Below are 56,967 nucleotides of genomic sequence, written 5' to 3' on the forward strand. Positions count from 1 at the left end.
ACCGTCCTGGTCGACGCAGCGGCACGGTTGAGCCAGGCAGGTGCACGCGGGGGCGCTCACCAAGGAGCGGACTTCGACGAGGGCGCGATGCGCCTGACGGCCCTTGCGTGCCTGACCGGCGAGAACTGCATGTACGCGCCCGAGCAGGAACTCGTGCGCATCCGTTTGGACGACGCTGCGTGGATGTCCGTCGCGGTCGCCGAGGTGTCGAAGTGGTGGCCTGGCATCGCTGCGCTCGCCGACGCGCTCCTGACCGTCGAAGCCGCGCTCGACGGGCTTGAGGTGCACCGCCTGCTGCTGACGGGTTCGAAAGTTTCTCGCCTCTGAGGTGCATTCGGGTGCAGCGGCCGCGAGGTGCCGGACACGAAGGGGTCAGTCGCAAAGACCCCGCCGAAGTCACTGAGACCCAGGCCTACAACGAGCCCGAGCACCTCGGGCCTACCGGAAGCGAACCACCATGACGCAGCACCACGAGCCTTGGCACAAGAACGAGGACATCTTCGAGTCACCCACCCGCTACGAGCGATACGCCCTTGCCCACCACGTCGCCGGACACCACTGGGCCGGCTCGCGAACCGGCCGGTTGATGTCGGCCGCCGGCCTGCACGCCGTGGACCACGACCAGTCCCGTTCTCGCCTCGACGGCGCCGGCGCCGCACTCGACGGCTCCGACACGGCGGGCCGAGCGAGCCGTGTCGCCCTGGCACTGCTGGTCGAGGGCACTGCCATCGAAGCAAAGGTCCACGACCTGTGCGACCTGCCCTTCGACGACATCGACATCATCGACGTGCTGGGCATCGCCGAACACGCCCGCATGGTCAGCAACGACCCGAGCGAATGCCAGTGTCCGCGCAGTTCCAAGGAGGTCCTCGAGCCGCTGCGCGACGAGGACTGGTTCTACCCGTGGGTCGAGCAGATTGTCCTGTCCTGGCCCAACATCTCCGAACTGGCAAGGACCCTGCACTCGGGCCGGGTGCTGGAGGCAGACCAGGTCCGGCAGATTCTGTATCGGCGGACAACATGACGCCCCCGCCGTGCCCCGGCGGCAGCCACATCGTGTCCTACCGAAACCCGGAAAACCCTGCTGACGTCCAGTTCCAGATGTCGTTCTGTCCACCACTGAAGAAACGTCGCGGTGGGGGTGAACAGCGTCAAAAAAGTGGGACTCCCGCCCGTTGTTTAGGGGTGTTCACCCGCATGGTGAAGTCCGCTCAGGAGCGACAGGACCCGCAGGAAACGGCAGCACAAGAAGAACCCAGCACCGATTGTTGAAAGCCCGGCGCCGGGCCTCGGTCATAAGCACCGCGGCCCGGGCGCCGCCGGCCGCCGAGCTCGCAGACCTCAGTGCTATCGCACCCACTGCTCTCGACCGCCACCGCACCTCCAATGCGACGCGACCCCGACGCGACCCCAACGCGACGCGACGCGGCCCAGCTCGCTCAGAGCCCTGAGCACACCCGTCACCCAGCCGACACCATCCGCCATATCTACAGGAGTTCCCTTGAACGACCACCTGGCCTCCCGCGAGGCTTCCTTCACCACCACCGCATCGGTCCCGCCCGGGCTGATGGCCAAGAGGTTTGACCGCATCAGTCGCACTGTGCTGACCACGGACGCGGACGCTTCTGCCAGCACCACCGGCAACGCTGTCACCCACATACGGCGCATCTCCTCCGCCGAGGGCAACAGTGGCATCGTCCTGTCCGACATCCAGCGCGCGATGCTCGACGCAGTCGAGGCATGCGAGGCACTTGCCTCGACCGAGGAAGCGACGGCGGTCGACGTCGCGATGCCGACGATGGCCGACCTCGTCAGCGTCCTGGACGCAATCAAGACGAACGGCGGGCTGTGACATGACTAGCCGTCACGACGACAAGTTCAACCTCGTCGCTCACGAGGGTGCCATCAAGTACCTGCCGCGTGCTGACATCGAGTTCGCCGAAGGCTACGAAGAAGAGGTCTACGACCTGGTCGTGAACCAGAAGCGGCCTGCTGCGTTCCTGGCTCGTAGCAGTATCGGGACCAGCATGCGAGGCTGCCGCGCGGCGGCAAACGATGCCTACGAGTTGCTCGAGTGGGTCGAACGGACCTACGGCATGAAGGTCCTGGACTCCGCGCCCACCATCGCGGAAATGACCGATGCCCTACGCCACCACGGCTACGAGGTCCGGAGCAAGACGCGCGACGGCACGCCGTTCACGAACCGGTACGTGGTCTTCGACTGCCTCGAAGCCGGGTACACCATCACGCTGGGCGTGGGCACCGTGGCCGTGGAGGACGAGGACTTCGAGCCACCCTTCCCCGAGCACGTCGCCCGATGGCTGAGGGAGACCACCCCGACGCCAGGCGCCATCTTCATGAAGCGCGTGGACCGGCTCGCGCGCACCGAGTTCGGCTACATCCCCGCCTACAAGGAGATGGTCCACATCAAGGAGACAACCGGCTCACTGCTGGTCGCCGACTCCCAACTCTTCAAGTGGAAAGTCGGCGACCCCGACTTCCCGAAAGTGCTCTCGGCGATGTGTCTGGCTGGCGCCCGTTCTGCTGAGGAGTTGAAGCAGGGCCGCTACCGCGCACAGCGACGTCGTACCGGCACCAAAATGGTCAACGGCAAGGTCTACACCGCCCTGCCGCACATCTGCCCGCCCGGCTTCATGCTCTACCTGGAGCGCAAGACGGGTCCGTGATGGCTGTCGACACTCCGGACTACTACCCCTCGCGCACCGAGGCCCTGAACCTGCCGGAGGTCTTCTTTGACGACGGCGTCACACGCGTCGACGCAGCGCAGAACGTCAGAGAAGCAATCGCCTCGCTCAACCTCGAAGGCCGCCGCTTGGCTCACCGCACCGAGTGGCTCACCGAGAAGCGGTTCTACACCCACGGCATGCAGATGGGCCGCGAGCCCGACATCTACTTCGGTGCGCCCAACCACGAGGTGGCCTCCTCCTTGACATCACTCGCGCTGGGCCTCGAACGAACCATCGAGCGCAACCTGTCGGTGTACCTGGACGGCACGCTGACCACGACCATCGAGGGCAAGAAGCACACCTTCACCGACCTGTGGCACCCCGACGGCAAACCCTGGGTCGACGACGAGACGAGGGCGCGGCTCAAGGACCTGTTCACTCGTAGGGCGAGAGCACGCCGTCCCGAGATTGCCTTCTCCTGGTCGGGCATGCCTTGCACGCTGGACGGCGAGCCGGCCGAACTCGTCTACCTCTCGCGGCCCAACGATGAGGAGACGACCTGGCTCGTGCGGCCATTGCGAACCGACCCCGACGACCCCGACGACCCCGACGACCCCGGCACGCCCGACGACACACAGCAGGGCAGCGACAGGTCACCTCGTCGTGCCATCTCGGTGCGCGTCCCTGACTCCCTGCTCACTGCCTCTTTCGTCGACGGGGTCATTGATGGCGACGGTCGGCTCTTCGAAGGACTTCTCGGCGAGGACGCTCGCCAGGCCCGTCTGCGTGAACTCGAAGCCTCACGCCGGCGTGCCGAGGAGGTCGTCGATGCGCTGCGCCGTGACATCAGGGTGCGCAGCAAGGAGGCCTACGCCAAGACCGGCACCGGTGAGTACCGGTTCAAGGAGCACACACGGGCAGCGATGCTCGAGGAGGTCGACGAACTCGGAGTCCCGCTCAAGGTGGCTGAGGACCGCCTGCTTGGATTCACCCGCGACATCGAGGCCGCCAAGTTGGCGCCGAAGCGCGGCGTGACCAACGCAGAACTTGCCGACCTCTCCGACGGATTGCGCAACCCGCGCACCGGCATGCCCCGACAGGTCCTGCGCCGCGCCATCACGGACCTCGCATTCATCAGCCAGCGCCTTCAGGCGGGGACTCGCGTCGGGTGGTCCATCTCTTGGAACGGAACGGTGGCCTTCAAGACCCCTGATGGGGTCATGACGCGACCGTTCAGCGGTCAGCACGGCTACGGCTTGGCCTTCGACGTCGAGACCCCGGCTCTGGGCACCCTTGCCGGCATGCGCAACGGGGTCCCGCTGATGTACGTCTCGCAGAGGGTCACCGAAGAGCGCATCGCTGATGTCGCCCGACTGTTCGACTGCGAGCCGCGAGACTTCCGTCCCGGCAACGTCTTGGAGCCGCAGCTGCTGCGGCTGTGGATGGCGGCACTGTTCGCGCGTCCTGCACGTGGTGAGCGTCCTGAGGACGTGGTCACGGTCGAGGACCTCCTGGCAGACGAGGAGTTGGTCGAGATGTTCGGCGGGCGTGAGGAGGTCCTGCACCTGGTGGAACGCATGCGCGCCGTGGACGCGGCCAATCGCGACGCCGTGTGGCGTGTACGCCAAGCCACTCGTGAGGCCATGCACCTCATCTGGGCCAACACCCGGCCGCGCCGCGAGGTGTCGCGTCCCGAGTGGAGCCGCCTGAGGCATCTGAAGTCCGCTCTCAGGCGAAACGGTCGACTCGAGGGCTGGGACTTCACCCAGTTCCTCACCCCGGTGCACAACCCCTGTCCTGCCTGTGGCAGCCAGTGGCTGGCGCCCACGCGGCTGCGCGAAGTCTCCGGCTACCTCTGCTTGGCGCCGGACTGTCGTCTGGACACTGCCGGGGTGCGCTGGCCCGGACGGTTCGACCGCTACATCGTGAACGCCCTGGACTACGTCGCGGCGGGTGTCGACCTCGACCTGCCCGAGGGCTACACGGGCGACTCGGCCGACCTCAAGGCAGTCGAGGTCGTTCCCATCGCACTGGCCAAGCGCGTCACTCCCCTGAGCGAGCAGGCCATCACCGACATCGCGGAGCGCTACCGGCAGGGCGAGCTGGTGCGCAAAATCGCCGCGGTCCACGCCATCCCGTTCTACCGGGTCTACGACGCGCTGCTGGTGCGCCAAGTGCCGTTGCGCAAGGAGAACACCTTCGGCAAGAACCGGCCGTCGACCAACGCCCGAGCCTGATACCCGTTCACCAGCCAAGCCGCTGGATGAATCATTGTTCGTCCCACCAGCCCCGGTCGCTTCCAGCGACCACCGGGGCTGCTGGCTCCTGGGACGGTGCCTCGTACGCCCTGACTCCAGGTAGCCGCTTCGCCGCGCCGCGCGCACGCCCACATCGGCCACCCCAACCTGTACTGGCAGTGGACACAGCACGGCCTGGGGGCCGCGATGCCTGCGTGGGGGCGACGCAGCTGCGGCTCACCTGCTGCTCGACGAGCAGTCGTGCACCCTCGACCTCGCAGGAATGCTCCAGGACTGGCCACGCGAGGTACTCGCTGATGTTCTGTTCGGCGGGAGGCCGTAGCCGTGCTCGGTCTGTAGTGCCTAGCCGGCGGTGTTGCGCACGCGGTCAGTGTCTGACGAGACCTGCTGCTGCTCGGTGCCGTCTGCACCGGGCGGGCGGACCAAAGGAGTCGAGGCCGGCATGAACGTGACCGCGGCCGACTTGTCGAAGACCAGCGGCACCGACGGTGTGGACAACAGCGAGATGCCTTCCTCGTAAATCTCGCCGACCGTCAGTTCCTTGCCCAGGGTCACCCAGCGCAAGTATGAGAGCGGAGAACACCGACGTAGGGCGCCGGCGGTCAGCGTCGAGAGCTGTGAGGAGCGGACAACCTTCTGTCCGGCAAGTTCCCACAGCACCCACTCGCGAACATTGGTCGCAAGCTCCTGGGTGGTCATGGGGTGCTCGCCGGAGTCATTACCACTGACCAGCGCCCGCGAGATTGAGTCGTCGTAGCGATTGAGCTGAAAGGGCACCCGAGGGCGACGCTGACGAAGCGCGGCGCGGTCGTCATCGCTGTTGCCGCTGGGTGTCGAGCCGAGCAGCACCTCGTCGCCAGGCCTGAAGTTCTTGACCACGAACCCGGGGGTCGGCGCCCAGTGGAAGTCCGGGAAGTGCCAGTGCTGAGCTGGCAACGCTGTTGCGGCCGGCGGGATGGGCGCCGTAATGGAGCGTGGGTAGAAGCGAGCAAGCATCTGAAGGGCCTCTGGCAGGGTGCGTCGAACAGCCGTCATCAGGTACAGAGCGTGTGCTGTCTCGTAGTGCTCGCGAACCCGACCTTCACTGCGTTGCGTGGCGTAGCGGAGGGACTGCTCGATGATGCGTCGCACCTCGCTCGCCGGCAGCACGGTCTTGTCCGGGTCTGGCGACGGCAGTCGCTTCATGTCAGGCAGCCCGAGAGCCATGGCGGTGTTGACCGAGGAGACGAGCTCTTCGCGCTGGCCTTCGGTTAGCACCTTGCGCAGGATGGACCGCAGGTGGCGCTCGATCGCGTGCGAGTCGTACCTGTTCGGACGCGGGTTCGGGTTGTCGACGGTCTGCGGCGTCATGACCATCACGCCCTCCAGCGGAGCACGCGCCACCTGCTCCACGGTGGTGAACTGCGCCTCGCACGACTCACACTTGTAGTAGCGCTCGAGCCGCTTCGGGTTGGCCCGCTTGACCTGGCGCGACGTCTGCGCCTTTCGACAGACCGGGCAGGTGAGGTCCAGTAACGGGCGCGCCATGGCCGCCACCCTACGGCTCGGGCGCCGGAAACGTCCACGGCCTTCTGCCCAAAGGTCGCTCATCAAGCGATTCCCAAGCCTGGTTATCTGCGTTGCCGTACGCCCGACCTTCGGCGACCAGCAGTTATTTCACGCAGGTAACTCGCTGACCGTTCCCAAGCAGGCCGTCATCGTGCCAGTCTGGAGGAACGAGCCGACCGGGGTGGAGTAGCCCCAACGAGATGTCGGCCCCGGGGGTGAAGGCCCGGGGCCGAACGCACGGCCCGTATCGCTCAACCGACCGTGCGCAAGCAACAGAAGGGGCAGACCGTGTCAAAGACAATCCTAGAGGTAACGCGCGGTGCGCGACACCCGCGAGCTCGAAGTCGTCGCATCGCGCGGCGCTGCCTGGTCGTCGGCGTGGCGCTACCACTGATGACCGCCGTCGGCGTCGCTGGTCCTGCCGGACCGGCGAACGCCGACGGCGTGACCTGGACCCAGTACGTCACCGGAACCGGCGGCGACGGGCTCTGGGTGCACAGCGGTGCGGGACTCTCCGCACCCACCACCGTCGTCCTGGCCGAAGGGACCGAGCTCAGCGTCGACTGCGTCAGCTATGCCGACACCATCGGCGGCACCGACCCCGCCTGGCTGCACATCACCAGTCCCACGCCGGGCTGGGTGGCCGACTTCTACGTCGACACGTTGTGGAGCAGCGACAACACCCTGGTCCAGCAGGGCCTGCCCGAGTGCGGCACCTCGTCCGAGCAGCCCGCCATCCCCGACGACGGCTCCTACGACTCCGGGACCGGGGTGCCGACCATCTCGGCTCCCTACGACCGCGATGCCGCAGCCCAGTGGGCCCTCGAGCACGCGACCGACGTGCAGAACGTCTTCTTCCCGGGCTGCACCTGGTTCGTGTCCCAGGCTCTGTGGGCCGGCGGACTCCCGCAGACCGAGCAGTGGAATGGCTCGGACTCCCACGGCCGGTTGAACCACCTGCCGGGCACCGTCGCCGCTACAGCCGTCGACGACTTCATCGACAACTTGCGCTCGACCTACCCGCTGACCACCGAGACCTACCTGTCGGCCGACGCGTTCCGCGCGAACGCGGTTCCCGAGGCCGAGGTCGGCGACATCATCGCCTACGACTGGGACGACAACTCCGACTTCGACCACCTCGCGATCGTCACCAGCATCGCCGAGGGCAGCTACCCCGAGGTTGCCGAGTGGGGTACGACTGACCTGTCTGAAGCCAGGGCGTGGATCGACTACAGCAGTCGAGGATGGACCTGGTCAGCCCTGGACCAGACCTGGCTCCAGGACCCGGACCGCGAGGACGCGACGCCGGGCGTCACGGCCACTCTCTTCCACATCGAGGCACCGACCGCCCCCACCTTCTGATCGGTCTTCACGACGACCCCGGCCCGCTCCAGGCCGGGGCCGTTGTGCGTCATCGGTTCGTCGTGCAAGCGCCTCGGAACAACGAGAACTTCTAGGATGACTACGCACTGGACATATACGTCTAGAGCGTATCGACTGCACTCATGATGCTCATCGTTCCGCGACGGCCTCTGGCGCAGGGGTGCGCACCGCCAAGCCTTTGGCAGACCAAGCGTTGGGGAGCACTGCAGCATGGGTGACCAATCGGGAGATGCGGTGGCTCCAAGCGTCTCCTCGGGGCCCAAGCCGGCGAGCCCCGCATCGGTCGAGCTTGGCAGGCGCGTTCGCGCGCGCCGCGAGGAACTGGGCCTCAGCCTCGAAGCACTCTCAGAGCTGAGCGTCCTGCACTGGACCTACATCGGCCGCGTCGAGCGCGGGATGCCGAACCCGACGCTGCACAGCATCCTTCGGATAGCCGACGTCCTCCAGCTCGACGCGGGCGAACTGATCACAGGACTTCAAGCCCCGCGCCCCGAGGATGCCTGAGAGTCCGCCTCCGGCCAACTCCCAACCACCCCCGACCACCCTGGGATCAGTGTCGCCGACACACCACCAAGGCGCACCTGATCAACTGGCAACCAACCGCGCCAAGCGCTGACCCTGCACGCAGACCTGCACGCAGACCTGCACGCAGACCTGCACGCAGACCTGCACGCAGACCTGCACGCAGACCTGCACGCAGACCTGCACGCAGACCTGCACGCAGACCTGCACGCAGACCTGCACGCCTGCTGGGCAAGGTCCGGACTCGGTGAGCGCGACCTACTGGTCCCTCAGGTACTTGCGCGCTCCGTACCACAGGCTCAGGACCATCGACGCATGGTCGGTCATGACGTCCTCCAGGTAGGACCCGTAGGTCTCAACGATCTCGCTCATCGGTCGCGGCCAGTCGTCAGGACTGAGCGCCTCCCGCTCGTAGGTGACCCGCATCGCGGTAGTAGCAAGCGCCGCGCTGTGCCTGAGCAGGTGCACCCAGGCCTGCGTCACACCGAGCAGGTCCAGGTCGATGTCGTCTCGAGCCGCGAACACCGACACGTGGAAGTCAACGACGTCCATGATTCGGCGAGCCGAGGGGACGCTGAGACCGACACCGGCCGGGACGACCTGGTAAACAGCCTCGGCATATCCCGCCGCACGCAGGCGGTCGTGCCGTTCTCGCACCGCGTCGACCTGCTCGGTCGTCTGAGCCGGTGGCGCAGTCGGACCGCTCGGTCCAGACGGCCCGGTGGGCACCACCGTCCAGCTGTCCGCGTGCTCCAAGCCCTCCTCGTACCAGTCCTCGGGGTCATTCGCGTCAGTCATCTGACTCTCACAATCACTTAGGTTGAGACGTATACGTCTCAACAACCGTAGCGAGTTGAGACGTATACGTCTAGGCCGCATAGTGCTATTTTGCGTAAACCGTTGTTGGCAAAGACCCGCGGCCCGGTGGTGCGGGCTGCGTGAGCCAGCAAGGGGGTCCAGTTGCGGCCCGGTCCTTTGGTGGGAACCGGGCCGCAACTTCTTCGAGACCGAGAACCCGTTGCTACCGGGAGCGCACGCGGCCTCGCATGCGCCGCGCCTCGAGCCGAATTTCTGCTCGCCCGGTGGTTGGTGCCGTTCCTCCTACCAGGGGCGTCGGCTACCTGGGTGACGTCAGGCGTTGATGAGCAGAACTCGCTGTCCCGCAGCTAGGTAGCGAAACCCCGGACTGGTGACGTCAGCGTCGACCTCGATACGCAGGGCCGCCAATGCTCTGTCAAGCACGACGCTGATCACCTGGGGTTCAAGATGGTCAGCCACTACAAGTGTCTGGTACTTGCGCGCATCCGAGGGGAACGCGTTGGGGTCGACGATGAGCGCCCCACCCACGGTCTTGGCCAGCGACCCGACCGAGGCCTCGCGAGCCAGTGCCCACAGTTCCGGCCTTTCGGCCGCGCGGCACAGGACCACGCGCGCGTCCTGAGCCGTGCGTTGCAGCACCTCGAAAGCGTCGGTCTGGTCGTTCGCGGCCATCCACCAAGCATCGCAGGTGCCGCACGCTCGCACGAGCAAGCGCATGAAGGGGCGTTGTCGCCGATTCGGGCGCTCAATGCGGGCCGCCCAGGCGGGCCGCCCCCCGCGCACGCCGAGGTATTCCTGCCTGATCCAGCGCTCGGCGGACCGCAGTCTGGGTGCGGTCGGTGAGCTCGGCTATCTGACGAAGAGACCGGCCTGCCTGGTACCCGGAGACGACGAACGCCACGAACTCCGCGCGCTGATGCGGCGACGGCTTGATGGTTGCGCTACCCCGAAACCGGGCTAGGGGCTCAAGCGTCGGTCGTGACGGATATGGCACAACCACCCTCCCTCTCGTCAGTGCGCCGACGCTCGATCAGACCAAACACGATACGAACTCAGACCGCGTGGCTGCAGTGCCTGACGAAGCGCGGACGCGAGGTCAGGGCGCGATCGCCCCGAAGACCGGCTCCAACTTGCGATAGCCGTCGGTGCGCAGCCACTGCGCCAGCGCTGCCCGGGCGGCCATCCGGTCACTCGGGTGCTGCTGCGCGCTGTCGATGTCCACGTTGTCGATGCGGTCGGAGCGGAACGTGACTTGGTGAATCGACCGGTTCGAACTTCCTACCCGCTCGAGTCCGCGTAGGTCGATGACGTCGCGCAAGCCGCCGTTGGATCGGATCAGCAACTGTGTCTGCCACTGCGGAGGCGATGAGGTTCCGAACATCGACCTGTACAGCGCGGCAGCTGTGGATCCGCACCGCCCCAGCACTGCGAGAAGGTCCACCGCCTCACCGAGCGTCAGCGCCGCGGGCAGGGGCGTTTCGTTGTGGCGTCGCCCACCGTAGCGGCGGTCCTGCTCGAGCTCGCGCATATGCAGTCCAAGCGATACTGAAAACTGAATCGCTCTATTAATTCCCGCGTCCACGATCTGCAGCCGTGCTCGCAGCTCGCCGATCATCCGCGCCGCGGGCTCACTCTCAGCGCTGAGCACCGTTTGCCCGGCCTCTACCCAGGTCGCGTTTCCCGCCTCAGTCAGCGTCCACAAGGAGGGGCGTTCGATGTTCCAGGTCTGTACAGCCTCATCAGTCCAGTCACCCAGCGCAATGAATTCCAGTGCGTCTTTGAAAGAGTCCTCGTTTGACTCCGTCAGGACAAGCTCGTCTGGGAGCTCGACGCCGTCAATCGGCAGGTAGAATCCGGCGCCGAAAGTTACATCAGGAAGCTCACTTCCCCCAGTGGGGACAAAACCATTTTGAAGGTCGACCATGGCGTGCGTCTCGAGACGCTTCAGCTCAGGAAGAGCCCCCGTGACGACCGGCAGATCGTTGAGATCGCGCAACAGCGCACGCGCCGCGACACCGCGAAGATTCGACCACGTGATGTCCTCATCGGTCGAGATCGGCAATTCGGCTGCGACAGCAAGCTCGTCCACTCGGTCCGCGATCCGCAAAACCCCCAGGCGCTGGCGAAACCTCTCTGCGTCGAATCCCATGATGCTGCGGGTTCCCGATGCTGGATCAGTCCCGATCTCGACAAAACGCGCCGCCAAAGTGTCCACGCCAATTCCTTCATTCGCGAAGGTTGCCAACCGTCCGTCTACCGTGGCCTGGTTGGTTGCTCGATCCAGCCAAGCCAACGCATGAGCACTTCCTAGCGTCAGGGCGTCGTCGCCGGCGCGTAGGTCTACCGACAGGATCGACCACGACATCGATAAGCACAGTGTGGCTATCACGTCTAGAACCGGGCTTGCAGTGCGCGCCGCCGGATCCCAGTCGCTGTGACGCAGCGACGCGAGCAACGCGGTGTAGATGCGGCGATCGGCCTCAGTGGCCTGAGCTGTACCTGCGGCCGACAGCACGTCGGCCACGCCCGTACGTAGCCGCGTCAAGTCGACGGCTGCGTCACCGTTAGTTTCGCCGGCACGCAGCAACAGGGCCGACAGCAGACCAGCTGGCGCGCTAGCCGAGGACCCGGTCGGCTGGACGTGGGCAAGGACGGGCAGCGCGACGACGAAGGCCGCAGCACACTGCTGTGCGGACAGGTCGGTGATGCCCGATCGCATACGACGCAGCACGCTGGCGATCTGCCGGACGTCGTGGCTGTGGCCCGGCCCTATCAGTCGCAGGACCCGAGCACCGTCAGGGCCGTTGCTCTGTCCCGATGCCCACTCCTGAAGGACCCCGGCGATGACGTGGTCAGGCATGGACTCCGCCTCCGAGTTGAGGTCGAAGTATCGATCGACGTAATCGGGGTCGCTGGCTCGGCGGCGCCGTCGTCGTTCGTCCTCTTCACGCCGCGCGGCGTCAGAGTCTCGAAGCAGGACTGGGAATACTCGCAACAGTGAGTGCTGGATCAATTGGTGTGCGCTTCGGGTGCCAATGCTGGGCGCTTGGCCGACACAGCGCTCGACGACCGCCCCACTGGACCAGTCGTCCAAGCGCGCCTCGTCGGTATCGACCTCAGCCGCTCCGCCCGGACTCGACCCGACCCCCGGATCCAGACGGATCTCGGTGAGTAGTCGGCGGTCCGCACTCACGGCGTCGTAGAGGCGGGGATACGTCAGTCGCAGCAGACTCAGGACCAGGAAGTCGACAACGTCGATGGTGGAGGGATCGACCAACGGAAGGTACCCGTACACCTGGGCCAGAAAGCGGGCGACCTTTCGAGGTTCGCGCAGCAGTTCTAGTAGTAAGCCCTCCCGCTCGACGGCCAGGCGCTGCGTCTGATCGTCATCAAGTAGGACGTTGAGATCGGTGAGCGCCGCGTTGAGCCGTCTGCTTAACAACTCCTCTATCTGGGCGCGACGTGTCGGCGGCTGGTCGAGCCGCACGGTGACCATCTTTTCCAGATAGGCCAGAGCCCGCAGTTCATCGCCGTTAGCCAATGCCGTGTGCTTGAGGACGTCGAGCAGTGTCGATTGGTCGTAAGCGATCAGATAGTGAACGTTGGGCAGGCGCCCCAGCACACGAATGGCCTTGAACGTCGCCAACAACTCCTGCGGCTGAAGGCGATCGATGTCATCGATGAACAGCAGGATCCGTTCGTCCATGTCTTGAAGCTGACCTGCGGCATCAAGCGCGAGGCGGCTCAACGAAGGTTGCTGTCCGGCGTCACCCAGTGCGAGGTCGGCCACCTTGGTGGCTAACCCCGCACCTGGCACGAAGGCGCCGACGACTGCAGTTGCGTACTTGCCGTACTTGAGCACGGTCTGGCGCAGGCGGTCGGAAGCAGGACCCGGCGGCAGAGCTGCGGCAATCGCATTGAAGACCTCGCTGGCCACCGCGTCGGGTCCGGACAGGGCCCACGGGTTCAGACGCTCCACCATCCACGTCTTGGAATCCAGTCCGCTGAGCGCGAAGTTGACGGTGCTCGTCTTGCCGCTCCCCCACGGCCCCGTGATGCCGATGACAGTGCTGCTGCTGGAGGCCTTGCCTACCTTGGCTATCAAGTCCGTGATGCTCTTGGCGAACGCCAGTCGGCCGAGCGCGTCCTGACGGCGCTCGACCACGGCATCATCGATCCACCACGTGGCGAGGCCCGTGGGGTCAGCAGATACTCCGGAGCCTGTCTCGGCACTCACGCTCATACCCTGACACGTGGACTCGGTTGAAAGTGCTGCCTGCTTCACGTGTTGTCCCGGTGTCAACGTGGATATCACCAATCAGGTTCATTCCCCTTGGTTCATGCGCATCCAGGCCCCGCACCTCACTCAGCCGCCCGAGGAGGACCTCGTCGGCGGAGGCGTCGCGCGTCCTAGGAAAGCAGGCACAGAACTGGCATGCCCAGCGCGACGACGAGACATACGGACCTCAATTGTGGACCGGCACCTGATCCAACTGCCACGTCCGCGCCCACCCGCGAGGCGTCGACGGAGCAGAAGCACAGGAAGGACATGGTCAACACAGCGACTTCTTCCTCCCCCGCTAGCCACGAGCCGCCAGCACGTGAGCCGCTCCTGGATCTCAGGGCTCTGGCCACATGGCTCAGTCTCTCAGAGCACACCGTTCGCAAATGGGCCTCCAAAGGGCCCGAGAGCGGCTTGCTCCCGCCCATGCTGCGCATCAACGGTCAGTTGCGCTTCCGACCCGACGACGTGCGCACCTGGCTCGAGCACCAGGAAGTCCGATGAGCCAGTGGGGTGTCTACGGCATTACTGCGCTCGACGCTGAACGTCGAGCAGTCGACTTCGACTCGAAGTCCGCCGAGGTCTGGGTCGTGCGATGGCGTGTCGACGGCCGCGGGCGCAAGCGCCTGTTCAAGACCAAGGGCTACGCGCGAACGTTTCGCGACCAGCTGCTCCGCGCCCAAGTCATGGAATGGGGTGCCGACACACGTGGGCGGCCCATCGACCCGCGCCACGTGAGCTCTGAAGTCGAGGCCTCAACCGGCAGCCGTCGATCCCCCAGCAACCTCGTGCCCGCCTCGACGGCCAGGGTGTCAATGTCAGTGCGCACATACTGCGAGACGGTCTGGTGGCCGATTGTCGGGCCCACCCTCGATGACAAGAATCGCTTAGGACACCGCGGAAACATGCGCCTTGCCATGACGCTGCTGACCTATCAAGCAGGAGATCCACGTGTGGGGGTACACGCCGGCGCTGAGGTCGGCGCCTCCATTCTGCTCAGCGACCTCCTGCCCGACGACCTTCGGCGTGCCGTGGTCGAGCGCCGCAGCAGCAATCTACGTACGCGCGCGGTCAATCTTCGCCGAATCGACGCCTCGTTCGAGGCTGCAGGTCCCGGCGGCCCGCGCGAGGTCGAGGTCAATCCCGAAAGAGCATCCGTTGCCACGGTTCGCGCCTTCTTCGTAACCATGCAAATGATCGTGCGCGCAGCGATGCGAAGTGGGCACACTCACGGCGATCCCCTTGCCGGGGTCAACGCGCTGGCCCCTGCGCCACGCGCCGCGTCCATGGTCAGCCGTGTCGTTCCCTCAATCGACGAGGTGATGGACCTTGCTGACGCGATCGCCGACCTTGGTCCACGTCGGGGGGCTCACAGATCGGGCGACCGGTTGCGGAGCCTGATCATGGTGGCGGGCACGCTCGGCGCGCGCCCTGGTGAACTTGTCGCGCACCGACCTGAATGGATCACCTGGTCGGATCCGACCACATTGCGCTTCGAGCAGACCGAAGCTTCCTTCTACGACCGCGAGACGGGACAGGGCGGGTCGAGAACGCGACCGCTCAAGCACCGCGAGACCGGCGAGTTTCGACAGGTCCCGGCGATTGATGCCGTACGCGACGCGTTGAGCACCCATATTGAACGCGGGTACACCGGGCATGGTCGCACCTGGACCAGTCCGTCAGGACGAGGTCGGTTGAACTGGGGCAATCTGACTGAGACCTACTGGCGCCCGGCCTGCGAGCGCGTGTTTGGAGGAACCGAAAAGCGCGAGCTCGTCACGATGCCTCCGAAAACCCTTCGCAAGGCCGCGATCACGTTCTGGCTCGATGCGGGTATCAACCCTTTCCTGGCTGCCGAATGGGCAGGTCACAGCGAGGATGTGGCAAAGCGGTACTACGCCGGACGTGCTGCGGCGTCGTTTGCTTCCGAAGTTGCGAGGCTGGGCCAGCACTGGCAACGCGATTGACTCGCGTGCCTGTGGATGCATTGCGTCTACCGGCCGTACTTGCCGGATCGGCCGGGGCCATGGACTATTCACGCCATGGCAAAGACGACGATTGTGCACGTAACCGACGACCTCGATGGCTCGAAAGACGCCCAGTCGGTCACCTTCGCGTTCCAAGGCGTCGAGTACACCATCGATCTGGCCAAGAAGAACCTGTCCGCGTTTGAGAAGGCGCTCAAGCCCTACATCGAGGCTGCCACTCGCGTGCCGGCACCTTCGAAGGCTCGGAGTGCGAAGTCTGGTGCTGCGCGGACGACAGCAAAACGGTCGGCGGGTGCTGACTACGCCGCCATCCGTGACTGGGCCAGGAGCGAAGGCCTCGAGGTCTCAGACCGCGGGCGCATTCCCAGGGCAATCGCGACGAGGAGTCGGCCAACGTCATCGACGCGCTGGGCCGCGGCGCCATGGCGGGCGGGCGGATCGCGATCACGGTCGGCGCCCTGCTGATCGCGTTCATCGAGCAGTACGGATCGCGCTCGGCCTGATCGTCTGGGTCCTATGCTCCGGCCCGGCTGTCCACACTGACAAGCTCGCAGGACCCGGCGGTCCGTCAGAAGCATTCCGAAACTTCGGGTGTCCGCTTGCGCCCAACTCGACTCGGGGCTGGCGGCGTCATGAGATTGAGCGCTGCCGCCCGCCGGCGACGTCAGGTCGAGCGGTGTCGAAGCAGCGCACTTCCTCCCACAGCGCGTCGAGGGATAGCCCGAGCACGTCAGCGATAGCCGCGATGGTTGGAAATGCCGGAGTGGCCACGCGACCAGACTCGATCTTGCGCAACGTCTCTGGCGAGACTCCCGCCTGGAGTGCGGTCAGCATCATGGGCCGCTGCCCGCGCTCTCGTCGAAGGATCTCTCCGAGGCGGCGGCCACGTTCGACCTCTTCTGGAGTGAGTGGCAGACGGACCATGGCGCCGATACTAGTGCGGGATAACATTGCCGGGATAGTTATTGGAAGGACGACCGGAGGTCCTCATGATTGAAATCCTGACCCCGCTCAAGGTGGAGCGGGCCAGGCACACAGGCGCCTTGGTTGGCTCCATCCTGGCCAACATCCGAGCCCGCGCCGAGGTGGGCACCAACCTGCTCGAGATCAATTCATGGGCCCAGGCCATGATCGTCGCCGCCGGCGCCGAGTCGTGCTACGTCGACTACGCGCCGTCGTTCGGACGCGGTCCTTTCGGCCACTACATCTGTACCGCTGTCAATGATGCGGTGTTGCACGGCCTCCCTCACGACTATGCGCTGATGGACGGCGACCTGGTGACCTTGGATTTTGCTGTGGCGCTGAACGGCGTCGCGGCCGACTCGGCGGTCAGCTTCGTCGTCGGTCAAGCGTCCGTCGAGAGTCGCGAACTCATCGAGACAACTGAGCACGCGCTAGCGGCCGGCATCGCAGCGGCTCGACCCGGAGCACGAATTGGCGACCTGTCGTACGCCATCGGCACAGTCCTCAGCGACGCGGGCTACGAGATCAATACCGAGTTCGGCGGTCATGGCATCGGATCGACGATGCACCAGGACCCGCACGTGTCGAACACCGGCCGACCCGGTCGCGGCTTCAAGCTGCGTCCCGGCTTGTTGCTGGCACTCGAGCCTTGGATCATGGCCGACACCGCGAAACTGGTGACCGACCCGGACGGCTGGACACTTCGAAGCGCAACGGGATGCTGCACAGCCCACAGCGAGCACACGATCGCCATCACAGACGACGGTTGCGAAGTTCTCACACTGCCCCCGGGCTGAGCGCGCGCAAAGCGGGCCTACCGCCTGATCGAGTCCACTACGCCGCGACACGCAACGTCCCAGTCCCCGGGTCCGCGGCGCACCCCGACTACACCTCGACTTGCTCGAGAAGGTCCTCGGCGCGTTCGACACTGCCATCCTCCAGTCCGCGAGCGATCGCGCGACGAGAAGCGCCCAGTAGCAGGACGCCGGCGACGAGCACGGCCGACTCGGTGACGGTCAGCGCCCACACGATGCCGTCCAGCCCAAACCAGAGCTTTCCCAAGATGACGATGGGGACGAACAGGATTCCCTGGGTCAGCGACATGGCGGTCGCGGCCCCTGCGCGTCCGGTGGCCTGAAAGAGCGACGTGATGAGACCAGGTTGGATCAACGTTCCAATAGTGTCAAGGCGGATGCGTGGTCGACGCCCTCTGCCCGTACCAGACCTCCTCCGCCGTCCTGCGTTGTCACGACACGGCGGCACGCGCGACATCAGGCAGAGGCCGTCTGCGCGCTCAGATTCGCTTCCCGCGCTCGTCGGCATCACCGTCCTCGTGATCTGCTGCGGGTTTAGCTGCTGCAGCCACGATGACCGCGAGCAGAGCACCCGCTTGCGCTGCGCGCTGTGAACTCGGACGGCGCGACTTCCGTTGTCTCACCACCAGCGCAGAGCCGTCGACACTTCGTCCGCCTCCAGCACCCGACCGCGGCCCGGTGCGTCGGCCAGCGCCGCAATCTCGTCCCAGTCACGCAACGCATGCCAGGTGGCTTCGCGCAGCCACACCTCCTCGCCGAGGAACTGAGCCACTCGCGCCGAGGAGTGGCAACCCCTTCCGCTCGCCATCCACCAGCAGTCGCTGAGATGCCCACGCAACGAACCCCAGTTCAGGTCCTGCGTCCCGAAACCGAAGTCGGCTAGTCGGTGCAGGTCTCTGGCGAACTCACCGCTCAATGCCTCGATGAGCACGGCCGTTGCCTCTACGTTCGCCGCTGTGGCGGGTACATGTCGCCCGGGAAGTCTCAGGGACAAGCCCGCAGGTCCCAGTGGTTGGTTCAACCTCCAAAGACCCCAGTAATGGCCCGCCACGTGGTGGGCGCGGGCATAGGCCCCATAACGTTGCTCGTCGTAGAGCAGGTTGGCGTCGATATCTCCCCAATGACCCGTCACTACATCGCGCGAGTTGCTCATCGGCGCAGCACCCTCAGCACCTCGTCCATCTCCAGCACCCGACCGCGACCCAGCAGATCAGCCAGCCCTGCCAGGCCAGCCCAATCACGCAGCAGCTTGCGACCGGTCCCGGAGACCCAGTTGTCGTGTCCGATGAGCGCCTCGACGCTCCCGGCCGGAGCCCGACAGCCGCGGGCACGCGCATCGCGATGGACTGACCTGCAGTGTCCGCGAATGACTTTCCAGTCGACATCAAGGTCGAAGCAGAAGTCGATGTCGGCGTCGGCACAAACGGCTGCCTCGATGGCGAGCGCCTCCACTAGTACGGCGGATGCCTCGACGACCGCGGTCCTCTCGCATTCGGCCGCGATCAACGCCTTGTTCTGGACGAGGTGCAGACCGGCGGCGTGACGATTGAAGGAAAGTCGGTGGCGGGCCCAATGATGGCCGGCCACATGGTGAGCGGCTGCGTACGGTCCGTAACGCCGCGGGTTGAACAGAAGAGCTGACCCGACGTGTCCCCAGTGACTGACCGGTCCGACGCTCATGTCGCACTTTCGAGGGCTACGAGATATCCACAGCGAGGTCGGCGGCGTCGGTTCGTCGTGTGCATGTGGTGGATCGTGCGATCGTCTGGCTCGAGCTGTCACCCTGGTCCGACCCTTGAATGGAGTCACACCTGGACTATCCACAGCACTGCGGTTCAGACCCTGCTAAACGACACGAACTTCGAGACCTGTCCGAAAGGCCTCAGGCGTGGATCCGATGTCTGGCCGCTGGGCGCCAGCAGCTTGCCGTACTGCCGATCTTTCGCCAGTCGTGTGAAGTGGGGGCTCGACGAAGACTGGACAGGGCATCGCCGCGCATGTGCTCATCGCGCGGTGGGCCGCGCACCACCGGCCGGGCGCCCGGATTGAGATAAACCGTTGCCAGATAAAGTCATCTGGATACGGTCTGCATCACCCCACTGGGAGGCGCGACACCAAGAGGCACATCAAGTTGGCCCTAGCTCATCGTTGCTACTCCCGCAGCCTTGGCGCAAGCGAAGTGGGCTGCTTGGCGTCGCATGGCCCAGTCGTGGGCCAAGCGTTGGTGGCGGCTGAGCGGGTCAGCCAACAGACCCTGACCGCACGGTACGAGGAGGAAGTGCATGAAGGTCAAGGCGATCTTCGAGTTTCCCGTGCCCATCTGGTTGATGACCGACGTCCTCGACACCATCTATCCCTCCGGTTTCAAGGCGCTGCGCTTCGATGTCGTGATGCCACGCGACACCGCGCCGGCCGGCGAACCACCGCCGGGATTCGAGACCGTGCCGCAATCCTCAACCGCGGGCTCCGACACGGTCGAACCGTTGACGGTGTGGACCCAGGAGTACGGCGCATTCATTCCCGAGTCGTTGAAGCCAGCCACCACGGTGCAGCGGGTCGGCATCGTGGAAGTAGACGGGCCGATCCCCGCCCATATGACCTGGTTCACCCCGGACTCCCAGCTGGCCGAATACATCAATCCCTGGTTCGACCAAGTCCGCACCTGGGTGGAGATCCACACCGGCCAGGATCTCGACCCTCACCACCGCGTCTACGACGCTGAAGTGGTTGGCTCCGGACTGACATTCATCGAGCCGGACCACGACAGCGCCATGAGTCTGACAATTGCAACACCAAGCGTCCTGCCGCTGCGGGCTGAAGCGTGGCGCCAGATCCTGGGTTCCGTCCGAGACGGCGTTGAGCCCCCACTTGAGGAAGTGCTGAGCCGAGACGCTCGAGCTGCGCAACGACGAGGGCACGAGCGCCGCGCGATCCTGGATGCAGCCACCGCAGTCGAGATTGCTCTTGGACGTCACGTTCGCAACCTGTCCAGCACGTTGCCCACCAATCAGAGCAAGCGCATCACGCCCCGGTCTGCTCTGGGTGACTACATCTCCATCGCCGAGCACTCCGGCCTGGACCTTGCGGTGCAGGTCCACAAGCTCCGATGGCTGAAGGACCTGCGTAATGACGCCGCCCATCGCGGCGAGGCGCCTAACAACTGGCACACCGGCGCCGTCGTTCAACTGATGATGGACTTCCTTGGCGCGCACGGAATCATGCGCCGAACAGGTGAGCGGGAGCCGGACGGCAGCGAGTGGGTCATCGCCGAAGCCGAGGATGCACCGCCGGCCACCTGACCCTGCTTGATCACCTGCCTGACCACTGGCCTGACCACTGGCCTGACCACTGGCCTGATCACTGCCGTCACCGTGACGTCTTCGAACTCCGCCTCGTAGAGCCCTCCACCTAGACCCCCCGGCCGACTATCGTCATGCGATGGGCGACGAGCCGGGGCACGACGACTGGGGCGCGCGGACGCCCGCGCTGCTACGAGAGTTCGCGTCCGATGTCGCGACCGGTGGAGCGCGGCTCTTCCGATGTGATGGGACGTCGGCCGAGCTCAGTCGCTACCGCGCTGGTGACAAGTCGCTCGGGTGGCACGTCCCCGGCACTCCAACCGTGGGTGACCTGCTCGTCGGTACCGTCGGAGCGGGTACCGGGCGCATGATCGTGAACGTCAACCGCGTCACGGGTATAGCGGGCGCCGCCAGTGACCGAGCGTTCCTCTGGGAGTTCGCCAGCGACGCGCCGATCCAGCCCGTCGTCCGCTGGAGAGACGTCGCAGCGCGAGCGTGGGTGAAGATTGAGGGAAAGGCGGCGCAGGCTTTCCTCGAGGACCTGCTCGACAGGGTCGAGCATTCCAGTCGAGTCGCCGAGGCCGAGGGCGAGCGAGCCGTGGCGACGTGCCGCCGCCGCTCCAGCGCGAATCGCGTCCAGGCGCTGGACGCCGCCAGGGGTCTCTGCGGCGGGTGCCAGAGCAACTTCCGCGATCTTCTCGGTGCTCTCGGCGACCGCGTGCTTGACGTTCATCACCTGGTGCCACTGTCCCACCGGCCTGAAGGGGTTCTCACGACCGGCCTCGACGACTTGATCGTCTTGTGCGCGGTCTGCCACCGCCTGCTTCACACGGACCCGAGGTTGGACCTCGAAGCCCTTGAAGCCGGCTGGGCTGTGACAGGTAGGTTCGGTGAGCGCGGACACGACGCCTGACGGTGCACCGATTGCGTCGGCAGGCTGGCGAAGACGAGCATGTCATCAGCATCCTGCGCCGCACGCTGGGCGGCGCACTCGAAGAGAAACCCGCGAAGACGAAGGGCGAGGTCGACCATCATCGGTCGACCCCGCCCCGGGCTGCCAGCCCTCGCCTGAAAAGGTCAGGCAGGCATCACCCATCCCAACATCTCGTAGCCGGCGGCGTTGCGCGCCGACAGCGAGAAGACGTGCACGCCGTCGTTGTCACGCTCGCTAGTCGAGGCGGCGCTGTCACCACCAAGGGCGATTGCAACGTGCCCAGCGGGGTTCGTGCTGGTGGCACCCCAGAAGACCAACGCGCCCGCTGGGATGTCGGTTGAGGCCGGGTGCTTCTCGAGGTTAGTGGTGTTCCAGAAGGACACCGCCGAGGAGTTGTCGCCAGCGGTTGCGGTGATGTCCACGCCCGTTGACGCGTACGCCTCGCGCACCAGACGCTGGCAGTAGCCATCGTACGACGTGTCGCCCATGCGAGCATTGATGTAGTTGATCGCGTCAGCCTCGTCCGGAGTCGAGGTTGCCGACAACGGCGGGTTGGTCGAGTAATCGTCGGAGGCGTAAGCCTGCTCGGCACCGGTGCCGAGCGCGGTGAGAGCACCGACAACAGCGGTGGCTGCCATGAAGCGGGTCAGTCGCGATGTGCGATTCACAGTTCGTCCTCTCGTCGTGATTGGGCTGTCGACTTGGGTTGATCGACGTCTCAACCATGTGCAGGTCGCGACGTATGAACCCAAGGACAGTTCGATGCAGTTGGAGGAAACTTGCAGGTCAGGCGCGCAATTCGGCGGTTTGCCGCCTCCAACTGTTGGAGCCGCAGACGTCTCGACGAGTCGACAATCCCCGAAACGTCCTTGCGAACTTTCTCCGCACCGCGATGGATGGTCGTCAACTCGTCGAAACCGCGCCTTAGACCAGCCTCGGCGACAAGAATGTGGTCGTGGGGCCGGCCGGTCTGCTCCGCACAACAACACTGCGTGCCGCGCAGCACTGCCTGCCACGCCCCGGCGGCGTCAACGGAGGTAGAGCATGCCTGAGGACGACCTTGACTTCGAGGTGCAGGCGAGCAGGCGCGCACTGCAGCGTCGCGTTCGCGAGTACAGCGAGGCCTGCGGGAGCAACGCTGCGCTGGCACGCGAATGCGAGGGCGTCAGCGACACGACCATCGGCAAGTGGATCCGGGGCGCGATCGCAACGCGCACCGGCGACGTTCAGACCGCTGAGGCGCTGGATAAGTGGGCGTCTACGACACAAGCCGGACCGGTCGACACCGAACCGACCTGCGTCGCGCTTCATGATGCCTATTGCGCAGCGCTCGCAGCGCTCGAGTCGGACCGGTCGAGCGACGCTGGGGCAACAGTCCCTCAGCAGACGCCTGACGTGCCGGACCCAGGTGAGACGGCGCCTGCTGTCAGTGCGCCCGCGGACGGCAACGATCCGAACACTGACACCACAGCGGGTGTTGACTCTGACAGGCAGCTGAGCGCACAAACACCCGTATCACCAGCGTCCGGCACAGCGCCTGGCTCAGGGTCAGCGGCCACGGTCTCGCGATGGGTCGCGCCTGTTATCGGGGGGCTGGTTCTTGTTGGCGCAGTCACGGGGGTCGTCTTATCGGTCACTGGCAACAGCGGCTCGCAAGATCCGATTGGGAATGGTCTGGACGAAAACTCTTCGGCGAACGGACCCAGCCCTGACGCGACCGAGGGTGTGTCAGTCGACGAAGACCTGACGCTTGACGACTCAAACTTCTGCGTCTGGCAGCTTGGCACTCACCCCGCACCCCTGGTCTCGCGCGATCCACTGTTGCTGCGGGTCGACGCGCGATGCAACGACCCGGCCGAACCTGACCCCCTCCTCGACGTCGGGGCCTCCGTGTTCTCAGAAGCGAGCAACGCCAACCCCGACCTGGCAGTGGGTCGCGTAAAGGACAACGTCGCCGTGGTGCCGGTCTGCTTCGTCGCTGACGGCGATCGCGTCACCGATGCTTCGACGCCCCCGAACTCGTCACCGATCTGGGTCAAGATCGATAAACCGGTGGGGTTTGTGCCTAACGTCAACCTCGGCGGCGGTTACACGCTCGCCCAGTTGACCGAACTTGGTCTGAGGGAGTGTTGACCTAGTGCGCATCCATTGTTGTCACTCATGCGTCGCGCGGCGAAGCGTCGCTTGGCGAACTGCTGAACGGGGGCAAGAGCCCGGCAAATGGCTCTTCAAGCACGACTCGAAACACGCCCGCAGGTCAACACACGGGCAGATGCCTAGAAGCCTGCGGCGGGCCGAAAGCGCCCTAGTTCTTGTTGCTCTCGTCTCGTAGCTTGCGCCCCACATGACCGACGACCAGCTTGTGCAGGTCGTCGTCCTTGAACCAGTAGATCCCTAAGATCGTCGGAGGCGGGCCGACACCTCGCCGCAGATGTGGCCCCATGAGTTCAGACTTGCCGTCGTAACGGATCGTGTAGTCCTCGGAGTACTTCGTGGCGGCGAAGCTCGAGATGTCGGGACGGAATCCGCTGTGTCGTTCCTGGAAGGTCGTTCGAAAGTCGCCCGGCATGGTGTTCGCGATCCACATGCTCGCCACCTCGTCCAAAGTCAACAGGTCCGAGAGCACCTGAACGGGGTCCGCATACTGGCTGGCGCTGGCGCTTTCGTGAGCGGACTGGAGGATGCGCAAGTTGCGACATCGCGCCGCAGCCATCTCGACAGCCTCAAGCACTGAGGTCGGGGTCGCGGCCTCAGACGCGGTCGACGCCCCACCGGAGGCTTGGTGCTGGGTCTCAGCAACGACGGCCCAGGCTTGGCGCTCAGCCTCCCTTTCTCGCTGTCGCTCGTCCTGAGCGAGCTCGAGCTCGAGCTCGAGCTCGGCTATGCGTTGTTCATAGTCGCTGGCCTTTGACTCCAGTTCGCTGAACTCGGCGCTGAAGCTCTCAAACTCGGCCGCAGTGAGACCGCCCGAGGCACTACGAAGGGATTCGCGTTCCGCGGCCTGCGCGAGTCTGTCGGCCCTGGCTTCAGCGATGGCTAGGGCGCTGGCCTCGCGACGAAGTGTCAGTTCGAGCCGAGGGACACCAAACGTCAGCGCTGCGGCGCGCCCGACTCGCGAGACAACCTCGTTCACCACAGCATCGGCGGTCATGACGCCGCGCGGCACCCACAGCGGATGCTTGAGCGGGATCTCCTGAATCGTGAATCCCGGCCAGTAGATGCGCACCGCGCCGCCGAAACAGCTCAGCTGCGGCGTGACGAGGTCGGAGACCACGAAGGTCGCATCCCGGTCGACAGACACGACATGCGCAACTCCCCGCAGCCTGGTGGCCACGACGTCGGGATCAACGACGAGCGATCCGTCTGTCTGCGTAGTGATCGCGACCACCGGCAGCGCCCGGCCGGGGTCGCACAAGAAAGCCACGTAGCCCTCTGCGCCGCCAACGCTGACTCGATTGGTCATTCCCACCGAAAGACCGTCGACGACAGTGCCGAAGCGCTGGATGACGGAATGGACGAAGCGCGGACTGCCGACAGCAACCACGGGGTCGACGACCTGATCTTCGCGCGTGGGCCGTATCCCGACTCTGGTCCGTAGCCATTGAGCGTCCTGCTCCTCGCCAACCCAGACGCTCACCTGCCACTCCCAGGGCTTGCCGTCCACGTCGGGGTGGGTGACCTGAAACGACCGCAGTCGACCGGCGTCGCCGGTGGAGGTGTCCCAGCGAACCGAGGTGCCGTTCTGTTCGGCGGCTCCGCTTTCAACGTTCTCGATCGTCAGGCCGTGGCGGCCGGCCAACCAGGAAGAGACCTCGAGAGACAACTCGTCGAACACTTTGGAGTCCTGCTGGCTGGGCTCCACCGCCACCTGAACCGCGAAGACGAACTGCACCCGATCTCTCCATTCGCCTTATCGCAATGGCAGTCACGACCTGCGCACACTGGAGCCGAACCTTACCGGGCGGCCGTTGTCGCAATCGAGCTCACCGCAGACGTGCTCGGAACTGGACCGCAGTCCACGCCCCAACGGCGCTCCCATCGTTTAGCGCCGAGGCGGGACGACTGGGCCCGGTAAATGCATGGTCCTCGTTGAACCCACACGCTCGTGATGTCCCGCCAGAGGGTCCTCGGCCCAGCCCATCTAATCGGCCGATCCGTCGACCCGTCCAGTGCCACCCGCCGGTCGATGCAGCGATCAATCGGCAGCATCGCGGCTGCTTCAATCTGATGCGCACCAACGGTCGCCGCGATACGTGCGTCGCGCATGAGTCCTTGGCCGAAGGCTGTCGTCAGACCGCGCGAGGGTCCGGGCTGTGCCCGGAGTGTGCCCTGGCTTTGCGACGGGCCGCACCTTCCCAAGCGAAACAGCCCCTGACTACTGCGTTTTCGCAGGTCAGGGGCTGTTTTGCTCTGCGCGCCTGTAGGGATTCGAACCCCAAACCTTCTGATCCGTAGTCAGATGCTCTATCCGTTGAGCTACAGGCGCTCGTCGGGGAAGTGGTACTCCCGCGGACCCCGAAACTGTAGCGGACCTGACGGCGCAGACCTAAACGAGATTCGCCGCTCGCCCAAGACGTCGGGGCCGAGCCGGCGGTCGGACGCGGTACTGAAACGTGCGAACGCCGTCCTGCTTGGGCTCTCCCGGTGCATGTCGCCAGTTGCACTGAAACGTTGCTGCCAGGCGCTGTGACCTGGCCCACGACCCTTGGATCGGTCCAATACGCCGGGCGAAAAAACCGGGCTAGCGTCGCCGCACCCGAGGTCGCCGCAACGAAGCCACGCGATCGACACCACGTCTCAAGACACTCCGTCGACACGCTCGACGGCCGGCAGGGCGGACCCGGTCCCCCACGCCGCGAATCCGCGAGAGGGAACGAAACGCATGACCGCCACGCAGGACCGCTCCACCGAATCGTCGAACGGCGCCGGCTCGTACGACCTGAGCGACGCACCCACCACCCACCAGGGGGTCCTCGCCTTCGTCGCCGAGGTCGCCGCCCTCACGCAGCCCGACAGCATCCACTGGGTCACCGGCTCCGACGAGGAGTGGACCCGGCTGACCGAGGCCCTCGTGGGCACCGGCACCTTCGTCCAGCTCGACCCGGCCAAGAAGCCCAACTCGTTCTACGCCGCGAGCGACCCGATCGACGTCGCGCGGGTCGAGGACCGCACCTACATCTGCTCGGTCGACGAGAAGGACTGCGGGCCCACCAACAACTGGATGGACCCGGAGCAGATGAAGGGCATCATGCGCGGGCTCTACGCCGGCTGCATGCAGGGCCGCACCATGTACGTCATCCCCTTCGTGATGGGTCACCTCGAGGCCGAGAAGCCGATGTTCGGCGTCGAGCTCACCGACTCCGCCTACGTGACGGCGTCCATGCGCGTCATGGCCCGCACCGGCAGCCACGTGCTCGACAAGATCACCGAGCTCGACGCCGCCTTCGTGCAGGCGATCCACTCCCTCGGCCACCCGCTCGCCGAGGGCGAGGACGACGTCAAGTGGCCGTGCAACGACACCAAGTACATCGTGCAGTTCCCCGAGGAGCGCGCGATCTGGTCGTTCGGCTCCGGCTACGGCGGCAACGCCCTGCTCGGCAAGAAGTGCTACGCCCTGCGCATCGCCTCGGTGATGGCCCGCGACGAGGGCTGGCTCGCCGAGCACATGCTCATCCTCAAGCTCACCTCGCCGCAGAACGTCACCAAGTACGTCGCCGCCGCTTTCCCGAGCGCCTGCGGCAAGACCAACCTGGCGATGCTCAAGCCGACCATCCCCGGCTGGAAGGTCGAGTCCATCGGCGACGACATCGCCTGGATGCGCATCGGCGAGGACGGCCGTCTGTGGGCGGTCAACCCCGAGTACGGCTTCTTCGGCGTCGCTCCCGGCACCAACGAGCACACCAACCCGCACGCGATGGCCACCATCAACAAGGGCAACTCGGTCTTCACCAACGTCGCGCTCACCGACGACGGCGACGTGTGGTGGGAGGGCCTGGAGAATCCGCCGGCCCGGGCGACGTCGTGGAAGGGCGAGGAGTGGACGCCGGAGTCCGACTTCGACTCCAGCCACCCCAACAGCCGCTACTGCACGCCGATCAAGCAGTGCGACATCCTCGCCCCCGAGTTCGACGACCCGCGCGGCGTCCCGATCGACGCGATCCTCTTCGGTGGTCGTCGCCGGACGACGATCCCGCTGCTCTTCGAGGCCCGCGACTGGACCCACGGCACTTTCCTCGGTGCCACGCTGTCGTCGGAGACCACCGCGGCCGCCGTCGGCGCCACGGGCATCGTGCGTCGCGACCCGATGGCCATGCTGCCGTTCATCGGCTACAACGCCGGCGACTACTTCAGCCACTGGATCAACATCGGCAAGGACAACGACGCCGCCAAGCTGCCGAAGATCTTCTACGTCAACTGGTTCCGCCGCGACGACGAGGGCGGCTTCCTGTGGCCCGGGTTCGGCGAGAACAGCCGCGTGCTCAAGTGGGTCGTCGAGCGCCTCGACGGCCAGGCCGCCGCCGTCGAGACCCCCATCGGCCTCGTGCCGGCGCCGGGCTCGCTCGACGTCGACGGCCTCGACATGACGCCCGAGGCCCTGGACGCCGCGCTCCGCGTCGACGTCGAGGAGTGGCAGGCCGAGATCCCGCAGATCCAGGAGTGGTTCGAGAAGTTCGGCGACGACCTGCCCGCCGTGCTGTGGACCGAGCTCGACGGGCTCAAGGCAAGGCTGGAGGCCTGACCCGGATCGTCCGACGTCGCGGCGGCCCCTCACCCGAATGCGGGGTGGGGGGCCGCCGTCGTCGTTAGGCTGGCCGGGTGACCTACGGCCCCGACGAGCGAGCACTGCTCGCCGACGGCGGCGCGGCCTTCTACGACGAGGCCGTCAACGCCCAGGGCATCGAGACCACCGACCCGCGCATCGCCGACGGCGGCAGCCACCGCGACGTGTTCGACCTGCTCGTCGAGGTCGGCCTGCTCGCGCTCGACGAGGCCGAGGGCCGCTGGCTTCCGGTCGACCCCAGCACCGTGCAGACCCGGGTCGTGTCCCCGCTGAGCCTCCAGGCCTCGCAGCTGCTCGAGGAGTCGGCGCAGTGGTCGCAGACGTTCAGCACGATGAGCCAGTCGTGGCGCCGCTCGCCGATCTCCCAGTCGGGCGGGCCGTTCACCTACGTCTCCGGCCATGCGATCGATCCCTACATCCAGGGCATCGTCGCCGAGTGCGAGGTCGAGATGCTCACGGCGCAGCCCCAAGCGGGTCGCAACGCGGTCACGCTCGCACCGGCAGCCCTGCGCGACGTCGCCGCGCTCGAGCGGGGCATCACGATGCGTACGCTCTACCAGCACAGCGCGCGGCGCAGCACGTTCACGCTGCAGTACGTCGACGCCGTCACCAAGCGCGGCGCGCAGGTGCGCACGCTCGACGAGTTCTTCAACCGGATGATCGTCGTCGACCGGCGCATCGCGATCATCCCGGTCAGCGGCGGGCACCACACGGCCGTGGGCGTCACCGAGCCGTCGGTCGTGGCCTACCTCGTCGACGTCTTCGAGCGCGCCTGGGAGCGTGGTCGGCCGTTCACCAACAGCGACACCGCGACGATGCGCGACATCGCCAGCGAGCAGCGCGCGATGACGATCCGGATGCTCATCGAGGGGCACTCCGACCCCGTCAGCGCCAAGCGCCTCGGAGTCAGCCCACGCACCTACGCCGGCTACGTCGCCGACCTGAAGGCCGAGTACGACCAGCAGACCCGCTTCCAGCTCGGATACGCGATGGGCCAGGCCGGCGTGACCGGCAAGGAGCCGGTCGGCGACGAGGAGGACTGAGGCCGATCAGGGCGTGGTGGCCGGCGGCTTCGTCGGACCCGGGCGCGGACCCCACGAGCTGTCGGCGTGGGCCGGGGCGCTGAGGCCGATCACGGACAGGCTCAGGGCGGTGGCCGCCAGAGCCAGGGCGAGCTTGCGTGCACGCTGCATGTCATCACCTTCAGGGTCTCGGGCCCACGGAATGGCCCGACGCGGAATTGCTGACCAATCGGTCAGGTCCGCCGGTCGAAGGGTCGCCTTCACCCGGATGGACGAGACCCATCATGTCATCTCTGGGCGCCGGCCGACAGGGGAAGGTTCCCGGCCCCGGCGCGCCCGGGTGCGCACCACGGCGCCGTCCCCAGCCTGACGACTGGGGACGGACTATGGCGGGGTTCCTACGAAAGTCCATCAGTGCAGGTCATCGACGTGTGCGACCGGTTCCTTGAGGCCCATTTCCCACGGGGTACCCCCCTCATTTCCCGCGCACCCCCTCTGACCTGCAACGATGCAGCGAGACGGGCGTGGTGAACGGCAGTCCCTCGTGGGCCCGCTACCCCTAGGTGTGGTCGCGCCAGTTCGGGTCTGCCTCTCCCTCTACGACACCGCACCGGTTGTTGGCGTACTCGTCGTGATCCATCTGGATTCCCTCACGGACCGCTTCGTCGTGCATGTGACCAAGGCAGGCTTCGGTCTCGGAGTCTTCGCAGCCAGAGAGCGCCAGACCGAGAGGCAGGACGGCGGTGATGATGAAGAGTCGCGCGGACCGTCTGATCGTCATGATGAACTCATCGGCTCGTCCGCGTAGTTCCTGAACGTCATGGCCCTGGCGAGCGCCTACGGTCGCCGGATGGAGAATCATCTGGGTGGCCTGTTGGTGCGGGCTTGGGCGGCGCAGACGGGCGGCGACCCGGCGGGCAGTGTCTATGACGAGGTGTTGCGGGCGGTATCGGCGCGGGCGGCTGCGGACGGGTCGTTGGGTAAGGCGGACATCGGTGGGCTGGTGTTGTGGAAGCGGATCACGGCGCAGGCGACGTGGGCGACGCGCCTGATGGAGACGCCGGACAGTGTGGTGCGGGAGGCGACGGCTGCGGCCTACGTCGCCGCGAACGACGAGACGGTGTCCATCCCGGTGGCGGGGCAGGTTGCATGGACGGCGATGCGACCCCTGCCGGGGATGGGTGGGGCCGGTGCGCTCCGGTCAGCCGTACTCCTCGCCCTCTCCCCCACCCGCATGGCGGTATGGGACCGCCGCGTCGCAGCCTCCCTCACCGCCCTCGGGCGGCTGCCGAAGTACGGAGACGGATTCTACGAGCGCTACCTGACCACCCTGCTCGACCTCGCCGGACACATGGGCACCAGCAATCCAGACCGCCGCCACACGCCCCGCGACGTCGACCTTGCTCTGTTCAACATCGCGGGCGATCCGACGCTGCTCGACGAGGCAGCAGGCAGAGGCGGCTAGTCGGAGTAGCCGTCGAAGTACGCGTAGTGGCGGTAGTGAAACTCGCCTCGCCCCAGGTACTCGTTGTAGCGGGTCATCGCTTCAGCGAGTTTCGTCCTTTCGCCCCCGAACAGGGCCTGCACGATCGGAGCGTGATCGGCACCCCACTCATCATCGGATGCGAGAGCCTTCACCGTTTCAAAGATTGCGGGCAGGTTGCTGCTTAGACGCGCGATATGTGGCGGGATGCCGTGACTGCTGCCTGGTTGCTTGTCCGCATCCAGATAGTCCACGTGGATGGCGTCGAGGTATTGCCATGTGTCCCATGCTTGACGAATCCGCGACGGAGAAAGCAACAGATGGTCTCGGAGTGTCGGCTCGACGAGTTCGAAGAGTTGTCGACTGCGAGAGGGGCCTCGGTCACTACCTCCGGAGAAGGCAGATGGGCCGAACATGTCGACCGCGCGTCGGAGGAACGGAAGTGGACTCGGCTCAGCCAAGATGCGCGCGGCGACGTTGATTCGGCCTGCCGCGATCGCGGATACTCCCGCAACCGCGTAGAGGTATGCACCTGGGCGGAGATGGTGATCGCCGGTCTGGTGGTTGTCGTAACGCTTCGGTGCGATCTTGGACAGTTCGTCGATCCACCAGGTGTCGGTGTCGGGTGTGCCCCAGTAGGCGAGTGTTCCGACGAGGGCACCGAGTGGCTTGATGTGCTCCAGGATTGCTGTTGTCCACTCGTCCATCTGTTCATCGCGGAGGCTGGCGAGAGAGCGGATGTTGACGTATGCGTCGAGTTCGTGGAGCGAGCGGATCTCGGCGCGAAGGTTGTCGTGGGTGGCGATGGCTCGGCTGTTGACGTTGTCGAGTTCCCGCTTGGCAGTGGTCACGAGGGTGGCAGCGTCAAGGGGGTGACGTTGACGTCGGGACTCGATGGCGTCGATGCGAGCGTGCAGGTCGGGAAAGAAGTCGTCGGCGGTCGCCTCGCAGATGATGGCCCGTTTGCGAGTGGCGAGATCTGCGCCGTCACCTCGGGGTGCGCTGGGGTTTACCCAGTACATGGGGTATCGGGTGGCTCCGGCGGCGTCGATTGCGTCGCGTAGTGCCGGGTCCCACTGCCCGGACCATCCGGTGGCGAGTAGTCCGAAATCTTCTTGGAGTCTGCGCAGGAAGCCGAGGATGCTTGGCGGGTAGGTGCTGAGTTCGTCCGGGGTGTTTCGCATTTCCGGGTGGGTGTAGTCGCCGTGAAGGTGCACGATGAGGCACTGGTACTCATGGAGCGGCTGGAGGCCCCGAATACCTGCCTCAGTGTTCACGACGACGGGTTCGATGTTGGCGGCTCGGAGTGCTTCTTCGATGAGGTGGTCGAAGTTGAGCGTAATGATCACTTTGATGTGGCCGGTTCCGACGAGTGCAGCGATGGCGTGGTGGGCGGCAACGGGCTGCTTTACGCCGCTCTGGCGGTCGTCGTTGGTCGCGATGAAGAACTCTTGGAGCAGGTTTCGGCGCTGCAACTGTCGGGGGCCGACCTCATCGAGAAGTCGGTCGTATGTCGCTTCTTCTCCGAATCGTGTCGCGAACCAGACGAAGGGATGCCCCTCATCGCTGCCATCGCCACGGGCCTCGTCCTCTGCCCTCTCGGCAGCGGCGATCCGAAGGATGAGTTCTCGTTGAACGTGCCAGGCCGACATCATCCCGGCGCTCATCGATGCACCCGCCCCCACTAGTAGCGCGTACGCGCCGGGCTGGGCCGAGATCGTGAAGGCGAGGGAGGTGGCTGGTGCAATGTGCATGAGTGGTCTATCGGCTTCCTCGGCCATGAGGGGACGTGCCCCTCGGTGGCCTAGTAGGTGGCTAGTCGACGTTGTCGTCTTCGATTTCGAGACGCTTGTGCAGGAACCCAACTTGAGAGGCGGAGTAGCCAAGTGCTTCGAGCGCGGGGATCGCGGTCTTGGTCAGGTCCTTATTGCCTTCTGTCGCTCGGGCGACGAGGTCGGAGAAGTTGCTGCGGAGACTGTCTGGGACTGGCACGGCTAGACGCTTGGCGGCACTGAGAGCGCGATGGGCGGCGTCAATGTTCTGGTTGCCGTCGACGTTTGCTTCTAGCCAGGGCATGAGGATCTTCTTGTAGAGCGTTTCACTCTGATCACCCATTTCGGGGGCAGCCTCCCAATAGGAGATGACAGTGTTCTTTGCTCCGTTGCTGCTGCTGGTCTCGAACCGGTCAGTTAGGAGTTCTGCGAGATCGGTGGGGCTGATTTCGGCGTATCCGATCGCGTGCAGGAACGTTGGATCGGGTTCGTCCTGATTGCCGGTGGCAACGAAGTGACGCACTAGCGCGAGTTGCTCGTCGTCGGCCCAGCGCGTCGTGTGGTTGCGGGTTGCTTTGGCTACTTCATCGGTGAGGGCCCCTTGGTCGCGTGCGATCTGGAGGACTCGTTGGGTGCCAACCTGGTCGGGCCGCATGAGTCGGATCCAGTCTGCGATGGCGCGTGCTGCTTCTGATCCGTGTGCGGTGACAAACCCCGACATCTCGTCGAGGTCTGGCGCGTTGTCCCGGCACTGCTCGACGGCTTCGACGGTTGCTGCCGCGTCCGCGAGGTTGGCGAGGATGGCGACGGCTGTCTGGGTCCGTAGCCGTTCGTTCAGCCAACCGCATGCCTGGGTTTCGCGGGCAAGTGCGATGCAGTCGGCGACTTGTTCATCAGTCCCGTTCTCTAGCGCCGTGGCGATTCGCGGGGCGTGGGTGATGAGGTACGTGGGGAGCGGCCCGTTATCGGGCTGCAGCGGGAATCCATAGGCGACGGTCTGACGCATGGTCGCGATTTCCTGGACGGCGATGGGGCCGGGTTCGACGTGGCCGGAGTTGACGAACATTCCGACGCGGCTGAGCGCCCAGTTACGCCGCTGCGCTTCCTCCTCGGTCGTTACTGGCTCTCGAAGGAGTTCAGTGGCCTGGTTGGTCAGACGCAGATCGGGAGAACCGTCCGATTCGGTGATGCGGGCAAGGTCGTCGACGGCGCTGTCGACGTTGACGTCTGTCACGTCGGAGGCGATGTCGGTTGCCTTCGTGAACAGTTCCATGGCGACCTCTCCGATGAGGGAGGCATGGTTTTGCTGTAAGCCAACAAGGTCGATGGCTCCGAGCCAGGCGGGCCATTGGTCAAGGGAGCGCTTCTGTACGGCTTGGAGTAGTTCAGTGATTGTTCGAGCGTCGCGGCTCATCCCCAAGCGAGGCAGGAGGTTGCTGACTGCGTTTCGTGCTTCTCTGTTGTTGCCAACCATGAGGATGTAGGCGAGCAGCCACCCGATGCTGGGCCGGTTGTTGCTGTCGTCGTCATCGTTGATGTAGATCGCAGCGAGGGTTTCGAGTGCCTGGATGACTGGTGTGACGGGGTCGGCGATTGTCGCTGGGTCGGGTTCGGTTCCGGCAGCCTCGGCTTCCTCGACTGCCTTCTGGTGCTGAGCAAGTCGTTTGCTGTGAGAGTTGATTAATTGCGCGAGGTTGTTTCCGGCCTCGACGCGGACGGTGTTGAGGACTTGCTCGGCTGTGTCGGCTTCCATGTGTTCAAGCCGGTCGGTGACGTCGGCTACTCGTTCTCCGGTGAGTTCGCGGGCAAGTACGGCGATCGCTTTGTCGTTGGAAGCGCCCAGCGCCACGAGCGGTTGGTCGTAGAGGTAGGTGGCGTCCCAATCTGGGTGCTGCTCCAACACGCTCAGGATGGTCTCTTTGAGGGTGGTTGCCCCTTGCCCGTCGCTGGCGGCTGCGAGGTTCCACCCGCCTTCGATGTTGTTCTGGGTGAGAACCGGCTGGGCGCTACGGTGCATCTCGGCGATGGCTTGTCCCGCCGTATCAGCGACGGCTGGCAGGTTGGGCAGATCTTCACGGAACGCGAGCCGCATGAGACTGTGTGCGGCGTTGAGCCGTTCGATTCCGAAGGTCGCTGGAATCTGACCCGCGATGAATTGAATGACTTTGGGTCGCTGGTCTTCGGGTGCGTCGCCAAAGATGCGGGCGATCTCGGGGTGTTGGCCGTTCTCGACAGCAGGGGTCAGATCGGCGCTGATGGCGTCGTCGAGTCCGTAGAGCGCTTCGACGCTGTGCAGGTAAATGAGGTCTCGCGAGGGCCCTTCGACGAGGCGGGTTCGGGTCAGGTAGGTGATGAGTTGACGGCCCTGTTGCGCGCGGATGCCGGGATCCCGGTCCGCCTCTTTCGTGTCGTCCTCTGCTGAGTTCGATGCCCGAGAGTCAGACGAGTCATCGCCGTCGTCGTCTTGTTCGTCCTCGGCGTCGCTGCCGCTTGGGCCAGTAATGAGGCTCGCCGGGCTGGCTTGCCCGGTGGCATAGGCGAGGGCCCGCTCATGGACGTGGCGTGAGACGCGGTCCCCGAGGTCTGCATCTGGATCGTCGTAGAGAGCAAGAACGTAGTCGGCCAGGTTTGCGTCGAGGGTGAGGTCGCGGGCGAAGTTTGGGAACTCGACGCGCAGACACACCAGCCGAGCCAGGGCCTGGATCGAATCTAAGGGGCTCTCCCGGAGCCGTCCAGCGGCATGCTTCGACTGCGCCAGGCGGTACATCAACGCGAAGGTGTTCAGCAGGTGCTTGACGCGTCGTGGGCTAGTGACATGAGAAGGGATGAGCACCGAAACGGGGTAGTCGACTGGAGCGATCTCAGACCACAATCCCGTTCGGCCACTGACGAGACCTATCGCATAGCCGGTTACCGATTGAGGGAGCAATGACGGGAGGCTCACCTGGTACTGGAACACCTTGTCCAGGTAGGCACTGCCGGTGGAGTAGTAGGGGTTGACGGAGTTGTCCGGCGTCTCTTGGCGGGCCTCTTCAGAAAGCGCTTTCTCAAGAACGTGTTGGTCGGCGGCAACGATGAACACGCACTTGTGCACGCCAAGGAACGTGCGGATGGCGTCGAGAGTCGCAACGACTTCTTTGGCGCTGCAGCGGTCGAGTTCGTCGACGAAGATGACCAATCGGTCAGCGTTCGACTGCTCCACTAGTTGCTTGAAGAGGTTTTCGAACTGCTCAATGCTCTCTGGCTTGTCGACGGACCGGTCGACCGTCAGGGACTTGCCGACGAGGGTGAACACGGCTGCTAGAAGGGCGGGTGGCACGAGACCGCCAGGCAGCGCGGTCGAGAGGTTCTTGCTGAACGCCTCTCCCCAGGACCCTGATTGGAAGAGTGCAAGGAACGCTAAGACAAGGCAGAGAACCCCGACGAGCGCGACTGTCAGGCCAAGAAACCATCCGGCGATCGCCGCTTTGCTCTCATTTGGCACTTGAACTGTTGTATTTGTCTTCCCAGCGTAGAGGTCGGTGCTGAAAGACGGATTCTTGACATCCAATTCGTCTGCGATGGCGCTGATGAAGTTCCGGCGAAGTGGGTTCTCGGCGTACTTGAATGCGTCGAAGCGCGCGAAGCGCACGTTCTTGAAAGTTGTCTTGTTGTCAGCGATCTTGGCTCGGACGAGGTTGGCGACGCCGCTCTTGCCTGCTCCCCACGGGCCGTAAAGAGCGACGTTGGTGGGGGTTGCGACGGTGGTTACGAGGTCGACGAGTTCGTTGGCGACGCGGTCGTGGTCGAGTCGGTCTTCCGTAGGCGAGGCCAGTTCGCGATCGTCGATGAGGTCGCCGGATTGCAGGAGTGCCTCGTGTGCCGTCCGTCCGGTTGCCTTGATCATGCTGACCTGCGTTGGGGATCCGGAGGACTGACCTTGTTCACGATGGCTCCCAACAGAGTGTCGGTTCCGTCCATGGCTTTCCGGTAGCGCTCGTCGCGGCGATGGAGCCACTCATCGAAGGTCATGATCGCTTTGTCAGTTGGTTCGTCGTGCCAGCGGTTGAGCCATCCTAGGCAGTAGTCGAGATAAACCTGGGCGTTCTCGTTCCAGGTGGGGTCGTAGTCAGCGAATGGCTCCGCTGCCGTGTCTGGCTCGTCCTTTGCCATGACCACGCTTCCAAGGGCCTCACTCAAGGCTGCCTTGACCGAGCGGTTCAAATGTTGCGCCCCATCAGGCAGACGGTGGCTGTGCCGTTGCCACGCCTTCTCCCAGATCAGGACGTACGCCGCGAAGACCGTTGGGATCGTCTTGCCGTGCACCGCGTCATAGCGTTTGGCTTGCAGGTCCTCAAGAGCATCACGAAGCATGGACGCTGACTCTCGCCGGAGGACAAGTCGGTCATCCTGCTTCGACTTGCGCCGTTCAAGGCGTCCGCCAGCGATGAAGATGCCGGTGACTGCGACGGCACTGATGACTGATGCGATTACGGGGCCGATTGCGGGGTCCGGAATGAAGGTCATGCTGGCTGGTCCTCGGCCTTGAGGTTCTCGTGGACGAGTTCGCCGAGAAGATGGACGAGGCGGAGTTTGATCTTGTCGTCGGTGAAGAAGATGTCGGCCATCTTGTTGTGGCTGGTCTGGTTGCCGAGGACTGCTTCGACGACGGCGTCGGACAGGTCGGGTGACTCCATGAACTGCTTCTTGGTGTTGTTGGTCGCTTGGGTCTGGATGGTGTCGTCGTCCATGAGGACGGTGACGACGCCTTCGACCCAGGACTGTTGCTCGGCGGGGGTGAAGTCTTCGCCGGAGAACAGGTCGTTGACCTTGGCGAGGATCTCGACGAGGCGGACCATGCGGGGGTCGTGTGCTTGGGCGGAGCCGGTGGCGGTGACGGCCTCGAGGCCCTTGGCTTCGCCGGTTCCGAGGTCGAGGGCTTGTTCGCTGGTTCGGGATTGCTTGATGTGGGTGAGTTCGACGGTGGAGAAGTCGACTTCCTGGTTGCGGTTCTTCGCGGTGATCTGGCGGGCGAGGAGCCGCAGGTAGACGGACCGCTTCTCCAGGTCGGTGTCTTGATAGTTGACGATCTGGGAGAGGAAGTCGTAGAGCCGGATGAAGGAGCCGACGTCCTTGCGGAAGATGTCGAGTTCGTCGACCTTCTCCCTGTCGTCGGCAGCCAGGGCCGCGTTGTAGCAGTCGTTGAACTTGTCCTTGGCTTCCTTGAGGGGGGCCTGGATGGCGGAGTTGCCCTTGCCCTGCCAGTACGCCTCAGCGAAGTCGTTGACGTTGGCGGTGGTGTAGATGCCTGCGCCGTCCAACTTGGTTTGGAGGTCGTGGACGAGGTCGGGGTCGGTTTCGCCTTCGATGGTGGCGGTCTCGTAGTAGGTCTTGAAGTCGGCAAGGATTTCGTCGGGGTCGTTGACGAAGTCGAGGACGTAGGTGGTGTCCTTGCCACCTGCGGGGAAGGTCCGGTTGAGCCGGGACAAGGTCTGGACGGTGGTGACGCCGGAGAGGCGCTTGTCGACGTACATGGCGCACAGGAGCGGTTGGTCGAACCCGGTCTGGTACTTGTTCGCGACGAGCATGATCTGAAACTGGTTGGTGGCGAACGCCTTGGGCAGTGACCGGCCCTTGAGGGCTGGGTTGAGGTTGCCTTCGGTGTACGGGGGTTCGGTGTTCGCAAAGGTGACGCCGTCGACTTCGATCGATCCGGAGAACGCGACGAGGGTGGCGATGTCGTGGTAGCCGTGCTTCTTGATGTACGCGTCGATGGCTTCCTTGTAGCGGACGGCTGCCTCACGCGAGGAGGTGACGACCATGGCTTTGGCGTGCCAGTCGAGGAGGTGCCGCACGTTGGTGCGGTAGTGCTCGACGATGATCTGGACCTTCTGGGCGATGTTGGTGGGGTGCAGTGATACCCACCGCATGAGGCCCTTGGTGGCTTCGGCTTCGTCGACGGTCTTGACCTCGGACAGAGTGGTCTTACCGGACGCTGCGGTGGCCTTGGCCTTCTCGGCGATCTTGAACGCGGTCCCGTAGGTGGTGTAGTTGCGGAGCACGTCGAGGATGAATCCCTCTTCGATGGCCTGGCGCATCGTGTACTCGTGGAAGGCCCTGGGGATGCCGTTGGCGTCGGGGCGTCCGAACAGTTCGAGGGTCTTGGCCTTCGGGGTGGCGGTGAACGCGAAGAACGACAGGTTGGGTGACTCGGCTCGTTCGGCCATCTCGGCTGCAAGGAGCGATTCGGTGTCGTACTCGCCGCCGTCGGAGAGTTCGGCTTCCTCTTCGGCGGTGAGGACCTTGCGTAGTTGCTGGCTGGTGCGACCGGTCTGAGACGAGTGTGCTTCGTCGGCGATGATGGCGAACTTCTTGCCTGCCAGGCCCTTGTTCTTGGCGATCTCGGCCATCGCGAACGGGAAGGTCTGCATCGTCACGATGATGATCAACTTGCCGCTGAGCAACTGCTGGGCCAGCAGCCCTGACTTCGAGGTCTGGCCGAGGTTGTGGGCCTCTTCGATGTTGATCTTCGCGACCGTGCCGTCGGTGCCTTCGATCTGCTTGATCGCGGTCTGCAATTGGTCGTCGAGGACGTTGCGGTCAGTGACGACAATGACGGAGTCGAAGACCTTCTCGTTCTGGTCGTCATGCAGCGTCGAGAGCCCGTGGGCGGTCCAAGAGATGCTGTTGGTCTTGCCGGACCCAGCGGAGTGCTGCCCGAGGTACCGGTGACCCGGCCCCTCAACTTTGACCGTGGCGAGGAGGTTGGTGACCAACTCCCACTGGTGGAAGCGCGGGAACAGCAGCGTCGTCTTCTTCGACTTCGCACCCGTGATCGGGTCGACGTCGTCCTTGACCTCGACGTGGAGGAACTTCCCAATGATGTTCAACCAGGAGTCGCGGTCCCAGACCCGTTCCCACATGTACGACGTCGCCGACGTGCCAGGGGCGACCGGGTTACCGGCTCCCCCGTCCCGGCCCATGTTGAACGGCAAGAAGAACGTGTCCGCGCCAGCCAACTTCGTGGTCATGTAGACCTCGTCGTTCGACATCGCGAAGTGCACCAACGCACGTGACCCAAACTGCAGCAGCGGCTCGCCCTTTGGCGGGCGGTCGTCGCGGTACTGCTTCATCGCGTCCTGAACTGTCTGCGTCGTGTCGGTCTTCAACTCCACCGTCGCGACCGGCAGCCCGTTCACGAAGAACACCAGGTCGATCGACTCCGCAGGCCGCTGCTTGGAGTAATGCACCTGACGCATCACCCGCAACCGGACCTTGCCGTGCCGCTCCAACGTCGCCTTGTTCAGCGTCGTCGCTGGAGCGAACTCGCACATCTGGAATTTGCCCGGCGTCCGCTTGAACCCCTTACGAAGGACGTGCAGCGTGCCGCCGCCATCCTCCGACGTCAGCGGCGCATCCAGCACCTTCACAAGCCGATCGAGGAACTGCCCCTCCGACTTCTTCCTGTCAGCAGGGGACGCACCCGGCTTGATGACCTTCGCCAACTCCTCCGGCTGCGTGTCCTCAAGCCACCCGAACACATCTTCGGGGAACAGCGCTCGGTCGCGGTCGTAGCCCTCGCCGTTCTTCGAGTACAGCCACCCGTTCGCTTCGAGGTGCTCGCAGATCTCTTTCTCAAATGCGTTTTCGTGCTCCTGCGCCATCTCAGGCCACCTCTCTTCGGACGTCGATCTGTCCAGTTACCGAAGCCGTGATGAGGGCAGACCTACGCTCCTTGGAAACCGCAACGATGCCTTCAGCCTCAGCGATCAAAGCGTCAATTCTCTTTGTTTGGGCTTCGAGATGCTCGGCGATTCGGCGTTGCTCTTCGAGCGGAGGAAGCGGGATACGGAATGCCTTGAGGTCGCCCATGCCGATGGTCCGGATGGTCGAACCGTTTTGGAATGAATCGAAGAACGGTTGCATGGCGTCGGAGAACAGCACCCAGAGGTACTCGGGCTCTAGCCTCGGCCCACAGACCCACGCCGCGAAGTGTTGAGACGTAGCCATGGCATCAGCCATGATCGCGGTTCGACCCACCGTGGCGTCGCGCGAGAGAACAACCGTCTTGGCGGGCAAGAGCCGGGCTGAACTATTGGCGATCCCGGCGTCACTCAGGTGTTGCTCCGTGTCCCTGATGAATTTGATGCCGCGCATCTTTCCCACGTCATGAAGACTTACCCAGGGAATGTAACAGTCCTGCCACCAGTCCTCCCGCGTGCGACTTGGAGTGTGTCCACTCTCCAAACGGGCTACCGCAGTCAGTGGCACAACGCGCCAATGTGAGGGGATGCGCCCAGCCCATGGCAGGCCGCTTTCGGCTGATTCCTCCACCTCAGTCAAGCTGCGCAAAGCAATGTTCACACGCAGTGCCGACCGGCGCTCTCGCAGAACTTCGACCAATCCTTCCTGCTCCGCGATGAGCGCGTCGACCTTTGCTGTTTCTCTGTCAAGATAGTCGGCGATTGCCCCCTGTTCAGCCAGGGAAGGGACATACACTTTGACGTTTCGAATGAAACTCCAATCGGCCCGAGGCATCTTTGCGCCGAATGCCGACGAGATGACGGGGTCGAGGAAGTTTCGACCCAGCAGCAGATACCGCAGGTAGCGGGGCGTTACCGCCTTGCTCGCGCGGTAAACATGGAAATCGCCGACCGCCGCGCCAGCCCTATCTGCCAGCCAGACCTTAGCCAGATATGGCCGAAGTTTTCCGAAGAGAACGTCGCCTGGTTCGAAGGCGGAGCCGTCTCCTTCATAGTCCGTACTTGGCGCTTCGACTAGTCGTCCTGTTCTCGGTTCGATTGCCTCAAGCCCGAGGCGGAAGGTTCGCCCGTCTGCCCTGATGTTCATCAACGAGACAACCCGCCCGAAGTTCACCTCACTCACTGCTCTACCTCACGCAGCAGGTCGAGAACGCGGGCGATTCTGGCTTCGAGGTCGCCGTCGATCTCCTCAAGAGTCCGGGGCGGCTGGTACGTATAGAACAGCCGAGTGAAGGGGATCTCGTAGCCAACCTTGGTCCTGGCGGTGTCGATCCAAGCGTCGTGAACGTGAGGCAGCACTTCGGTGTTGTAGTACGCCACGATGGTGGTGTCTCGCCCGTCGGCACCGTCGGGGTTGCCGCCGTAGTAGAAGGGCACGTTCTCGGTATCCCGGAGCGCCGGATCGGGTTCGGGGTCGCCGTTCTTGTCGAAGCAGATGTCGGCGTCGTCGTCGTGCTCGCCAAGCGATAGCCAGAGCGCTTTGCGCTGCGGGGTGGTGAGGGCGACGGAGTAGTCGCGAAGTTGGGCGTAGAGGGCCTTGGTGAAGGTCTCGCGGTTGGTATAGACAGCCGTGCCGAAGGCTTCGAGGGCGTCCCGGAGTTGAGCCAGGTCTACGGCCTTGAGGGGCTTGGCGGCGAGGGCGCGTTCAATGCGTTCGGGGGTGCAGGTGAAGTTGAGCCGGAGGGGTCGTTCGACGGTAATCGTCCAGTAGCCGAACTGGTCGTTGGTGAGGACCTTCGAGAGGTCGTCATCGGTCGGCATCTCGTCGTACAGCCGCAGGATGGTTGCGCGGTGGTCGTCGGTGAGTTCGCGGTTCTTGGAGCCGAGGCTCTTGCGCATCTTGGCGTAGAGGCCGGTGCCGTCGATCAACTGGACTTTGCCGACGCGTTCTGGCTGCTTGGTGTTGTCGAGGAGCCAGATGTAGGTGGCGATGCCGGTGTTGTAGAACATGTTGGTCGGCAGGGCGACGATGGCTTCGACGAGGTCGTTTTCCAGCAGGTAGCGGCGGATCTCACTAGGGCCGGATTCGGCTCCACCGGAGAAGAGCGGGGAGCCGTTGAGGACGATGGCTGCTCTGCCCCCGCCGTCTTCGACGGGGCGCATCTTGGTGGCGAGGTGTTGGAGGAAGAGCATCTGTCCGTCGCTGATGGGCGGGAGTCCGCCGGGGAAGCGGGAGTAGGAGCCGCCGTGGTCGTACTCGGCTTTAACGGCGTCGAAACTGGACTTCCAGTCGACGCCGTAGGGCGGGTTGGAGAGGCAGTAGTCGAAGGTGCGTCCAGCGAAGAGGTCGTTGGCGAGGGTGTCGCCTCGCTTGATGTTTCCGGCGTCTTGGCCCTTGGCGATCATGTCGGACTTGCAGATCGCGTAGGACTGGTCGTTGATCTCTTGCCCGTAGAGGTTAAGTCGGGCGTCGGGATTCAAGCCGGGCCTTTCGGGTGTGCCGACGAGGTGTTCGTCGGCGACCGAGAGCATGCCGCCGGTGCCAGCAGTGGGGTCGTAGACGGACCGGACGACACCCTTCTCTGTGAGCGCGTCGGAGTCTTCGGCGAAGACGAGGTCGACTGCGAGTCGGATGGCGTCGCGGGGTGTGAAGTGCTCTCCGGCGGTTTCGTTGGAGGCTTCGGCGAACTTTCGGATGAGTTCCTCGAAGAGGTCGCCCATCTCGGCGTTGGAGACGACGTCTGGGTGGAGGTCGATGTCAGCGAATTGCTGGACGACGATGTAGAGCCGGTTGTTCTCTTCGAGGGTGGCGATTTCGTTCTCGAACTTGAACCGTTCGAACACGTCGACGTTGGCGGAGAACTTTGAGATGTAGTCGATGAGGTTGTTGCGGATCCCGTCTGGTTCTTTCGTGAGCCGGGCGAGGTCGTATTCGGACGTGTTGTAGAAGTGAAGGCCGAACTGGCGGCGCACCTTGACGTCGAGGATCTCTGACCGGGTCTCGGTCTCGGCGAGTGCTCGGACTTCGTTGCGGGTGGGTTCAAGGGTGCAGTCCAGGCGGCGGAGGATCGTCATGGGGAGGACGACGTTGCCGTACTGGCTGGGCCGGTAGACGCCTCGCAGTTGGTCTGCGATGCCCCACACGAAGTTGCCGAGGTTGCTCACTGCTGTTGTTCCTATCGTTGTTGGCTGCAGTTCGTATCGGCTGGAGTTCGCGTCTTTCTGACGCGCCCAGCAGAGTCGTTGCAGTCAGTCGCATACGTGCCGTCAATACCTCTCTTTACCTTAGGTAAGTCCGGGCCAGGCGCGTCGGAGAACCGGCCAGTAGCCGACCCGCAACTTGAGGTCAGCCGAGCAGCCCAGCGAGCATCCCGAGCGCGTCGTCTGATCCGCCCGGTTGCGCCTCGTAGGTGTCGACCTCGTCTACGTGGACTTGAGCGTGGAGGTAGGCGATGACGCGGTGGGCGGGGAGCCCGGTGGTGATCCAGTCGTCGAGGTCGCCGAGGTTGTGGTTGTAGGTGAGGTCGCGGGCGGTGGCTGCGTCGGCAGGCTGCCAGCGGTTGTCGTGGAGGCAGATGGCTTCGTGGGCGAGGAAGCCGTGTTGGTGCCAGTCGATGGCATGGTCGATGGGGATGCCGTGGTCGTCGTAGGCGATGGCTTGGTGGGCGACGAGGGCGGGGTCGGGGTTCATGGCCCAGCCGTTGGCCCAGGCTTCGGCGTCGGGGCGGGGGAAGCCTGCGTCGGTGAGGGTCCAGATGATGGCGGACCTGACGGGGGGCGGCATGCCCGTCAGGGCGGCGACGAGTGAGGTGGTCATGCGTGCCGCGTCCCGTCGGCGTGCTGGTCGCGGTCGAACCGGAGGTGCTCGGTGAGTTCGGGTTCGGGGTTGTGGGCGGTGTCGTAGAGGCGGCGGAGTTCGGCCTCGGTTACGGACGGGTCGGTGGGGTCGGGGTTGCTGACCCAGGGTGGTCGCATAGCGGTGTCCTTGGTGATCCGGTGGACGTGCCGGGTGGCGCGTCTCTGATCACCGGGCCGCATGGGCGCACGGCGGACGGCGGCGGCAGGGCTGGATGTACCGGCTGTGCTGGGGTGGCGGGCATTGGCTGGTCTCCGGGCTGGTGACGGGGTTAGGGCTCCCCGCCGTGGTGCCGCTCGACCCTGCGGCGTCCGAGACGGTAAGCCGGACGTTGAGCACCCGCCAACTGTGTGTGGAGTGACATGACTGGCTGGCTCTCGCCGCGTCGAAGGCGCATACAGATCGACAACTCTTAGGGTGCGTGGGTGTCTGCTCAGCCGCGTGATTGGTGCTCGCCTCGCGAAGCGTTCGGTCGGCTCGACGCCACCGAACGCGTCTGGTCGCCACCTGACCCGTTCGGGAACCCGTTGGCGGTCTCGAAGTTCCGGGCTGCGGTGATGCAGAACGCGATTGCGCTGTCGGTGCGCGGGTTCAAGAACACCTCGGAGGTAGGCCAAGAGGACTTGGCCCGGCTGGATCTACGGTCGGATTCGATGAACATGTGGAACGCACGGCTGTGTGGGCGGGCGAACCTGTCGACCCAGGACATCGCGGCACTGACGGTGTTGTTGCCGGGCGCGCTTCCTGGCGAGGAGGCCATCCGGGTCTTCATCAGCGTCGCCGAGGGGTCGGTTGCGCGACCAAAGTTCTGGGACTTCCCGGACACAAGTAAGGCTCGTCCGGGTCGTTGACCTGACCGGCAGCAGCGCCACGCTTGGGTCGCTGTGGTCAGCGTTTGCGCAGGTCAGCCGGGGTTAGGGACTCGGAACGGCCTGCCGGAGCCAAGTTGTCGACCGTGTCTGACCCCGCGAAATCCACGGGGTGAGAATCCGCTCCGTCCGGTTTCACGGGCGCTGATTCTGCGGTTATGACGATCGGTTTCAGCGACGAATCTCGGCGTCATGACCACCTCTCCCGCCCGGCTCGTTGAAGCCGTCAGCAACCAGATGCGGACCCGACTCCGGAGGCTCATCGCCGCCTTTCTCGTGGTCGCGAACCGTCCGACCCGCATCCGACTGTTTCGAACGTTTGTTCGCGTCATGTCGGTCGGATGTGTTAGGACGTCGTCATGCATTCGCACCGCCGTCGTCACAGAGGCGAGGCCGTCCACGGCCTTCGCCCAATCTGTGACCCGGTTGCGTCTGTGCCCTAACACGAGGCGTTCCTGGGTTCCGGTTGTCACCCAGGAGAACTGCACATGCCAGACCGCCACCGGGCGGGCCGCGAACTGCGGCTCGTCGAACCCGACGTACCCGAACAACCCGACGAAGTCCCCCCTCCAGGGGCTGCCCCTCCAGTTCGTCGACGAGGCAACTCGGGCCCTGCACCTCGGCCTCTACCTCAACCACCCGCACCCGGCACCCTCGTCGCTGGCCTCCCTCACCGGTCGGCTGACGCCAACGCAGCAAGCGGTGCTGGACCGACTGGCAGGCCACAAGAGCCTGACGGACTGGGCCTTGACTGGCCGTCGATCTGGTGGGCCGAGCACGACTGCGCCGACCGCCGTCGCTGCCCGCACGAACTCCCGCTGCCTGGCTGGTGGGTTCTGATGGCGAAGCGTGGTGTGCCGTTCCACCGTGACTCCGAGCAGGCGTTCCAGATGGCGCTCAAGCGGATCCGGGTCTACAAGGGCTCCAAGCCGGTCTTCGACGAGGAGACCCGGCTGCTGGTGCAGTCGATCGTCATCGACGCTCTGGTCACCGCCCCGCAGCCGGTCACCCCCGGCTGGGTTCACACCTCGCTGATGGCGGTCGGTGGGTTGGTGCGGTGGGCTCAGACGACGGCTGAGCCGTTGACCCGTGAACATCTGCTGTCGCAGCGGACCCGGAACCGGTTCATCAACCTCGGTACCGACGACCTGTTGGAGACCTCGCGGACCAACTACCGGTGCCGTCTCGACCTCATCGCCACCGGCCTGACCACCGGCCCGGTCGCTGCAACCGTGGCGGCGTCGGCGAAGTCCGGTGAGGCCATCGACCCGCACACCCCCGCTGAGGTCGCCACGTTGTGGGTGTGGGCTCACGGGCTGCGCCCGGCAACCCGCCGCGACCGCATCGTCGGGGTCCTCGTACTGGGCCTGGGGTGCGGACTGCGGTCCAGTGAACTGATCAACGTCTACCCCGAGTCTGTGTCCTTCGACGCCGACGGTGCCCACGTCATCGTGGCCGGTGGAGGACACCCTCGCGTGGTGACCTGTGACCAGGTATGGGAGGACCGGCTCGCGGAGTTGGTCGCCAACACCGAGCCGGGTCACCCGTTGACGTCGCCCTGGCGACGTGACCAGGCCACCGCGCGTGGGTTGCAGAACGCGTTGGCGACCGCCCAGCACACCGACACCCCGGTGGCGTGGTTCTCGCCCCGGTCGCTGCGCAACACGTGGCTCGTGCAGCGCCTCACCGAAGGCACCCCTATTCCGACGCTCATGGAGGCTGCCGGGATCGAGTCCGTCGAGGCGCTCAAGGCGTACCTGACCTACGTGCCTGCCCAGACCCCTGGCGATCGTGCGGCGTCGTTGCGTGGGCACGGTGTCCCGGTCGAGCCGATCCGTCCGGAGGTGACGTCGTGAGTCGCGGCGGACCGAAGGGTCCTCGCGGCGGCAAGCGCTCCGCTCAGACAGCAACAACGACGTCGCCTGCGCCGAAGATCAAGACTCAGCCGAAGCCGGTCGAAGGCAAGGCACGCACCGCTCGCGACACCCGTCAGGAACTGCCTATCCCCAACATGGAGCAGGTTCGGGCGCTCTACCCCGACCGCGTCGCCACCACGATCGCTCTGTCCCATCCGGACCGGTCCAAGCCCAAGTTCCCCGACAGCCGTGTCGAGGCGTCCATCGACTTCATCAAGCACTCCGGGACCGCCGAGTTCATCACCACCCGCCGTGACGCCCGCAAGATCAAGGCCGGTCGCCCCGTCAAGATCACCAACCTCGCGATCCTGGTCGCGATGCACCTCACCGTCGCCGACGGAGGCCCGCTGCTGTTGACCGTGATCCGTCAGACGCTCCTGGAGCGCCTGGGCCCGACGATGCGGGCCATGCTCGACATCAAGTTCCCTACCCGTCCGGCCAACCTGGCTGACCACAACCGGTGGGAGGAAGCCGCTGACGCCGCCGTACGACGTGCGTTCCACCGCATCCTCGACTCCATCGACCCTTCCACCGTGCCCAAGAACCGGATCCGTTCCTGGGACGAGATGGCGATCCTGAAGAAGGACCTGTCCATCGCCGAGCAGCAAGAACGCTCCGCTGCCCTGGACTGGTTCGGCAACCAGTTGCTCGAAGCCGCCTACCAGCAACTCCCCGAATCGGTCCGTGACCGGCTCGCCGCCAAGGGCCACGCCTACGCCATCGACGCCACCGTCATTCAAGCGTTCGCAAGGGGTCGAGGCATCGACAACGAAACCGCCTCCTCCGACCCCGACGCGGGTTGGTACGTCCGCGAGGGCGACCACCGCGACCCCCAGGACGTGCCGCCCGGCCAGAAGCCGACGACCCGCGACCTCAAGTTCAAGCGCGCCTCCAGCAAGTACGTCTTTGGGCGCGAAGCGCACCTGCTCACCCTGGCCGACATCTCCCACGCCAAGCGTCTCTACGCACCCCACATCCCGTTCGCGTTCAACACCGGCGTGCCCGGCGTCAACCCCGCCGAAGCCGCGATCTCGACGTTCGCGAACGTCCTGCACCGGGGCCACCAGGCTGGCCCCGTGGCAGGCGACATCCTCTACACCAACCAGGCCGCAGCGAAGTACCAGATCCCCGCCCGTCGGGCCGGGTTCGACCTCGTCCTGGGCTACGGCAAGGACCAGTTGGGTGTCCAGGGGTCCCACTCCTCCGGCATGCAGATGCTCGAAGGCACCTACGTCGCCCCTTGCATCCCCGACCACCTCATCAACGCCGTCCAGGACTACGCCCTTCTCGGCAGCATCGACGACCTCGAAGAGCGCCGCGCGAAGCATCGCGAGATCAACGAGCGCGTCAAGGCCCGCCTTGAGTACCGAATGCGGACCAAGGACACCACCAAGACCGGCGACCCCGCCACCGGCACCGCCGACATCAAAGAGCGACTGTCATGCCCTGCCGCCGGAACGAACCCGACCGCGATCTGCGCCCTTAAGCCCAAGTCGCAGAAGGACCGGCCCATCCGCCAGGCCAACGGCACCGTCGTCGACCTGCGCCGCACCATCGACCACCGCAAGGTCCTCACCAACGGCCACGCCCCGAAGGTCTGCACCCAGGAAACCGTCACCGTGACCATCGAGGACGGCGCGAAGTTCCGCCAGTCGATGCCGTTCGCCTCGCCCGAGCAGATCAGCACCTACAACCGGCTCCGCCAGGGCACCGAAGGTGTCCACGGCACCGCCAAGGACGAAGCCAAGATCGCGCTCGCCAACCCCGGACGCCGACGCGTACGCGGCTGGGCTGCCATGCAGGTCTTCACCGCGTTCCTCCTCGCCGAGACCGCCACCCAGCGCATCATCACGTTCATCAAGAACGCCGTCACCGACAACGAAGGCCACCTCTACGTGCCCCGACGTGAGCGAACCGGCAACCACGGCCCCACCGGCGCACCGCCCGGCACCGCGCTACCCGGCGCACCGCCCATCCCCGACCTGGCCGAAGTCGCCTGAGCCGGGAGGCCACCTGACACCACACCAGCAACAACCCCAACGCCCTGAAATCAGCGACCGCTGAGACAGGGCGTTCAGTCATTTCAGGACCAGTCGGCCTCGGTCACCGTCGCCCGACCGGGTCGCAACCGGCTCGACGACCGCCCGAAAGCCAGAAAGCCGCCCCCGGATCCCGAATTTTCGGGCCTGGAGCGACTGTCTGGGACTTTCATCGGTGCGGGTCCTGATTATCGTCGGGACCCCATGGCGGAGGCGGAGGGATTTGAACCCTCGATGGGGTTGTAGCCCCAAACCCGCTTAGCAGGCGGGCGCCATAGACCTGACTAGGCGACGCCTCCACGCGGCCGCTCGCGCGACTGCGTCAGCAGGGTACAAGCCCCGGGCGACCGACGGCGAATCGGATCGCGCGGCCGGCGCTCAGCCGCGCCGTCCGACCGCCTCGAGCCGGGCCCGGACGTCGTCGGCGAACCGCTCGCGGTCGACGGCGAGCATGACGACCGGGATGGTCGTGGTCGAGCCGTCACGGCGGCGGAGCACCACGCAGTCGATGTCGTGCGGGCTCGCCGCGACCGCCTCCTCGACGTCGTCCCAGCGGCCCCGGGCGACGCCGACGCCGCGCACGAAGCGGACCCGGTAGCCCTCGGCCGTGAACCGGACGACGTACCGGCGGGCCTGCAGCCACCAGGCCGCGACGACGACGGCGCACAGCCCGACGGCGGCGACCGCGACCACCCCCGTGGCCGGCCAGGAGAACACGAGCGCAGCGCCGGTGTAGACCAGCACGGCGACCGCGATGACGACGAGTCCGAGACCGACCAGACGAGCGGCGAACGCCGGTGCGAGAGGGTAGTCGCGATGGTCGTCGAACGGCTCGGACGCGGTCACCACGCCATTGTGGTGCACGCCGTCCGACCCCGAGGTTGTCACCCGATGAACGGCCCGTCATGCTCGTGAACGACATCACAGTCCCCGGAGGTCCCGTGTCCACCCCCAGCGCTCCGCTCATGACCGCCCTGCGCGGCCTGGCCGCCGCCAACGAGGCTCCTCGACGCGAGGGGCCGAGCCTCGGCAGCTGGCGCTGGACCATGCGCCAGCGCATGGGCACGGTGCGCGACGCGCTGATGGAGGAGACCACCGGCGGCGAGGACGAGTGGCTCGCCGCGCGCGGCGGCGCCGCCTTCCGCGAGCGCAACACGCTCCTGCTCCGCCTGGGCACCCTGGGCACCCGGGTGCTCGAGGACGCCGACGTGCCCGCCGTCCGGGCCGAGGTGGCCCGGCTCGTCGCCGACATCACCCACCACGCCCAGCGCGTGCGCGACCTCGCCTACGACGACGTCGAGATGGAGCTCGGCGGCTCGGAGTAGCCCGGGCATACACTCCTGTGGTCCGTGCCTGGCGCGGTCACGGAGGGGTGCCGGAGTGGCCGATCGGAACCGCCTTGAAAGCGGTCGTGGGGAGACCCACCGCGGGTTCGAATCCCGCCCCCTCTGCCAGAGCCTCAGACGAGGCTGATCAGCACGTCGCCCTCCTGGACGACGTCGCCGGGCGCGACCTTGATGGCGGCCACGGTGCCCGCGGCCTCGGAGACCACCGGGATCTCCATCTTCATCGACTCCAGCAGCGCGACCTCGTCGCCGACGGCGACCGTGGCACCGACCTCGACGGAGACCTCGAGCACGTTGGCGACCATCTCGGCGACCAGGTCGACGCGTTGCTCACGGGGCATGGACGCGACGCTAGCCGTTACCGGTCGGTTAGCCGAAGCGGGGGCGGGCTCGTCCGCTCGCCCGTCAGAGCAGGGCCTTCCATCTCGCCGGCTCGGGCCGGATCGCGGCGGCCTGCTCGTCGTCGCGGCTGCGTCGTCCGCGGGAGCCCTTGGTGGGGCCGGAGCTGGTGAAGAACAGGTCGAGGCGGATGATGACGAAGCCGATGACGAGCCCGACGCCGAGTCCGTAGACGACCGAGAGCACGCTCTCGGACCGGGCGATCGCGGGGTTGGCGAGCGAGTTCGCGACCGCCGAGGTGGCGGCCGCGCCGAAGGCGCAGACCCACCAGCCCTGGCGGCGTCGGGCGCGCATGTGGCACCCGTAGGCGAGGGCGGGGACGCCGAGCACGGACTCGATCGGGCGCGGGAACGCCCCGAGGTGCTCGCGGCTCCAGCCGACGCCGTCGAGCAGCGAGGTGACCAGCTCGGGGGTGCCGTAGCGGCGCAGCAGCTCGGCGTACAGCAGGGTGCCGGCGAGCAGCAGGCCACCGATGACGACGATCACGACGCCGCGGCGGCCGAGGCCGTGCAGACCGGCCCCGAGCCGGTAGACGACGGCGAAGGCGGCGGCGAGCGCGAGCCCGAAGGTCGTGTACTCGAAGCGGGTGACGGTGACGGTCGGCTCGAAGCCGAGGGTGGCCAGGGCTCCGACCCCGGCGATGAGCAGCGCGACGACGCACTCGCGGGCGGCGCGCCAGAAGGTCACGGCGGGCACGGTGGCCATCACGCCGAGCACGGCGGCCACAACCGCCGTCATCACGGCGGCGCCGGTGCGGAGCGAGGTCTCGTCGGAGACGACGACGCCGACGCCGAGCAGCAGCGCGACGGTGCCGAAGATGAGCGGGCGGCCGCCGGTGCGCGCGGCGAGGGCCCACGAGAAGGCCGAGACGACGGCGACGCTGCCGGCGTCGCCCAGCCAGTCCGGACCCACGGGCACCATCGCGCAGACCAGCGCGGCGACCGAGGCGACCACGATGACCAGCCAGCCCACGAGCGGCACCCGGGTCTCGCCGAAGGCCACCAACCGGTCGGTCGGCGTGCGCCGCTCGGGCCCGCGCTCGGAGGGCTCGGGGTCGGCGTCCGGCTCGAGCACCGGCAGCTCCGTGCCGGTCGGCGGGGTCGGCGGGGCGCCGGCGCGACGACGTCCGGCTGGTTGCGACACGACCGTTGAGGTTACAGGCGCCGGTTGCGCAGCGACGGGTTGGTCCGACGGGCCTCGTCGAGCACCTCGCGGCTGAGGTCGGCGCGCAGCACCTCGGCGTCGTCGCCGGCCTCGGCGACCACGCCGCCGAGCGGGTCGACGACGATCGAGTGCCCCGTGTAGCGCGGCGCCGGCTGCCCGGCGGCGAGCACGTAGGTGGTGTTCTCGATGGCCCGGGCGCGGGCCAGGGTGCGCCAGTGGTCGACCTTGCGGGGCCCGGCGACCCAGGCCGCAGGGACGACGAGCACCTCGGCGCCGGCGTCGACGAGCAGCCGCGCCATCTCGGGGAAGCGCAGGTCGTAGCAGGTCATCAGGCCGACGGCCCAGCCCGCGACCGTGACGACGACCGGGGCCGGGTCGCCGGCGAGCAGCCGGTCGGACTCGCGGTAGCCGAACGAGTCGTAGAGGTGCACCTTGCGGTAGGCCGCGGTGGTCGCCCCGCGCACGACGAGGGTGTTGAAGGGCCGGGCGGGGTCGGCGCTGGTCTCGAACTGGCCGGCCACGAGCGTCGTCCGGCACTCGTCGGCGACGCGGCCCAGCTCGGTGGCGAACTCGCCGGTGACCGGTTCGGCGTAGGCGCTCACGTCGGAGCCGGCCTCGCCGAAGTCGCGGGCGAAGGCCTCGGGCCACACGACGAGGTCGGTGTCGGACGGCGTCAGCTCGGCGAGCCGGGCGCGGTTGGCGGCCGGGTCGAGCCCGGAGGCCTCCTGGACGAGGGCGGTGCGCAGCACGTCGCTCATCACGCCATCATCGCCGGTAGTCCGGGTCGGGCAAGGGCACCCGGTCGGGGTTGCGCAGCACCCACGCCACCGACAGGTCGGTGAGGACGTCGATCGCGGGCTCGTCGAAGGCGCCACCGCGCAGGTCGTCGACGGCGGCGTCGACGCGCTGCAGGTCGGCGTCGTCGAGCGGGACGCCGGAGCGCACGTGCGCGGCGTAGGCGGTGAGCATGGCCTCGAAGTCGCGGTCCCAGTTGCCGCCGCCGTTGTTCAGGATCTCGTTGCCGATCCGGCCGATGATCCGGACGACCTCGCCCTGCACGAACGCGGCCGGTCCCCCAGGCGGCACAAGCATCTTCCAGAGCTCGTTGTACCGCGCCGAGCCCACGGTGGTGACCGTGATCGGCTCACCCTCGGCGAGCACCCGCGGCGGCACGGGCGGCTCGACGCGGACCAGGTCGAGCAGCTCGAGCAGCGTCGCCAGCGTGTCCTCGCCGCCCTTGCCGTCGGCGATGCGGCGCTGGACGTCGGAGACCGTGCGCCGCAGGTACTTCGGGGTCTCGCCGCTCGCCGTGCCGCCGAGCGGCACGAGGTAGCGGGCGAGCTCCAGCGCCATCGGCGCGTGGTAGTCGTCCATCTGCGTGAGCGCCGTGCCGAGCGGGGTCTGCTCGCGGCCGTTGCGGCCCACGACGCCGGCCGGGTCGGCGCCGGCGTCGACGAGCAGCCGGACGGCGTCGAGGTTGAACCTGACGGCGGCGCGGATGAGCGGCGACGTCGAGCGGCCCCGCCGGTCGGGGTCGGCGCCGCGCTCGAGCAGGAGTCGGACGACGTCGAGCGAGCCCGCGTGCTCGACCCGGGAGACGAGCGGGGTCTTGTCGAACCGGTCGGGGACGTCGACGCCCGCGCCGTGGTCGAGCAGCCAGCGGGCGCCGTCGACGTCGATGGACCAGAACGCCAGCGCCGTGGCCTTGCTGTAGCCGGCGACGGCGTCGACCTCGCACTTGGCGAAGAGCTGCTCGAGCTCGGCGACCGTGTAGACGGGCTCGTACTCGCGGAAGTCCTTCGGCAGGGTCTTGCGGAGCCTGGGCACGGTGACTCTCCTGACGCTGGGGGTCGACGGGCGCCCCCAGCGTGGCACCCTGAGGCCATGGGGCTGGAGTCGTACGCCGCGATCGTGCTCGCCGGCGGCCGCGCGGCCCGGCTCGGCGGGGTCGACAAGGCCTCGGTGGAGGTCGACGGGCGCACCCTCCTGGCGCACGCGCTCGAGGCGGTGGTCGACGCCTCGGAGGTGGTCGTCGTGGGCGACCAGGTGCCCACCGACCGGCCGGTGACGTTCTGCCGGGAGAGCCCGCGCCACGGCGGCCCCGTGGCGGCGCTGCTCACCGGCGTCGACCGGCTGCTGCGCCGGACCCCGACCGTGGCCGTGCTCGCCGTCGACATGCCCCGGGTCACGCCGTCGACGATCCGGCGCCTCCACGAGGCCGCCGAGGGCCACGACGGCGCCGTGCTCGTCGACCCCGGCGGGCGCCGTCAGCTCGCCTTCGTCGTCGCCCGCGAGCGCCTGGACGCCGTCCGGCCCGGCCACGAGGAGCAGCACGGGCACCCGGTGCACCGCCTGCTCGCCCGCCTCGACCTGGCCGAGGTGTCCGCGGTCGGCGTCGAGCACCGCGACGTCGACACCTGGGCCGACCTGCGCGACCTGCGCGACCCCGGCTGACCCGTCGCTGACCCCGGCGCCGGGATAGTTCGACACCAGGTCGACGTCCATGGGCCCCGGAGATGTCGACCTGGTGTCGAGCTATCGCCCGATCGTCACCGCGACGCGGTTGCGCGCCGGGCCGGAACGTGGCCAACCTGGACCCTGTGAACCTCCACGACTGGATCGACGAGCTGAGTGACGTGCTCGACCTCGAGACCGAGGTCGACGAAGGACTGCTGAACGACCTGGCCGAGCTGGCCCACGACAACGTCGACCCGGCGGCCGGGCCGGTGACGACCTACCTGCTGGGCTACGCCGCCGCGGCCAGGAACGCCGGGCCCGCGACCGTCGAGCGGCTGGCCGCCGGCGCGTCGGAGCTGGCCGAGGGCTGGGACCGCCCGGCCGGCGCGCCCGACCCCGACGACGTCGACGACCCCATCCCCGACGACCGCTCCATCGACCACACCGTCGACGCCGAGGGCGATGACGACGAGGACGACCAGGACGACGAGGCCGACGCATGAGGGCGGTCGTCGCCGACGGCGCCGGCGGGCCCGAGGTCCTCTCGGTGCAGGAGGTCCCCGACCTCACGCCCGGGCCCGGCGAGGTGCTGCTCGACGTCGCCGCGACCGCCGTCAACCGCGCCGACGTGCTGCAGCGCCGAGGGTTCTACCCGCCGCCGCCCGGGGCGAGCGAGACCATCGGCCTCGAGTGCAGCGGCACCGTGGCCGCGCTCGGCGACGGCGTCGAGGGCTGGTCGGTCGGCGACGAGGTCTGCGCGCTCCTCGCAGGCGGCGGCTACGCCTCGCAGGTCGTCGTCCCGGCCGGGCAGGTGATGCCGGTGCCGGACGGCGTCGACCTGGTCACCGCGGCGGCGCTGCCCGAGGTGGCGTGCACGGTGTGGTCGAACGTGTTCATGGTGGCCGGGCTCAAGCCCGACGAGTCGTTCCTCGTGCACGGCGGCGCGGGCGGCATCGGCACCTTCGCCATCCAGCTCGCCCATGCGCTCGGCTCGCAGGTGCTCACCACCGCCGGCTCCCCCGACAAGCTCGAGCTGTGCCGCAGCCTCGGCGCCGACGTCGCCATCAGCTACCGCGACGAGGACTTCGTGCAGGTGGCCCGCGAGGCGACCGGCGGCCGCGGGGTCGACGTCGTGCTCGACAACATGGGCGCCTCCTACCTGCCGCGCAACGTCGACGTGCTGGCCACCGAGGGCCGCCTCGTCATCATCGGCATGCAGGGCGGCGTCAAGGGCGAGCTCGACGTGGCCACGCTGCTCGGCAAGCGCGGCGCCGTGATCGCGACGTCGCTGCGCGGCCGGCCGGTCGAGGGCAAGACCGCGATCTGCGCCTCCGTCGTCGAGCACGTGTGGCCGCTCGTCGCCGACGGCACCGTCAAGGCCTCGGTCGGTCGCACCGTCCCGCTCGACGACGTCCGCGACGCCCACGAGCACATCGACGACGGCACCCACACCGGAAAGATCGTCCTCACCCTGTGAGGCGTCGACGAGTGGATACCGTGGGTGCATGAGCGAGGAGCAGCAGCACCCCGACGGTGAGCAGGAGCAGCAGGTCGTCATCATCGGCCCCGACGGCAAGGCGATCGGCGCCGTCCCGGCGTCGGCGCTGGCCGAGGCCGCCGACGGCGACGACGACGGGGACGGCGAGCGCAACCTCACCGACCTCGTCGAGCAGCCCGCGAAGGTGATGCGCATCGGCAGCATGATCCGTCAGCTGCTCGAGGAGGTGAAGGCCGCGCCGCTCGACGAGGCCAGCCGCGCCCGGCTCAAGGAGATCCACGCCTCCTCGATCAAGGAGCTCGAGCAGGGCCTCGCCCCCGAGCTCGTCGAGGAGCTGCAGCGCCTGTCGCTGCCCTTCGCCGACGACAACGTGCCCTCCGAGGGCGAGCTGCGCATCGCCCAGGCCCAGCTCGTGGGGTGGCTGGAGGGCCTGTTCCACGGCATCCAGACCGCGATCTACGCCCAGCAGATGGCCGCGCGTGCCCAGTTCGAGCAGATCCGCCGCGCGCTTCCCCCGGGCATGGGCATGCCCGGCGCCGACGGCGGTCAGCCCGGCCCCGGTCAGCCCGGTCCCGGTCAGCCGGGGCGCCCCGGGCAGCCCGGAGCCGACGACGACCGGCCCAGCAGCGGCGGCATGTACCTCTAGGCACCGCGGGTCCGCGTCAGCCGCGCGGACGCCCGAGGCGCCGGGCCAGCAGGAGCCCGAGGCCGCCGACGATGACGATCGCGAGGCCCGGGGCCGCGTTGCGGGTGAACGACGTGCCGGCGTCGAGGGAGTCGCACGAGCCCTCGTCGTCGAGCCGGATGGGGTCGCGGGTGTCGGGGCAGAGCAGGCCGACGTCGTCGAGCTGCGTGCCGGGCGTCTCGACGGCACCGGGCGGGCGCCCGTCGCCGAGCTTGTCCTCGACCCCGGCGATGGTGGCCTCGGTGGCGATGGGTGCGGCGGCGCAGCCGGCGACGACGTAGTCGGTGCCGTCGACCATCGCGTCGAAGAGGCGCGGCCGCTTGTCGACGCCGGTGGACGGCGGCGCCGTGGTGGTCGGCGTCGTGGGGGCAGGCGTGGCGGTCGACTGACCGGCCTGCTCCTGCTGCGCGCCCGACTGACCGGCGCCGCTCTGGTTGCGGCGGGTGCCGCAGGCCTCGAGGTCGGCGCGCGTGCGCACCGTGACCCGCTGCGTGGTGATC

53 protein-coding genes and 3 tRNA genes (2 of these 56 only partly in view) are annotated in these 56,967 nt (G+C 66.3%); 26 read left to right on the plus strand and 30 right to left on the minus strand.

Annotated elements, in window-relative coordinates; genetic code table 11:
- The 5 genes from ABFT23_RS02070 to ABFT23_RS02090 form a co-directional block, all read left to right on the plus strand.
- Positions 1–327, plus strand: partial view of a hypothetical protein gene (locus ABFT23_RS02070; RefSeq protein WP_347892214.1) — the final stretch only. Its footprint begins 351 nt before the window's first position; 327 of the gene's 678 nt are visible here — the last part of the coding sequence; its start codon lies off the left edge, out of view; the stop codon is at positions 325–327.
- A gap of 130 nt (positions 328–457) precedes the next feature.
- Positions 458–1,024 (plus strand): hypothetical protein, encoded by a 567-nt coding sequence (locus tag ABFT23_RS02075; protein ID WP_347892215.1) that lies wholly within the window; start codon positions 458–460, stop codon positions 1,022–1,024.
- A 477-nt stretch (positions 1,025–1,501) separates the two neighbouring features.
- On the plus strand, positions 1,502–1,852 hold the full coding sequence (locus ABFT23_RS02080; RefSeq protein ID WP_347892216.1) for a hypothetical protein: 351 nt from the start codon (positions 1,502–1,504) through the stop codon (positions 1,850–1,852).
- Position 1,853: 1 nt separating this feature from the next.
- Positions 1,854–2,687: a hypothetical protein gene (locus ABFT23_RS02085; RefSeq protein WP_347892218.1), complete on the plus strand. Its 834-nt coding sequence runs from the start codon at positions 1,854–1,856 to the stop codon at positions 2,685–2,687.
- On the plus strand, positions 2,687–4,924 hold the full coding sequence (locus ABFT23_RS02090; RefSeq protein ID WP_347892219.1) for a hypothetical protein: 2,238 nt from the start codon (positions 2,687–2,689) through the stop codon (positions 4,922–4,924). The genes ABFT23_RS02085 and ABFT23_RS02090 overlap by 1 nt, the downstream gene beginning before the upstream one ends.
- Positions 4,925–5,287: 363 nt before the next feature.
- Here the strand turns inward: ABFT23_RS02090 and ABFT23_RS02095 are convergent, their stop codons facing one another.
- Positions 5,288–6,472: a hypothetical protein gene (locus tag ABFT23_RS02095; protein ID WP_347892220.1), complete on the minus strand. Its 1,185-nt coding sequence runs from the start codon at positions 6,470–6,472 to the stop codon at positions 5,288–5,290.
- Between the two features lie 465 nt (positions 6,473–6,937).
- Here ABFT23_RS02095 and ABFT23_RS02100 point away from each other — a divergent pair, with 465 nt between their 5' ends.
- Entirely contained in the window at positions 6,938–7,855 is a 918-nt protein-coding gene (locus ABFT23_RS02100) for an amidase domain-containing protein (protein ID WP_347892222.1), read from the plus strand.
- A gap of 231 nt (positions 7,856–8,086) precedes the next feature.
- A complete protein-coding gene (locus ABFT23_RS02105) occupies positions 8,087–8,380 on the plus strand; it encodes a helix-turn-helix domain-containing protein (RefSeq protein WP_347892224.1) in 294 nt (97 codons plus the stop codon).
- Between the two features lie 81 nt (positions 8,381–8,461).
- On the opposite strand, the gene ABFT23_RS02110 is transcribed toward ABFT23_RS02105, so the two are convergent.
- The 5 genes from ABFT23_RS02110 to ABFT23_RS02125 all read right to left on the minus strand — a co-directional run bounded on the left by ABFT23_RS02110 (position 8,462) and on the right by ABFT23_RS02125 (position 13,454).
- On the minus strand, positions 8,462–8,620 hold the full coding sequence (locus tag ABFT23_RS02110; RefSeq protein ID WP_347892226.1) for a hypothetical protein: 159 nt from the start codon (positions 8,618–8,620) through the stop codon (positions 8,462–8,464).
- 36 nt (positions 8,621–8,656) lie between these two features.
- Positions 8,657–9,196: a hypothetical protein gene (locus tag ABFT23_RS02115; RefSeq protein WP_347892227.1), complete on the minus strand. Its 540-nt coding sequence runs from the start codon at positions 9,194–9,196 to the stop codon at positions 8,657–8,659.
- Positions 9,197–9,529: 333 nt separating this feature from the next.
- A complete protein-coding gene (locus tag ABFT23_RS02120) occupies positions 9,530–9,889 on the minus strand; it encodes a hypothetical protein (RefSeq protein WP_347892229.1) in 360 nt (119 codons plus the stop codon).
- A 73-nt stretch (positions 9,890–9,962) separates the two neighbouring features.
- Complete coding sequence (locus tag ABFT23_RS22575; protein ID WP_457622844.1) at positions 9,963–10,217, minus strand: helix-turn-helix domain-containing protein; 255 nt, start codon at positions 10,215–10,217, stop codon at positions 9,963–9,965.
- A 96-nt stretch (positions 10,218–10,313) separates the two neighbouring features.
- Complete coding sequence (locus ABFT23_RS02125; RefSeq protein WP_347892230.1) at positions 10,314–13,454, minus strand: KAP family P-loop NTPase fold protein; 3,141 nt, start codon at positions 13,452–13,454, stop codon at positions 10,314–10,316.
- A gap of 312 nt (positions 13,455–13,766) precedes the next feature.
- Here ABFT23_RS02125 and ABFT23_RS22580 point away from each other — a divergent pair, with 312 nt between their 5' ends.
- The 3 genes from ABFT23_RS22580 to ABFT23_RS02135 all read left to right on the plus strand — a co-directional run bounded on the left by ABFT23_RS22580 (position 13,767) and on the right by ABFT23_RS02135 (position 15,952).
- Complete coding sequence (locus ABFT23_RS22580; RefSeq protein ID WP_457622846.1) at positions 13,767–14,003, plus strand: helix-turn-helix domain-containing protein; 237 nt, start codon at positions 13,767–13,769, stop codon at positions 14,001–14,003.
- Entirely contained in the window at positions 14,000–15,466 is a 1,467-nt protein-coding gene (locus ABFT23_RS02130) for a hypothetical protein (protein WP_347892231.1), read from the plus strand. The genes ABFT23_RS22580 and ABFT23_RS02130 overlap by 4 nt, the downstream gene beginning before the upstream one ends.
- Positions 15,467–15,541: 75 nt before the next feature.
- Positions 15,542–15,952: a histone-like nucleoid-structuring protein Lsr2 gene (locus ABFT23_RS02135; RefSeq protein ID WP_347892233.1), complete on the plus strand. Its 411-nt coding sequence runs from the start codon at positions 15,542–15,544 to the stop codon at positions 15,950–15,952.
- Between the two features lie 165 nt (positions 15,953–16,117).
- Here ABFT23_RS02135 and ABFT23_RS02140 read toward each other — a convergent pair whose 3' ends face one another.
- Positions 16,118–16,411, minus strand: a complete 294-nt coding sequence (locus tag ABFT23_RS02140) for a helix-turn-helix domain-containing protein (protein WP_347892234.1) — start codon at positions 16,409–16,411, stop codon at positions 16,118–16,120.
- A gap of 65 nt (positions 16,412–16,476) precedes the next feature.
- Between ABFT23_RS02140 and map the strand changes: the two genes are divergently transcribed.
- Positions 16,477–17,247: a type I methionyl aminopeptidase gene (map, locus tag ABFT23_RS02145; RefSeq protein ID WP_347892236.1), complete on the plus strand. Its 771-nt coding sequence runs from the start codon at positions 16,477–16,479 to the stop codon at positions 17,245–17,247.
- Positions 17,248–17,335: 88 nt separating this feature from the next.
- Here the strand turns inward: map and ABFT23_RS02150 are convergent, their stop codons facing one another.
- The 3 genes from ABFT23_RS02150 to ABFT23_RS02160 all read right to left on the minus strand — a co-directional run bounded on the left by ABFT23_RS02150 (position 17,336) and on the right by ABFT23_RS02160 (position 18,945).
- Positions 17,336–17,554, minus strand: coding sequence for a hypothetical protein (locus tag ABFT23_RS02150; protein ID WP_347892238.1), 219 nt, complete (start codon positions 17,552–17,554; stop codon positions 17,336–17,338).
- 330 nt (positions 17,555–17,884) lie between these two features.
- Entirely contained in the window at positions 17,885–18,418 is a 534-nt protein-coding gene (locus ABFT23_RS02155; protein ID WP_347892239.1) for a hypothetical protein, read from the minus strand.
- Positions 18,415–18,945 carry a hypothetical protein gene (locus tag ABFT23_RS02160; RefSeq protein WP_347892240.1) on the minus strand — a complete coding sequence of 177 codons (531 nt, stop codon included), beginning with the start codon at positions 18,943–18,945 and terminating at the stop codon, positions 18,415–18,417. The genes ABFT23_RS02155 and ABFT23_RS02160 overlap by 4 nt, the downstream gene beginning before the upstream one ends.
- Before the next feature lie 602 nt (positions 18,946–19,547).
- Here ABFT23_RS02160 and ABFT23_RS02165 point away from each other — a divergent pair.
- Positions 19,548–20,564, plus strand: coding sequence for a hypothetical protein (locus ABFT23_RS02165; RefSeq protein ID WP_347892241.1), 1,017 nt, complete (start codon positions 19,548–19,550; stop codon positions 20,562–20,564).
- Between the two features lie 139 nt (positions 20,565–20,703).
- Positions 20,704–21,477, plus strand: a complete 774-nt coding sequence (locus ABFT23_RS02170; protein ID WP_347892242.1) for an HNH endonuclease — start codon at positions 20,704–20,706, stop codon at positions 21,475–21,477.
- 164 nt (positions 21,478–21,641) lie between these two features.
- Here ABFT23_RS02170 and ABFT23_RS02175 read toward each other — a convergent pair whose 3' ends face one another.
- Entirely contained in the window at positions 21,642–22,166 is a 525-nt protein-coding gene (locus tag ABFT23_RS02175; protein ID WP_347892243.1) for an NlpC/P60 family protein, read from the minus strand.
- 376 nt (positions 22,167–22,542) lie between these two features.
- Here ABFT23_RS02175 and ABFT23_RS02180 point away from each other — a divergent pair, with 376 nt between their 5' ends.
- Complete coding sequence (locus tag ABFT23_RS02180) at positions 22,543–23,631, plus strand: hypothetical protein (RefSeq protein ID WP_347892245.1); 1,089 nt, start codon at positions 22,543–22,545, stop codon at positions 23,629–23,631.
- A 172-nt stretch (positions 23,632–23,803) separates the two neighbouring features.
- On the opposite strand, the gene ABFT23_RS02185 is transcribed toward ABFT23_RS02180, so the two are convergent.
- The gene (locus tag ABFT23_RS02185) at positions 23,804–25,390 is read right to left on the minus strand and encodes a hypothetical protein (RefSeq protein ID WP_347892247.1); all 1,587 of its coding nucleotides are present in this window, start codon (positions 25,388–25,390) and stop codon (positions 23,804–23,806) included.
- Positions 25,391–25,911: 521 nt separating this feature from the next.
- A tRNA-Arg gene (locus ABFT23_RS02190) sits at positions 25,912–25,984 on the minus strand.
- Positions 25,985–26,380: 396 nt separating this feature from the next.
- Between ABFT23_RS02190 and ABFT23_RS02195 the strand changes: the two genes are divergently transcribed.
- Complete coding sequence (locus ABFT23_RS02195; protein ID WP_347892248.1) at positions 26,381–28,237, plus strand: phosphoenolpyruvate carboxykinase (GTP); 1,857 nt, start codon at positions 26,381–26,383, stop codon at positions 28,235–28,237.
- 77 nt (positions 28,238–28,314) lie between these two features.
- A complete protein-coding gene (locus ABFT23_RS02200; RefSeq protein ID WP_347892250.1) occupies positions 28,315–29,322 on the plus strand; it encodes a LuxR family transcriptional regulator in 1,008 nt (335 codons plus the stop codon).
- A 6-nt stretch (positions 29,323–29,328) separates the two neighbouring features.
- Here the strand turns inward: ABFT23_RS02200 and ABFT23_RS02205 are convergent, their stop codons facing one another.
- Both ABFT23_RS02205 and ABFT23_RS02210 read right to left on the minus strand, forming a co-directional pair.
- Positions 29,329–29,472, minus strand: coding sequence for a hypothetical protein (locus ABFT23_RS02205; RefSeq protein ID WP_347892252.1), 144 nt, complete (start codon positions 29,470–29,472; stop codon positions 29,329–29,331).
- A gap of 388 nt (positions 29,473–29,860) precedes the next feature.
- The gene (locus ABFT23_RS02210) at positions 29,861–30,082 is read right to left on the minus strand and encodes a hypothetical protein (RefSeq protein ID WP_347892253.1); all 222 of its coding nucleotides are present in this window, start codon (positions 30,080–30,082) and stop codon (positions 29,861–29,863) included.
- A gap of 69 nt (positions 30,083–30,151) precedes the next feature.
- On the opposite strand from ABFT23_RS02210, the gene ABFT23_RS02215 reads away from it, so the two are divergent.
- Complete coding sequence (locus ABFT23_RS02215) at positions 30,152–30,766, plus strand: hypothetical protein (protein WP_347892255.1); 615 nt, start codon at positions 30,152–30,154, stop codon at positions 30,764–30,766.
- Here ABFT23_RS02215 and ABFT23_RS02220 read toward each other — a convergent pair.
- The 8 genes from ABFT23_RS02220 to ABFT23_RS02255 all read right to left on the minus strand — a co-directional run bounded on the left by ABFT23_RS02220 (position 30,763) and on the right by ABFT23_RS02255 (position 44,213).
- Positions 30,763–32,565 (minus strand): SIR2 family protein, encoded by a 1,803-nt coding sequence (locus tag ABFT23_RS02220; RefSeq protein WP_347892256.1) that lies wholly within the window; start codon positions 32,563–32,565, stop codon positions 30,763–30,765. The two genes, ABFT23_RS02215 and ABFT23_RS02220, sit on opposite strands and share 4 nt — an antisense overlap.
- Positions 32,566–32,599: 34 nt before the next feature.
- Positions 32,600–36,442: a KAP family P-loop NTPase fold protein gene (locus ABFT23_RS02225; protein WP_347892257.1), complete on the minus strand. Its 3,843-nt coding sequence runs from the start codon at positions 36,440–36,442 to the stop codon at positions 32,600–32,602.
- Complete coding sequence (locus ABFT23_RS02230) at positions 36,439–37,062, minus strand: hypothetical protein (protein ID WP_347892258.1); 624 nt, start codon at positions 37,060–37,062, stop codon at positions 36,439–36,441. The genes ABFT23_RS02225 and ABFT23_RS02230 overlap by 4 nt, the downstream gene beginning before the upstream one ends.
- Complete coding sequence (locus ABFT23_RS02235) at positions 37,059–40,199, minus strand: type I restriction endonuclease subunit R (protein WP_347892259.1); 3,141 nt, start codon at positions 40,197–40,199, stop codon at positions 37,059–37,061. The genes ABFT23_RS02230 and ABFT23_RS02235 overlap by 4 nt, the downstream gene beginning before the upstream one ends.
- A 1-nt stretch (position 40,200) precedes the next feature.
- A complete protein-coding gene (locus ABFT23_RS02240; protein ID WP_347892261.1) occupies positions 40,201–41,421 on the minus strand; it encodes a restriction endonuclease subunit S in 1,221 nt (406 codons plus the stop codon).
- Positions 41,418–43,403: a type I restriction-modification system subunit M gene (locus ABFT23_RS02245; protein WP_347892262.1), complete on the minus strand. Its 1,986-nt coding sequence runs from the start codon at positions 43,401–43,403 to the stop codon at positions 41,418–41,420. The genes ABFT23_RS02240 and ABFT23_RS02245 overlap by 4 nt, the downstream gene beginning before the upstream one ends.
- 181 nt (positions 43,404–43,584) lie before the next feature.
- Entirely contained in the window at positions 43,585–44,055 is a 471-nt protein-coding gene (locus ABFT23_RS02250) for a hypothetical protein (protein WP_347892263.1), read from the minus strand.
- Entirely contained in the window at positions 44,052–44,213 is a 162-nt protein-coding gene (locus tag ABFT23_RS02255) for a hypothetical protein (RefSeq protein ID WP_347892264.1), read from the minus strand. The genes ABFT23_RS02250 and ABFT23_RS02255 overlap by 4 nt, the downstream gene beginning before the upstream one ends.
- A 306-nt stretch (positions 44,214–44,519) precedes the next feature.
- Between ABFT23_RS02255 and ABFT23_RS02260 the strand changes: the two genes are divergently transcribed.
- The 3 genes from ABFT23_RS02260 (at position 44,520) to ABFT23_RS02270 (ending at position 48,879) form a co-directional block, all read left to right on the plus strand.
- Positions 44,520–44,945, plus strand: a complete 426-nt coding sequence (locus ABFT23_RS02260) for a hypothetical protein (RefSeq protein WP_347892265.1) — start codon at positions 44,520–44,522, stop codon at positions 44,943–44,945.
- Between the two features lie 908 nt (positions 44,946–45,853).
- On the plus strand, positions 45,854–46,819 hold the full coding sequence (locus ABFT23_RS02265) for a hypothetical protein (RefSeq protein ID WP_347892267.1): 966 nt from the start codon (positions 45,854–45,856) through the stop codon (positions 46,817–46,819).
- Positions 46,816–48,879, plus strand: coding sequence for a hypothetical protein (locus ABFT23_RS02270; RefSeq protein ID WP_347892268.1), 2,064 nt, complete (start codon positions 46,816–46,818; stop codon positions 48,877–48,879). The genes ABFT23_RS02265 and ABFT23_RS02270 overlap by 4 nt, the downstream gene beginning before the upstream one ends.
- Before the next feature lie 244 nt (positions 48,880–49,123).
- Here ABFT23_RS02270 and ABFT23_RS02275 read toward each other — a convergent pair.
- Positions 49,124–49,217 (minus strand) — tRNA-Ser (locus ABFT23_RS02275).
- Positions 49,218–49,296: 79 nt separating this feature from the next.
- On the minus strand, positions 49,297–49,764 hold the full coding sequence (locus ABFT23_RS02280) for a hypothetical protein (protein WP_347892269.1): 468 nt from the start codon (positions 49,762–49,764) through the stop codon (positions 49,297–49,299).
- 119 nt (positions 49,765–49,883) lie between these two features.
- Here ABFT23_RS02280 and ABFT23_RS02285 point away from each other — a divergent pair, with 119 nt between their 5' ends.
- Together ABFT23_RS02285 and ABFT23_RS02290 are read left to right on the plus strand one after the other, a co-directional pair.
- Entirely contained in the window at positions 49,884–50,243 is a 360-nt protein-coding gene (locus tag ABFT23_RS02285) for a hypothetical protein (RefSeq protein WP_347892271.1), read from the plus strand.
- 41 nt (positions 50,244–50,284) lie between these two features.
- Positions 50,285–50,372, plus strand: a tRNA-Ser gene (locus ABFT23_RS02290).
- A 5-nt stretch (positions 50,373–50,377) separates the two neighbouring features.
- Here ABFT23_RS02290 and ABFT23_RS02295 read toward each other — a convergent pair.
- The 4 genes from ABFT23_RS02295 to ABFT23_RS02310 form a co-directional block, all read right to left on the minus strand.
- A complete protein-coding gene (locus ABFT23_RS02295; RefSeq protein ID WP_347892272.1) occupies positions 50,378–50,605 on the minus strand; it encodes a biotin/lipoyl-binding carrier protein in 228 nt (75 codons plus the stop codon).
- Between the two features lie 64 nt (positions 50,606–50,669).
- Positions 50,670–51,806, minus strand: coding sequence for a hypothetical protein (locus ABFT23_RS02300; RefSeq protein WP_347892273.1), 1,137 nt, complete (start codon positions 51,804–51,806; stop codon positions 50,670–50,672).
- Positions 51,807–51,817: 11 nt separating this feature from the next.
- A complete protein-coding gene (locus ABFT23_RS02305; RefSeq protein ID WP_347892275.1) occupies positions 51,818–52,585 on the minus strand; it encodes a carbon-nitrogen hydrolase family protein in 768 nt (255 codons plus the stop codon).
- Positions 52,586–52,592: 7 nt separating this feature from the next.
- A complete protein-coding gene (locus ABFT23_RS02310) occupies positions 52,593–53,654 on the minus strand; it encodes an ankyrin repeat domain-containing protein (protein ID WP_347892276.1) in 1,062 nt (353 codons plus the stop codon).
- Positions 53,655–53,711: 57 nt separating this feature from the next.
- On the opposite strand from ABFT23_RS02310, the gene mobA reads away from it, so the two are divergent.
- The 4 genes from mobA to ABFT23_RS02330 all read left to right on the plus strand — a co-directional run bounded on the left by mobA (position 53,712) and on the right by ABFT23_RS02330 (position 56,428).
- Positions 53,712–54,281 carry a molybdenum cofactor guanylyltransferase gene (mobA, locus tag ABFT23_RS02315; RefSeq protein ID WP_347892278.1) on the plus strand — a complete coding sequence of 190 codons (570 nt, stop codon included), beginning with the start codon at positions 53,712–53,714 and terminating at the stop codon, positions 54,279–54,281.
- 146 nt (positions 54,282–54,427) lie between these two features.
- On the plus strand, positions 54,428–54,787 hold the full coding sequence (locus tag ABFT23_RS02320) for a DUF6457 domain-containing protein (RefSeq protein ID WP_347892280.1): 360 nt from the start codon (positions 54,428–54,430) through the stop codon (positions 54,785–54,787).
- Positions 54,784–55,761 (plus strand): NAD(P)H-quinone oxidoreductase, encoded by a 978-nt coding sequence (locus ABFT23_RS02325; RefSeq protein WP_347892282.1) that lies wholly within the window; start codon positions 54,784–54,786, stop codon positions 55,759–55,761. The genes ABFT23_RS02320 and ABFT23_RS02325 overlap by 4 nt, the downstream gene beginning before the upstream one ends.
- 28 nt (positions 55,762–55,789) lie before the next feature.
- On the plus strand, positions 55,790–56,428 hold the full coding sequence (locus ABFT23_RS02330; protein WP_347892284.1) for a bacterial proteasome activator family protein: 639 nt from the start codon (positions 55,790–55,792) through the stop codon (positions 56,426–56,428).
- Positions 56,429–56,444: 16 nt separating this feature from the next.
- Here ABFT23_RS02330 and ABFT23_RS02335 read toward each other — a convergent pair whose 3' ends face one another.
- A protein-coding gene (locus tag ABFT23_RS02335; protein ID WP_347892286.1) for a hypothetical protein crosses the window boundary here: on the minus strand, positions 56,445–56,967 show its 3' portion. Its footprint extends 278 nt past the window's final position; the window shows 523 of its 801 coding nt (coding positions 279–801); its start codon lies beyond the right edge, outside the window; it ends in the stop codon at positions 56,445–56,447.

Source organism: Nocardioides secundeburneus, from assembly GCF_039939255.1.
Lineage (GTDB): Bacteria > Actinomycetota > Actinomycetes > Propionibacteriales > Nocardioidaceae > Nocardioides.

Excerpts from the sequence above, each read along its gene's own strand:
- ABFT23_RS02075 (WP_347892215.1), top strand. The coding sequence starts at position 458 with ATGACGCAGCACCACGAGCCTTGGCACAAGAACGAGGACATCTTCGAG.
- ABFT23_RS02085 (WP_347892218.1), top strand. The coding sequence starts at position 1,854 with ATGACTAGCCGTCACGACGACAAGTTCAACCTCGTCGCTCACGAGGGT.
- ABFT23_RS02090 (WP_347892219.1), top strand. The coding sequence starts at position 2,687 with ATGGCTGTCGACACTCCGGACTACTACCCCTCGCGCACCGAGGCCCTG.
- ABFT23_RS02095 (WP_347892220.1), bottom strand. The coding sequence starts at position 6,472 with ATGGCGCGCCCGTTACTGGACCTCACCTGCCCGGTCTGTCGAAAGGCG.
- ABFT23_RS02105 (WP_347892224.1), top strand. The coding sequence starts at position 8,087 with ATGGGTGACCAATCGGGAGATGCGGTGGCTCCAAGCGTCTCCTCGGGG.
- ABFT23_RS02115 (WP_347892227.1), bottom strand. The coding sequence starts at position 9,196 with ATGACTGACGCGAATGACCCCGAGGACTGGTACGAGGAGGGCTTGGAG.
- ABFT23_RS02120 (WP_347892229.1), bottom strand. The coding sequence starts at position 9,889 with ATGGCCGCGAACGACCAGACCGACGCTTTCGAGGTGCTGCAACGCACG.
- ABFT23_RS22580 (WP_457622846.1), top strand. The coding sequence starts at position 13,767 with ATGGTCAACACAGCGACTTCTTCCTCCCCCGCTAGCCACGAGCCGCCA.
- ABFT23_RS02130 (WP_347892231.1), top strand. The coding sequence starts at position 14,000 with ATGAGCCAGTGGGGTGTCTACGGCATTACTGCGCTCGACGCTGAACGT.
- ABFT23_RS02135 (WP_347892233.1), top strand. The coding sequence starts at position 15,542 with ATGGCAAAGACGACGATTGTGCACGTAACCGACGACCTCGATGGCTCG.
- ABFT23_RS02140 (WP_347892234.1), bottom strand. The coding sequence starts at position 16,411 with ATGGTCCGTCTGCCACTCACTCCAGAAGAGGTCGAACGTGGCCGCCGC.
- map (WP_347892236.1), top strand. The coding sequence starts at position 16,477 with ATGATTGAAATCCTGACCCCGCTCAAGGTGGAGCGGGCCAGGCACACA.
- ABFT23_RS02150 (WP_347892238.1), bottom strand. The coding sequence starts at position 17,554 with ATGTCGCTGACCCAGGGAATCCTGTTCGTCCCCATCGTCATCTTGGGA.
- ABFT23_RS02155 (WP_347892239.1), bottom strand. The coding sequence starts at position 18,418 with ATGAGCAACTCGCGCGATGTAGTGACGGGTCATTGGGGAGATATCGAC.
- ABFT23_RS02160 (WP_347892240.1), bottom strand. The coding sequence starts at position 18,945 with ATGAGCGTCGGACCGGTCAGTCACTGGGGACACGTCGGGTCAGCTCTT.
- ABFT23_RS02165 (WP_347892241.1), top strand. The coding sequence starts at position 19,548 with ATGAAGGTCAAGGCGATCTTCGAGTTTCCCGTGCCCATCTGGTTGATG.
- ABFT23_RS02170 (WP_347892242.1), top strand. The coding sequence starts at position 20,704 with ATGGGCGACGAGCCGGGGCACGACGACTGGGGCGCGCGGACGCCCGCG.
- ABFT23_RS02180 (WP_347892245.1), top strand. The coding sequence starts at position 22,543 with ATGCCTGAGGACGACCTTGACTTCGAGGTGCAGGCGAGCAGGCGCGCA.
- ABFT23_RS02195 (WP_347892248.1), top strand. The coding sequence starts at position 26,381 with ATGACCGCCACGCAGGACCGCTCCACCGAATCGTCGAACGGCGCCGGC.
- ABFT23_RS02205 (WP_347892252.1), bottom strand. The coding sequence starts at position 29,472 with ATGCAGCGTGCACGCAAGCTCGCCCTGGCTCTGGCGGCCACCGCCCTG.
- ABFT23_RS02210 (WP_347892253.1), bottom strand. The coding sequence starts at position 30,082 with ATGACGATCAGACGGTCCGCGCGACTCTTCATCATCACCGCCGTCCTG.
- ABFT23_RS02215 (WP_347892255.1), top strand. The coding sequence starts at position 30,152 with ATGGAGAATCATCTGGGTGGCCTGTTGGTGCGGGCTTGGGCGGCGCAG.
- ABFT23_RS02220 (WP_347892256.1), bottom strand. The coding sequence starts at position 32,565 with ATGGCCGAGGAAGCCGATAGACCACTCATGCACATTGCACCAGCCACC.
- ABFT23_RS02225 (WP_347892257.1), bottom strand. The coding sequence starts at position 36,442 with ATGATCAAGGCAACCGGACGGACGGCACACGAGGCACTCCTGCAATCC.
- ABFT23_RS02230 (WP_347892258.1), bottom strand. The coding sequence starts at position 37,062 with ATGACCTTCATTCCGGACCCCGCAATCGGCCCCGTAATCGCATCAGTC.
- ABFT23_RS02235 (WP_347892259.1), bottom strand. The coding sequence starts at position 40,199 with ATGGCGCAGGAGCACGAAAACGCATTTGAGAAAGAGATCTGCGAGCAC.
- ABFT23_RS02250 (WP_347892263.1), bottom strand. The coding sequence starts at position 44,055 with ATGACCACCTCACTCGTCGCCGCCCTGACGGGCATGCCGCCCCCCGTC.
- ABFT23_RS02255 (WP_347892264.1), bottom strand. The coding sequence starts at position 44,213 with ATGCGACCACCCTGGGTCAGCAACCCCGACCCCACCGACCCGTCCGTA.
- ABFT23_RS02265 (WP_347892267.1), top strand. The coding sequence starts at position 45,854 with ATGGCGCTCAAGCGGATCCGGGTCTACAAGGGCTCCAAGCCGGTCTTC.
- ABFT23_RS02285 (WP_347892271.1), top strand. The coding sequence starts at position 49,884 with ATGACCGCCCTGCGCGGCCTGGCCGCCGCCAACGAGGCTCCTCGACGC.
- ABFT23_RS02295 (WP_347892272.1), bottom strand. The coding sequence starts at position 50,605 with ATGCCCCGTGAGCAACGCGTCGACCTGGTCGCCGAGATGGTCGCCAAC.
- ABFT23_RS02305 (WP_347892275.1), bottom strand. The coding sequence starts at position 52,585 with ATGAGCGACGTGCTGCGCACCGCCCTCGTCCAGGAGGCCTCCGGGCTC.
- mobA (WP_347892278.1), top strand. The coding sequence starts at position 53,712 with ATGGGGCTGGAGTCGTACGCCGCGATCGTGCTCGCCGGCGGCCGCGCG.
- ABFT23_RS02325 (WP_347892282.1), top strand. The coding sequence starts at position 54,784 with ATGAGGGCGGTCGTCGCCGACGGCGCCGGCGGGCCCGAGGTCCTCTCG.
- ABFT23_RS02330 (WP_347892284.1), top strand. The coding sequence starts at position 55,790 with ATGAGCGAGGAGCAGCAGCACCCCGACGGTGAGCAGGAGCAGCAGGTC.